The organism is Saccharothrix sp. AJ9571, from assembly GCF_021725495.1.
In the GTDB taxonomy this organism is placed as follows: Bacteria; Actinomycetota; Actinomycetes; order Mycobacteriales; family Pseudonocardiaceae; genus Amycolatopsis; species Amycolatopsis magusensis.
On record NZ_CP091382.1, the window covers coordinates 7,896,505 to 7,952,352 of the forward strand.

The 55,848-nt window shown below is 70.8% G+C and carries 54 protein-coding genes (2 of these 54 cut by a window edge); 21 read left to right on the plus strand and 33 right to left on the minus strand.

The genetic code is table 11. From position 1 onward, the window contains the following. Positions 1–228 carry the 5' portion of a saccharopine dehydrogenase family protein gene (locus L3Q67_RS35535; RefSeq protein ID WP_499185789.1) on the minus strand. It extends 816 nt beyond the left edge of the window, so 228 of the gene's 1,044 nt are visible here — the first part of the coding sequence; the start codon lies at positions 226–228; the stop codon falls past the left edge of the window. A 144-nt stretch (positions 229–372) separates the two neighbouring features. Between L3Q67_RS35535 and L3Q67_RS35540 the strand changes: the two genes are divergently transcribed. Next, positions 373–1,221: a helix-turn-helix domain-containing protein gene (locus L3Q67_RS35540; RefSeq protein WP_499185790.1), complete on the plus strand. Its 849-nt coding sequence runs from the start codon at positions 373–375 to the stop codon at positions 1,219–1,221. 35 nt (positions 1,222–1,256) lie between these two features. Here L3Q67_RS35540 and arsB read toward each other — a convergent pair whose 3' ends face one another. Then, positions 1,257–2,327 (minus strand): ACR3 family arsenite efflux transporter, encoded by a 1,071-nt coding sequence (gene arsB, locus L3Q67_RS35545; RefSeq protein ID WP_499191719.1) that lies wholly within the window; start codon positions 2,325–2,327, stop codon positions 1,257–1,259. Continuing rightward, positions 2,318–2,638 carry an ArsR/SmtB family transcription factor gene (locus L3Q67_RS35550; protein ID WP_499185791.1) on the minus strand — a complete coding sequence of 107 codons (321 nt, stop codon included), beginning with the start codon at positions 2,636–2,638 and terminating at the stop codon, positions 2,318–2,320. The genes arsB and L3Q67_RS35550 overlap by 10 nt, the downstream gene beginning before the upstream one ends. A gap of 108 nt (positions 2,639–2,746) precedes the next feature. On the opposite strand from L3Q67_RS35550, the gene L3Q67_RS35555 reads away from it, so the two are divergent. Next, a complete protein-coding gene (locus tag L3Q67_RS35555; RefSeq protein ID WP_499191720.1) occupies positions 2,747–3,100 on the plus strand; it encodes a low molecular weight phosphatase family protein in 354 nt (117 codons plus the stop codon). Here the strand turns inward: L3Q67_RS35555 and L3Q67_RS35560 are convergent. The 3 genes from L3Q67_RS35560 to L3Q67_RS35570 are packed head-to-tail and all read right to left on the minus strand — an operon-like array spanning position 3,097 to position 6,706. Then, positions 3,097–4,164, minus strand: a complete 1,068-nt coding sequence (locus tag L3Q67_RS35560; RefSeq protein ID WP_499185792.1) for a flavin-containing monooxygenase — start codon at positions 4,162–4,164, stop codon at positions 3,097–3,099. The genes L3Q67_RS35555 and L3Q67_RS35560 overlap by 4 nt on opposite strands. Next, positions 4,161–5,381, minus strand: coding sequence for an MFS transporter (locus L3Q67_RS35565; protein ID WP_499185793.1), 1,221 nt, complete (start codon positions 5,379–5,381; stop codon positions 4,161–4,163). Before L3Q67_RS35565 ends, L3Q67_RS35560 begins: the two co-directional genes overlap by 4 nt. After that, positions 5,378–6,706, minus strand: a complete 1,329-nt coding sequence (locus tag L3Q67_RS35570; RefSeq protein ID WP_499185794.1) for an NAD(P)/FAD-dependent oxidoreductase — start codon at positions 6,704–6,706, stop codon at positions 5,378–5,380. The genes L3Q67_RS35565 and L3Q67_RS35570 overlap by 4 nt, the downstream gene beginning before the upstream one ends. Positions 6,707–6,809: 103 nt before the next feature. On the opposite strand from L3Q67_RS35570, the gene L3Q67_RS35575 reads away from it, so the two are divergent. Continuing rightward, the gene (locus tag L3Q67_RS35575; RefSeq protein ID WP_499185795.1) at positions 6,810–7,655 is read left to right on the plus strand and encodes a helix-turn-helix domain-containing GNAT family N-acetyltransferase; all 846 of its coding nucleotides are present in this window, start codon (positions 6,810–6,812) and stop codon (positions 7,653–7,655) included. Positions 7,656–7,664: 9 nt separating this feature from the next. Here the strand turns inward: L3Q67_RS35575 and L3Q67_RS35580 are convergent, their stop codons facing one another. Further along, positions 7,665–9,908: an ATP-binding protein gene (locus tag L3Q67_RS35580; protein WP_499185796.1), complete on the minus strand. Its 2,244-nt coding sequence runs from the start codon at positions 9,906–9,908 to the stop codon at positions 7,665–7,667. Positions 9,909–10,073: 165 nt separating this feature from the next. Between L3Q67_RS35580 and L3Q67_RS35585 the strand changes: the two genes are divergently transcribed. Both L3Q67_RS35585 and L3Q67_RS35590 read left to right on the plus strand, forming a co-directional pair. Continuing rightward, positions 10,074–10,529: a carboxymuconolactone decarboxylase family protein gene (locus L3Q67_RS35585; RefSeq protein WP_499185797.1), complete on the plus strand. Its 456-nt coding sequence runs from the start codon at positions 10,074–10,076 to the stop codon at positions 10,527–10,529. 47 nt (positions 10,530–10,576) lie between these two features. Then, positions 10,577–11,011, plus strand: a complete 435-nt coding sequence (locus L3Q67_RS35590) for an iron chaperone (RefSeq protein ID WP_499185798.1) — start codon at positions 10,577–10,579, stop codon at positions 11,009–11,011. Here L3Q67_RS35590 and L3Q67_RS35595 read toward each other — a convergent pair. Further along, a complete protein-coding gene (locus L3Q67_RS35595) occupies positions 10,988–11,917 on the minus strand; it encodes a LysR family transcriptional regulator (protein ID WP_499185799.1) in 930 nt (309 codons plus the stop codon). The genes L3Q67_RS35590 and L3Q67_RS35595 overlap by 24 nt on opposite strands. Positions 11,918–11,991: 74 nt before the next feature. Between L3Q67_RS35595 and L3Q67_RS35600 the strand changes: the two genes are divergently transcribed. Beyond that, entirely contained in the window at positions 11,992–12,888 is an 897-nt protein-coding gene (locus L3Q67_RS35600; protein WP_499185800.1) for a PALP domain-containing protein, read from the plus strand. A 2-nt stretch (positions 12,889–12,890) separates the two neighbouring features. Here the strand turns inward: L3Q67_RS35600 and L3Q67_RS35605 are convergent, their stop codons facing one another. Beyond that, a complete protein-coding gene (locus tag L3Q67_RS35605) occupies positions 12,891–13,256 on the minus strand; it encodes a class I SAM-dependent methyltransferase (protein ID WP_499185801.1) in 366 nt (121 codons plus the stop codon). Between the two features lie 149 nt (positions 13,257–13,405). On the opposite strand from L3Q67_RS35605, the gene L3Q67_RS35610 reads away from it, so the two are divergent. Next, positions 13,406–14,338: a MerR family transcriptional regulator gene (locus tag L3Q67_RS35610; protein WP_499185802.1), complete on the plus strand. Its 933-nt coding sequence runs from the start codon at positions 13,406–13,408 to the stop codon at positions 14,336–14,338. A 360-nt stretch (positions 14,339–14,698) separates the two neighbouring features. Continuing rightward, positions 14,699–15,022 (plus strand): DUF8129 domain-containing protein, encoded by a 324-nt coding sequence (locus tag L3Q67_RS35615; RefSeq protein ID WP_499185803.1) that lies wholly within the window; start codon positions 14,699–14,701, stop codon positions 15,020–15,022. Between the two features lie 97 nt (positions 15,023–15,119). Here the strand turns inward: L3Q67_RS35615 and L3Q67_RS35620 are convergent, their stop codons facing one another. The 3 genes from L3Q67_RS35620 to L3Q67_RS35630 all read right to left on the minus strand — a co-directional run bounded on the left by L3Q67_RS35620 (position 15,120) and on the right by L3Q67_RS35630 (position 17,676). After that, entirely contained in the window at positions 15,120–16,292 is a 1,173-nt protein-coding gene (locus L3Q67_RS35620) for a zinc-dependent alcohol dehydrogenase (protein ID WP_499185804.1), read from the minus strand. Then, the gene (locus L3Q67_RS35625) at positions 16,289–16,735 is read right to left on the minus strand and encodes a hypothetical protein (protein WP_499185805.1); all 447 of its coding nucleotides are present in this window, start codon (positions 16,733–16,735) and stop codon (positions 16,289–16,291) included. Before L3Q67_RS35625 ends, L3Q67_RS35620 begins: the two co-directional genes overlap by 4 nt. Positions 16,736–16,857: 122 nt before the next feature. Beyond that, positions 16,858–17,676, minus strand: a complete 819-nt coding sequence (locus L3Q67_RS35630) for an alpha/beta hydrolase (protein WP_499185806.1) — start codon at positions 17,674–17,676, stop codon at positions 16,858–16,860. A 316-nt stretch (positions 17,677–17,992) separates the two neighbouring features. Here L3Q67_RS35630 and L3Q67_RS35635 point away from each other — a divergent pair, with 316 nt between their 5' ends. Further along, a complete protein-coding gene (locus tag L3Q67_RS35635) occupies positions 17,993–19,135 on the plus strand; it encodes a carboxylate-amine ligase (RefSeq protein ID WP_499185807.1) in 1,143 nt (380 codons plus the stop codon). 21 nt (positions 19,136–19,156) lie between these two features. Here the strand turns inward: L3Q67_RS35635 and L3Q67_RS35640 are convergent, their stop codons facing one another. Together L3Q67_RS35640 and L3Q67_RS35645 are read right to left on the minus strand one after the other, a co-directional pair. Then, a complete protein-coding gene (locus tag L3Q67_RS35640; protein ID WP_499185808.1) occupies positions 19,157–19,552 on the minus strand; it encodes a hypothetical protein in 396 nt (131 codons plus the stop codon). Positions 19,553–19,801: 249 nt separating this feature from the next. Further along, positions 19,802–20,776, minus strand: coding sequence for a glycosyltransferase family 2 protein (locus L3Q67_RS35645; protein WP_499185809.1), 975 nt, complete (start codon positions 20,774–20,776; stop codon positions 19,802–19,804). Positions 20,777–20,894: 118 nt separating this feature from the next. Between L3Q67_RS35645 and L3Q67_RS35650 the strand changes: the two genes are divergently transcribed. After that, positions 20,895–21,356: a DUF4383 domain-containing protein gene (locus L3Q67_RS35650; RefSeq protein ID WP_499185810.1), complete on the plus strand. Its 462-nt coding sequence runs from the start codon at positions 20,895–20,897 to the stop codon at positions 21,354–21,356. A gap of 105 nt (positions 21,357–21,461) precedes the next feature. Here the strand turns inward: L3Q67_RS35650 and L3Q67_RS35655 are convergent, their stop codons facing one another. From L3Q67_RS35655 to L3Q67_RS35665, 3 genes are all read right to left on the minus strand, one after another. Next, entirely contained in the window at positions 21,462–21,620 is a 159-nt protein-coding gene (locus tag L3Q67_RS35655) for a hypothetical protein (RefSeq protein ID WP_499185811.1), read from the minus strand. Positions 21,621–22,028: 408 nt separating this feature from the next. Beyond that, complete coding sequence (locus L3Q67_RS35660; RefSeq protein ID WP_499185812.1) at positions 22,029–22,274, minus strand: hypothetical protein; 246 nt, start codon at positions 22,272–22,274, stop codon at positions 22,029–22,031. 120 nt (positions 22,275–22,394) lie between these two features. Beyond that, a complete protein-coding gene (locus L3Q67_RS35665; RefSeq protein ID WP_499185813.1) occupies positions 22,395–22,883 on the minus strand; it encodes a hypothetical protein in 489 nt (162 codons plus the stop codon). A gap of 113 nt (positions 22,884–22,996) precedes the next feature. Here L3Q67_RS35665 and L3Q67_RS35670 point away from each other — a divergent pair, with 113 nt between their 5' ends. Continuing rightward, on the plus strand, positions 22,997–23,521 hold the full coding sequence (locus L3Q67_RS35670; RefSeq protein WP_499185814.1) for a DUF2231 domain-containing protein: 525 nt from the start codon (positions 22,997–22,999) through the stop codon (positions 23,519–23,521). Positions 23,522–23,575: 54 nt separating this feature from the next. On the opposite strand, the gene L3Q67_RS35675 is transcribed toward L3Q67_RS35670, so the two are convergent. Together L3Q67_RS35675 and L3Q67_RS35680 are read right to left on the minus strand one after the other, a co-directional pair. Then, on the minus strand, positions 23,576–24,466 hold the full coding sequence (locus L3Q67_RS35675; protein WP_499185815.1) for a manganese catalase family protein: 891 nt from the start codon (positions 24,464–24,466) through the stop codon (positions 23,576–23,578). Between the two features lie 164 nt (positions 24,467–24,630). After that, entirely contained in the window at positions 24,631–25,164 is a 534-nt protein-coding gene (locus tag L3Q67_RS35680) for a hypothetical protein (protein WP_499185816.1), read from the minus strand. 158 nt (positions 25,165–25,322) lie between these two features. Here L3Q67_RS35680 and ctaD point away from each other — a divergent pair, with 158 nt between their 5' ends. Together ctaD and L3Q67_RS35690 are read left to right on the plus strand one after the other, a co-directional pair. Beyond that, the gene (ctaD, locus tag L3Q67_RS35685; RefSeq protein ID WP_499185817.1) at positions 25,323–27,104 is read left to right on the plus strand and encodes a cytochrome c oxidase subunit I; all 1,782 of its coding nucleotides are present in this window, start codon (positions 25,323–25,325) and stop codon (positions 27,102–27,104) included. A 130-nt stretch (positions 27,105–27,234) separates the two neighbouring features. Continuing rightward, positions 27,235–27,900 carry a hypothetical protein gene (locus tag L3Q67_RS35690; RefSeq protein ID WP_499185818.1) on the plus strand — a complete coding sequence of 222 codons (666 nt, stop codon included), beginning with the start codon at positions 27,235–27,237 and terminating at the stop codon, positions 27,898–27,900. Between the two features lie 24 nt (positions 27,901–27,924). Here the strand turns inward: L3Q67_RS35690 and L3Q67_RS35695 are convergent, their stop codons facing one another. From L3Q67_RS35695 to L3Q67_RS35710, 4 genes are read right to left on the minus strand one after another with little or no spacing between them, the layout of a single operon-like run. Continuing rightward, entirely contained in the window at positions 27,925–28,290 is a 366-nt protein-coding gene (locus L3Q67_RS35695) for a DUF1330 domain-containing protein (RefSeq protein WP_499185819.1), read from the minus strand. 60 nt (positions 28,291–28,350) lie between these two features. Continuing rightward, a complete protein-coding gene (locus tag L3Q67_RS35700) occupies positions 28,351–29,340 on the minus strand; it encodes a hypothetical protein (protein ID WP_499185820.1) in 990 nt (329 codons plus the stop codon). Continuing rightward, on the minus strand, positions 29,324–30,034 hold the full coding sequence (locus tag L3Q67_RS35705) for a transcriptional regulator (protein WP_499185821.1): 711 nt from the start codon (positions 30,032–30,034) through the stop codon (positions 29,324–29,326). Before L3Q67_RS35705 ends, L3Q67_RS35700 begins: the two co-directional genes overlap by 17 nt. Beyond that, on the minus strand, positions 30,031–31,146 hold the full coding sequence (locus L3Q67_RS35710) for a sensor histidine kinase (RefSeq protein ID WP_499185822.1): 1,116 nt from the start codon (positions 31,144–31,146) through the stop codon (positions 30,031–30,033). Before L3Q67_RS35710 ends, L3Q67_RS35705 begins: the two co-directional genes overlap by 4 nt. A 110-nt stretch (positions 31,147–31,256) precedes the next feature. Between L3Q67_RS35710 and L3Q67_RS35715 the strand changes: the two genes are divergently transcribed. Continuing rightward, positions 31,257–32,639, plus strand: a complete 1,383-nt coding sequence (locus tag L3Q67_RS35715; RefSeq protein WP_499185823.1) for an alpha/beta hydrolase — start codon at positions 31,257–31,259, stop codon at positions 32,637–32,639. A 134-nt stretch (positions 32,640–32,773) separates the two neighbouring features. Continuing rightward, positions 32,774–33,319 carry a dihydrofolate reductase family protein gene (locus tag L3Q67_RS35720; RefSeq protein WP_499191721.1) on the plus strand — a complete coding sequence of 182 codons (546 nt, stop codon included), beginning with the start codon at positions 32,774–32,776 and terminating at the stop codon, positions 33,317–33,319. On the opposite strand, the gene L3Q67_RS35725 is transcribed toward L3Q67_RS35720, so the two are convergent. After that, positions 33,266–34,015: a helix-turn-helix transcriptional regulator gene (locus L3Q67_RS35725; RefSeq protein ID WP_499185824.1), complete on the minus strand. Its 750-nt coding sequence runs from the start codon at positions 34,013–34,015 to the stop codon at positions 33,266–33,268. The two genes, L3Q67_RS35720 and L3Q67_RS35725, sit on opposite strands and share 54 nt — an antisense overlap. Before the next feature lie 196 nt (positions 34,016–34,211). On the opposite strand from L3Q67_RS35725, the gene L3Q67_RS35730 reads away from it, so the two are divergent. Together L3Q67_RS35730 and L3Q67_RS35735 are read left to right on the plus strand one after the other, a co-directional pair. Further along, positions 34,212–35,849: a GMC family oxidoreductase gene (locus L3Q67_RS35730; protein ID WP_499185825.1), complete on the plus strand. Its 1,638-nt coding sequence runs from the start codon at positions 34,212–34,214 to the stop codon at positions 35,847–35,849. A gap of 13 nt (positions 35,850–35,862) precedes the next feature. Then, on the plus strand, positions 35,863–37,437 hold the full coding sequence (locus L3Q67_RS35735) for a succinate-semialdehyde dehydrogenase (NADP(+)) (protein ID WP_499185826.1): 1,575 nt from the start codon (positions 35,863–35,865) through the stop codon (positions 37,435–37,437). A gap of 11 nt (positions 37,438–37,448) precedes the next feature. Here L3Q67_RS35735 and L3Q67_RS35740 read toward each other — a convergent pair whose 3' ends face one another. Then, positions 37,449–37,871: a roadblock/LC7 domain-containing protein gene (locus tag L3Q67_RS35740; protein WP_499185827.1), complete on the minus strand. Its 423-nt coding sequence runs from the start codon at positions 37,869–37,871 to the stop codon at positions 37,449–37,451. Beyond that, positions 37,868–38,239: a hypothetical protein gene (locus tag L3Q67_RS35745; protein WP_499185828.1), complete on the minus strand. Its 372-nt coding sequence runs from the start codon at positions 38,237–38,239 to the stop codon at positions 37,868–37,870. Before L3Q67_RS35745 ends, L3Q67_RS35740 begins: the two co-directional genes overlap by 4 nt. A 462-nt stretch (positions 38,240–38,701) precedes the next feature. Here L3Q67_RS35745 and L3Q67_RS35750 point away from each other — a divergent pair, with 462 nt between their 5' ends. Both L3Q67_RS35750 and L3Q67_RS35755 read left to right on the plus strand, forming a co-directional pair. After that, on the plus strand, positions 38,702–39,415 hold the full coding sequence (locus L3Q67_RS35750) for a DUF6313 family protein (protein WP_499185829.1): 714 nt from the start codon (positions 38,702–38,704) through the stop codon (positions 39,413–39,415). Next, on the plus strand, positions 39,402–41,216 hold the full coding sequence (locus L3Q67_RS35755) for a PstS family phosphate ABC transporter substrate-binding protein (protein WP_499185830.1): 1,815 nt from the start codon (positions 39,402–39,404) through the stop codon (positions 41,214–41,216). The genes L3Q67_RS35750 and L3Q67_RS35755 overlap by 14 nt, the downstream gene beginning before the upstream one ends. An 8-nt stretch (positions 41,217–41,224) precedes the next feature. On the opposite strand, the gene L3Q67_RS35760 is transcribed toward L3Q67_RS35755, so the two are convergent. The 5 genes from L3Q67_RS35760 to L3Q67_RS35780 are packed head-to-tail and all read right to left on the minus strand — an operon-like array spanning position 41,225 to position 45,684. Continuing rightward, the gene (locus L3Q67_RS35760) at positions 41,225–41,641 is read right to left on the minus strand and encodes an acyl-CoA thioesterase (RefSeq protein WP_499185831.1); all 417 of its coding nucleotides are present in this window, start codon (positions 41,639–41,641) and stop codon (positions 41,225–41,227) included. A gap of 17 nt (positions 41,642–41,658) precedes the next feature. Then, positions 41,659–42,447, minus strand: a complete 789-nt coding sequence (locus L3Q67_RS35765; RefSeq protein WP_499185832.1) for a helix-turn-helix domain-containing protein — start codon at positions 42,445–42,447, stop codon at positions 41,659–41,661. A 21-nt stretch (positions 42,448–42,468) separates the two neighbouring features. Next, positions 42,469–43,221, minus strand: a complete 753-nt coding sequence (locus L3Q67_RS35770; protein ID WP_499185833.1) for an isocitrate lyase/PEP mutase family protein — start codon at positions 43,219–43,221, stop codon at positions 42,469–42,471. A gap of 28 nt (positions 43,222–43,249) precedes the next feature. Further along, positions 43,250–44,656: an MFS transporter gene (locus L3Q67_RS35775; RefSeq protein WP_499185834.1), complete on the minus strand. Its 1,407-nt coding sequence runs from the start codon at positions 44,654–44,656 to the stop codon at positions 43,250–43,252. Further along, complete coding sequence (locus L3Q67_RS35780; protein WP_499185835.1) at positions 44,653–45,684, minus strand: sigma-70 family RNA polymerase sigma factor; 1,032 nt, start codon at positions 45,682–45,684, stop codon at positions 44,653–44,655. The genes L3Q67_RS35775 and L3Q67_RS35780 overlap by 4 nt, the downstream gene beginning before the upstream one ends. Positions 45,685–45,805: 121 nt before the next feature. Between L3Q67_RS35780 and proS the strand changes: the two genes are divergently transcribed. Continuing rightward, positions 45,806–47,245 (plus strand): proline--tRNA ligase, encoded by a 1,440-nt coding sequence (proS, locus tag L3Q67_RS35785; protein WP_499185836.1) that lies wholly within the window; start codon positions 45,806–45,808, stop codon positions 47,243–47,245. A 124-nt stretch (positions 47,246–47,369) separates the two neighbouring features. On the opposite strand, the gene L3Q67_RS35790 is transcribed toward proS, so the two are convergent. Then, complete coding sequence (locus L3Q67_RS35790; RefSeq protein WP_499185837.1) at positions 47,370–52,112, minus strand: DUF6531 domain-containing protein; 4,743 nt, start codon at positions 52,110–52,112, stop codon at positions 47,370–47,372. Between the two features lie 122 nt (positions 52,113–52,234). Beyond that, a complete protein-coding gene (locus tag L3Q67_RS35795) occupies positions 52,235–52,861 on the minus strand; it encodes a sulfotransferase family protein (RefSeq protein ID WP_499185838.1) in 627 nt (208 codons plus the stop codon). Between the two features lie 333 nt (positions 52,862–53,194). Here L3Q67_RS35795 and L3Q67_RS35800 point away from each other — a divergent pair, with 333 nt between their 5' ends. Continuing rightward, positions 53,195–55,848, plus strand: partial view of an AfsR/SARP family transcriptional regulator gene (locus tag L3Q67_RS35800; protein WP_499185839.1) — the 5' portion only. 274 nt of this gene lie beyond the right edge of the window; only the first 2,654 of its 2,928 coding nucleotides appear in the window; it begins with the start codon at positions 53,195–53,197; its stop codon lies beyond the right edge, outside the window.

Consider the following 55,848-nt stretch of genomic DNA (forward strand, 5'->3'; position numbering starts at 1 on the left):
CGGCGACACCGCGCTGATCACCACGTCGCACCCGCGGAACGCGGCGACCAGCGCCGCCGGGTCGGTCACCTCGGCCGCGACCCAGCGCGCGCCAGGCCACCGCTCGGCCACCGCACGCAGGCGCTCGGCGTCCCGGCCTGCCGCTACGCCGGTGATGCCCCGGCGAGCCAGTTCGGCGACCACCAGCTTGCCGGTGAAGCCACTCGCGCCGTAGACAGCGATCTTCATGTCAAAGTCCCTTTTCCGAAGTGGTTGTGCCGCCAGTCCACCGGCCCCGTCCCGCTGCCGCGACACCCTGCGGTGAGTGGTCACGCGCTGCCTGGCACTGGCAGGGACAGTCACGAGGCGGGCGGGACGGGCAGACTGGCAGGCATGCGGGACAGCACGACCCTGGGCGATTTCCTGCGCACCCGGCGCGGCGGGCTCACGCCGGAGGCAGCGGGCATCACTTCCTACGGCACACGCCGGGTGACCGGCTTGCGCCGCGAAGAACTGGCGCAGCTCGCCGGGGTCAGCGCCACCTACTACACCCGGCTGGAGCAGGGGCACAGCCATCAGGCGTCCCCGGTCGTCCTGGACGCCCTCGCGGGCGCGCTGCGCCTCACCGACGACGAACGGGCGTACCTGCATCGCCTCGCCCAGCCACAACCGGCGAAACCACGCCGCGCACCCAAACCGGCCCAGGCCCGCTCAGGTACCCGGCAACTCCTCGACAACCTGGGCGACGTGGCCGCCGTCGTGCTCGGCATCGGCACCGAGGTGCTCGCCTGGAACGCACTCGGCCACCGGCTGCTCGCCGCGCACCTCGACCCCGCGGCACCCGATCACCCGGCTGAGCGGCCCAACCTGATCAGGATGCTGTTCCTCGATCCCCACCACCGCGACCTCCACCCCGACTGGCCGACCGCGGCGACGTGCGCCGTGGCCGCGCTGCGGGTGAGCACCGCCGCCCATCCCGGCGACCGCAGGCTGACCGAGCTGATCGGGGACCTCAGCATCAACAGCCCCGAATTCGCCACCCTCTGGGCCGAACACCCAGTCGCCCGCCACGCCTACGGGACCCGCCACCTGCGTCACCCCGAGGTCGGGGAACTCGCCCTCGAACTGGAAACCCTGACCCTCGGCGACGGCACCGACCACTCGATCCTGCTCTACAGCGCGCGAACCGGCAGCGCCGCCCACACCGCACTCCAACTGCTTTCGACCACGCGATCCTGGTAGCGCCCAGGCTGACCGGCAACCTTCGCGGTCCTGTTTCACCGGCGTTCGGCGGTCCAGCGTTTGCGCAGCCAGAGGCTGACGTAGACCAGGGCGACGAGCATGGGCACCTCGATCAGCGGACCCACCACCCCGGCCAGCGCCTGTCCGGACGTCACGCCGAAGACGCCGATGGCGACGGCGATGGCGAGTTCGAAGTTGTTGCCCGCGGCGGTGAAGGCGAGGGTGGTGGTGCGTTCGTAGGTGAGCCCGGCGGCCTTGCCGAGTGCGTAGGAACCGGCCCACATGACGGCGAAGTAGACCAGCAGCGGCAGTGCGATGCGCACGACGTCGAGGGGCTGGGAGGTGATGGTTTCGCCCTGCAACGCGAAGAGCACGACGATGGTGAAAAGCAGGCCGTACAACGCGATCGGGCCGATGCGGGGCAGGAATTTGCCTTCGTACCAGGTGCGGCCCTTGGTCTTCTCGCCGAAGCGGCGGGTCAGGTAACCGGCCAGCAGCGGGATGCCGAGGAAGACCACGACGTTGAGCACGATCTCCCAGAACGAGAACTGCACGGCTTCGCTGTGCAGCCCGAGCCAGCCGGGGAGCAGGTCGAGGTAGAACCAGCCCAGCACGCCGAACATGAGCACCTGGAACACCGAGTTCAGCGCGACCAGCACGGCGGCGGCTTCGCGGTCGCCGCAGGCCAGGTCGTTCCAGATGATCACCATGGCGATGCAGCGCGCGAGGCCGACGATGATCAGTCCGGTGCGGTACTCGGGCAGGTCGGGCAGCAGCAGCCAGGCCAGGGCGAACATCAGCGCCGGGCCGATGAGCCAGTTCAGCACCAGCGAAAGGACGAGGGTGCGCCGGTCGCGGGTGACGGTGCCGAGGCGGTCGTAGCGCACCTTGGCCAGGACCGGGTACATCATCAGCAGCAGCCCGAGGGCGATCGGCACGGAGACGCCGCCGATCTTCACCGCCTCCAGTACCCCTTGCAGGCCGGGCACGACGGTGCCGAGCAGGAGCCCGGCGCCCATGGCGGCGATGATCCACACCGGCAGGAAGCGGTCCAGGAAGGACAGTTTTCGCAGCACGTCCGGTTCGGCGGTCTGGGTCACGGACAGGCCCTCTTGCTCTCGACGTTGGCTTCGGCGGTGTCGGCGAGTGCGGTGAACGTCGCACCCAAGGTGCGCAGGACCGCGGGTCGCAGCGTGTAGTAGGTGTAGCGGCCACACGGTTCGGTGGTGACCAGACCGGCCTCCCGCAGCAGCTTGAGGTGGTTGGACACGTTGGTCTGGCTCGCGCCGGTCTCCTCCACCAGGTGCGTGGTGCACAGCGTCTCGCGGGCGAGCAGGCCGATGATCCGGGCGCGCAGCGGGTCGGCCACCAGGCGCAGCAACTCCACCGGCAACACGTCAGCGGGTACTGACATCATGCGGCGATGATATCAGGCTAGACTGATCCCACCGTGGTGCCCCGAGGAAGAGGAACGACCTTGCCTGAAGTCCTGTTCGTCTGCGTGCACAACGCCGGCCGGTCCCAGATGGCCGCCGCGCTGTTGCAGCACTATTCCCTGGGCCGGATCCGGGTGCGCTCGGCCGGGTCCGAACCGGCGGATGAAGTCAATCCGGCCGCGGCCCAGGCACTGGCCGAATGGGGCCTGGACATCACCGCCGAGCTCCCCTCCAAGCTGTCCACCGCCGATGTCGAAGCTTCGGACGTGGTGATCACCATGGGCTGCGGCGACACCTGCCCGGTCTTCCCCGGCAAGCGCTACCTCGACTGGCAGCTCGACGACCCCGCCGGTCAGGGGATCGAGGCCGTCCGCCCCATCCGCGACGACATCGACCGCCGGGTCCGCGCCCTGATCGCCGAGCTGCTCGATCCGGCCGCTTAACGGACTCCGACCGTCGTGGGTGCGTCGTGCACGTGGGCGGCCAGCGCGGCGGCGACGTGCTCGGCGTCGCGGTGGGCGCCGCGCAGGGTGTTGGAGGAGAAGGAGCGCTGGAATTCCAGGCCCACGTAGCCCAGGCCGGGGTGGGTCATGGAGAGGCCACCGGTGTGCAGGGGCATGCCGTCCTGCAGGGTGTCCAGGGGTTCGAGGTAGCCGAGGTCGGGGCGGTAGCCGGTGGCGAACAGCACGGTGTCGACGTGCTCTCGTTCGCCGTCGGGCCAGATGACCCGGTCGCCGTCGAAGTCGGTGAACATGTCGCGGCGGTGCAGGCGGCCGGAGTCGATGGCGGCGCGGTAGTCGCCGGTGTCCATCACCAGCGGGCCGCCGAGGTAGTGGATCAGCCACTGGGGTGGGAGCCGGTCGAATCCGGATTCGACCAGCCAGTGGTGGACGTCGCGGCCGTCGCGGTGTTGCGGGAGGAAGTTGACCGGTGTCCGGGTGGCCAGGGTGACGTCGGCGTGTTCGGCGAGTTCGTAGGCGACCTGCACGCCGGAGTTGCCGCCGCCGACCACGACGACGCGTTCTCCGTGGTACGGCTTGGGGTTGCGGTAGTCGGCCACGTGCAGCACCCGCCCGGTGAAACCGTCTTGGCCGGGTAGTCCGGGCCGGTGCGGGTTGCCGAACGAGCCGGTCGCGGCGATCACCCCGGTCGCCGTGATGCTCTCGCCGGTGGCGGTGCGCACGACGAACCCAGCCGGACTGTTTTCGACCGCGGTCACGGTGACGCCGGTGCGGATGTCCGCGTCGAGAGTGGTGGCGTAGTGGCGCAGATAGGCGACGACCTCGTCGCGGTGCGGGTGGTTCTCCGGCTCGCCGGGGAAGTCCTGGCCGGGCATGCCGCTGTACCGCGCGGGTGAGAACACGGTCAGGCTGTCGTAGTAATCGGCCCACGAGCCGGTCGGTTCAGCACCGGCTTCGAGCACGATCGGCCGGATCCCGTGGTGGTTGAGCGCGCGGGCGGCGGACAGGCCGGACTGGCCGCCCCCGATGATGACCACGTCGTTCATGAAGTCCTCCCAGAAGAAGTTGGTGGTGTGCCGGCGAGGCTGACCACCGCGGCGACCGCGGTGATCCCGCCCAGCACGAGGAAAAGTTCGGAGTAGCCGCCGAGTGCACCGGCGAGGGCGGCCCCGGCCCACGGCGCGAACGCCATGGTGACCGTCAGCGGGGCGGAGAGCAGGCCGGTGAGCCTGCCGTAGTGCGCCGCGCCCCAGCGGTCGGTGATCGCGGTGGCCTGCACCAGGGTGAAGACCCCGCGGGCCATGCCCGCCACGATCGCCGCGCCGATCAACGCCACGACCGAGGTGACCAACCCGAGCACGGCCGTGGTCGCCGCCGACAGGAGCAGGACCAGCAGGGTCCGGGTGCGCACGCCGGTCCACTTCACCAACGTGGAGAACCCGAGCCGCCCCAGCACCTGCCCGGCACCCCCGAGCCCGAGCGCGATCGCCGCGGTGCCGCTGCTCACCCCCTGTTCGGTCAGCAGCGGCACCAGGTTCACCACTGCGGCGAACGCCCCGAACGCGGTCAGCGCCAACGCGGCGGTGAGCACCAGGAACGCCCGGCTGCGCGCGATCCGGGCTGGATCGGCCGAGCCGGATCCCGCATCCCTGCCCTCGGCGGCAGGCCAAGGTCCCCGCAACCCGAACAGGTGCCCCGGGATGGTGATCACCGCCAGGATTCCCGCGAGCACCAGGTACGTCTGCCGCCAGTCCACTTGCGACACCAGCGCGGCGGTCAAGGGCGCGAACACGGTACTGGCCAAGCCGGCGGCCAGGGTGAGCACGGTCAGCGCCTTGACCCGCCGCGGCCCGTACCAGCGGGTCAGCGCGGCGAACGCCGGTGGGTAGAGCGTGGCGCCCATCGCGACCCCGGCCACCACCCACGCGGCGAGGAACCAGCCCAGGCCCGGCGCGAGCGCGATCAGCACGACCGCGGGCACCCCCAGCACCGAGCCCGCGGTCATCACCCACCGCGGGCCGTGCCGATCCAGCCACCGCCCGACCGGGATGCCGACCAGCGCGGCGGTGAGCTGCCCCGCCGAGAACCCCGCCGTGATCCACGGCAGCGACCAGCCGGTCGAGCGCGCGATCTCCGGTCCCAGCACCGGGAACGCGTAATAGAGCACGCCCCAGCTGGTGATCTCGGTCAGGCACAGCGTGGCCAGCACGCGGCGCAGCCCGCGGCGGCTGAGCGCGGGCCGCACCGTCGTGCTCGTGCTCACGCCCTCGGCGCGGGAGCCGCCAGGGTCAACGTCTCCGGCTCGGCAGGCGCGCCGCAGCAACCGCTGCCGGCAGGGTCGGCGTCGAACACGCCGGATCCACCGCAGACGCCGGTTTCCGGCAGCACCAGCTCGACGCGCTCGGCCGCGGCCTGGTCTCCGGCGAGGGCGGCGGCGATGCTGCGCACCTGCTCGTAGCCGGTCATCGCCAGGAACGTCGGGGCCCGGCCGTAGCTCTTCATCCCGGCCAGGAACACGCCCGGCTCCGGGTGCGCCAGCTCCTTGACCCCGTGCGGATACACCGTGCCGCACGAATGCACGTTCGGATCCACCAGTGGCGCCAGGCGCACCGGCGCCTGCAGGGTCGCGTCCAGTTCCAGCCGCAGCTCCGACAGCCACGACAGATCCGGCCGGAAACCGGTCAGCACCAAGACTTCGTCGATCTGCTCCACCCGGTTTCCCTGATCCGACACCAAAGTCAGGCGCCCGTCGCCGGCGCGTTCCACGACTTCGGTGCGGAAACCGGTCACCGCGCGGACGTGCCCGTCCTGGGCGGCTCGCTTGGCGCGCAGCCCCAGTGCTCCCCGTGCGGGAAGCTGGTCGGCCTCGCCACCGCCGAAGACGTTGCCCGCCGCCCCGCGGCGCACGATCCAGCTGATCCGCGTGGCGGCCTCGTCCTGCGCCAGTTCGGTCAAGGCGACCAGCGCGGTCAGCGCCGAGTGCCCGCTCCCGGCGATCGCCACGTGCTTGCCCGCATACCGCGCCCGCACCGCCGGATCCGCCAGATTCGGGGGCTGGTAGGCGATCCGGTCGGCCGCCGCGTGCTCGCCGAGTGCGGGCAGCCCGTCACCGCCCAGCGGGTTCGGGCCGGTCCAGGTACCTGAAGCGTCGATCAGCGCCCGCGCGGTGACCCGCCGCTCGGTGCCGTCGGCCTCGCGGACGTGCACGGTCAGCGGCTCGCTGTCCCGCCCGGCGTCGACCACCCGATCCCGGCCACGGCGGGCCACGCCGATCACCTCGGTGCCGAACCGGACCCGCTCCCCCAGCGCCGCCGCCAGCGGCCGCAGGTACAGCCGCGCCCACTCCTCACCCGTCGGATAGCCCTCGGGACGCGACCAGCCCGCCGGCTCCAGCAGCCGCCTGGCAGCCGGGGCCACCAGCTCCGACCACTGCGAAAACAAGCGCACGTGGTGCCACTGCGCCACCGCCGCTCCCGCCTGCTCCCCACGCTCGAACACCAGCGGCTCAAGGCCACGTTCGAGCAGCTCAGCCGCTGCCGCCAGCCCCACGGGCCCAGCTCCGACCACTACTACCGGCCACTCAGTCAACTCGATCACTCCTAGCATCGACGGCTATCGATTCAACGTTGCCGAGGACTGTATCGACGGTGGTCGATTGACGCAACCATCGATTTCCGTCGATACTGAGGGAATGACGCTCGCCCCGGTTGAACTGCCGATCACCGAAGCCACCACCTACGCGGAGTGGTTCGCCTGCCTGGCCGAGCCCACGCGCGTGCGGCTGCTGCACACGGTGGCCACCGCGCCCAGCGGTGTGACCGTGGGCGAGCTGACCGAGGCCCTGGGCATCAGCCAATCCACCTGCTCCCACCACATCCGCAAACTCGCCGACGTCGGCTTCGTGCGACTCCGGCGTGAACGCACCGCCACCATCGTCACCATCAACGCCGCCTGCTGCACCGGCTTCCCCCAAGCCGCCGACGCGGTCATGGGCCTGCTCGCACCCCGCCCCTGCTGCCCCAGCGACCTACCCACCGACATCACCGTGCGCGCCATGATCGACGAGGACTGGAACGACGTCCTGCGCATCTACAGCGAAGGCATCGACACCGGCATCGCCACCTTCGACACCACCGTGCCCACCCGCGACACCCTCAACGCCTACTGGCACCCCGCACACCGCTGGGTCGCACTACTCGACGGCCACGTCGTCGGCTGGACCGCCGCCGCACCCATATCCACCCACGACCACTACACCGGAGTCGCCGAAACCTCCGTCTACGTCGACACCCGACACCGCGGCCGCGGCATCGGCAAAACCCTCCTCCACAAACAAGTCACCACCGCCGACCACAACGGCCTCTGGACCCTCCAAACCACCATCCTCACCGAAAACCGCCCCGCCATCGCCCTGCACCACTCCGCCGGCTACCGCACCGTCGGCGTCCGCGAACGCATCGCCGAACGCCACGGAACCTGGCACGACACCATCCTCCTCGAACGCCGCACCGAAAAGTCGGGCGGCGACAGCGGATAGCGGCGAACTTCAAGCGGTGAGGGCCTCCCGTGCGCTGAGGGCGAGGTTTTCATCGTGGGGCCGGTCCAGTTTCCTGGCGAGTGCGATGGTGCGATCGAGGAGTGCGAGCGCCTCGTCGTGGCGGCCCGCGACGCGGCAGGTTTCGGCGTAGGTGTGCAGGCAGTCGATTTCCAGTTGCACCTCGGTCAGTGGTTCCAGCAATTCCAACGCCCGCCGGTGGTGTTCGAGGGCCTGCTCGGCCGACCCGGTGACGCGCAGCGCGACGCCGAGGTAGTTGTGGCACCACGCCTGATTGTGCGGCAGGTTGTGCCGCTCGGCCACGTGCAGCGCGTCGTGCAGGGTGCGCAGTGATTCCGCCGGGTCGTCCGGTGCGAGTGCGACGCCGAGGGTGACCAGTCCGGTGATCCGCGCGGGCCCGTCGGCCATGGCCACGGACGCGCGGGCGAGGTCGATGGCGTCGCCGGGCCTGCCGAGGTGGAGGGTCACCCAGCCGTCGAAGGCCAGGGCCTGGGCCTGCCCGGCCCGTTGCCCGAGCTTTTCGAACAACTCGCGCGCCCGGCGGAACTGCGCCTGTGCCGCGTCGAGGTCGCCGAGATCGCGCCGCGCGAAGCCGGTGCGCAGCGCCAGGCCGGCGGCGAGCTGCTCGTCCGGTTCGGCGCGCTCGGCCTGGTCGTAGGCGGACAGCGCGTCGGCGAGGCGTCCGGCGGCGGCGTGGGCGAAGCCCAGGTCCGAGAGCAGTGCGGCCCGGTCCTGGTGGCGCCCGAGCCGTCCCGCGGCGGCAGCGGCGGCTTCGAGCAACCGGGCCTGGTCGTCGCTGCCGCGGTGCCGGAAGAACCAGACCCGCATGGCCCGCGGCAGTTCGGCCACCACCTCGTCCACACCGAGCCGCACGGCGGCGTCGAAGGCGGCGACCAGGTTCGTGTACTCGAAGTCGAACCAGGCCATCGCCCGTGCCGGATCCCCCGGCGACGGTCGCGGGCGATGCGGCGACGGCAACGTCGCGTCGTGCGCGACAGCCTGGGCGAGGTAGTGGTTCAGCACCCGGCGCAACGCGACGTCGGCCTGAGCCCCGTCCTCGTCCGCGGCGAGGTCCGCCGCGTAGCGCCGGATCAGGTCGTGCATCCGGTACCGGCCAGGGGAAAGCTCCTGGACCAGGTGGGCGTCGAGCAGTTCCTCCAGGACCGCGTCCACCTCCGCCGGGCGTGAACCGGCGAGCACACCGGCGACCGCGGCGTCGAAGTCCTCACCCGGCAGCACACCCAGCAGCCGGAACACCCGGCGCTGGGTCCCGTCCAGTTGCCGCAAGGACATGCCGAACACCGAGTCGAAGCGCCCGGCGTTGTCGCGCAGGCGTTCGGCGAGCACCGCGACCGTCCACCCCGGACGGTGGCGGAGCCGGGCGCCCGCCATCCGCAGCGCCAGCGGAAGCCCGCCGCACTGCTCCAGCACCTGGCCGAGGGCCTCCTCCTCGGCGAGGGTGAGCCCGGCCGCCCTGCCGAACAGGTGCGCCGCGTCGCCGTCGCCCAGCGGTTCCAGCGACACCGGCGGCACTCCGTCCAGGCTGACCAGCCGATGGCGGCTGGTGATCAGGACCGCGGATTTCCCCGCACCGGGCAGCAGCGGTCGCACCTGCTCGGCGTCGACAGCGTTGTCGAGCACCACGAGCACCCGCCGCCGGGACAGCTCCGAACGCCAGAGCGCCGCGCGCTCGGCGGTGTCGGCAGGCGGCTGCGCGACATCGAGCGCGGCCAGCAGCCTGCCCAGCGCGGTCCCCGGTGCCAGCGGTTCCTGGCCCGGGGTGAAGCCGTGCAGGTCGAGGTAGAGCCCGGCGTCCGGGTACGCCGGGGCGAGCCGGTGGCCCACGTGCACCGCGAGACTCGTCTTGCCCACCCCGCCCATGCCGTCGACCGCGACCGCGCCCGCGGTGCGCAGCAGTTCCTCGACCAGCGCGGACTCCGCTTCCCGGCCGGTGAAGTCGAACAGGTCGGCGGGCAGGTCGTTGCGGCGGGGCGGGGGCGCCGCGCCGGCCTTGGCCGCCTCCGCCCACAGCGGGCGCAACGGCCGCGGGTCGCGCGCCACCACCCGGCACAACGCCACGACGGCTTCCCACGGCGGCACGAGCCTGCCGGTCAGGTACCGCGACAGCGACGAACTGCTCAACCCCGACTCGGTGGCGAGGGCACGCAGGCTGAGACCGCTCAGTTCCTTGATCCTGGCGAGCTGGGCGACCAGTCGCTCCTGGGGGCTGGACACGGGGAACACCGTAACCGTCCCGCCCCGCCGAACCGGATCAACGCCACGTTCGCGCTGTTCAGAGCGTTCCTGCTGTCCCACGGTGTCCCACGGAGGGCGCGGGCCGGGGTGCGCCGGTGGTCAGCTCGTTCTTGTCAGCGAGACGAACCGACCAAGGAGAAACCGATGCCCACCGAGCGCATGCCGAACCCGGCGATGCTGGTCCCCGACGCGATGGAAGCCCTGATGGCGGTCAACCGGGCCATCGCGGGCGCCGGGGTGGACGGCGGGCTGCTGGCGCTGAGCCACCTCCGGGCCAGCCAGCTCAACGGCTGCGGCCCGTGCGTGGTGGGCGGCGTCCAGCAGGCACGCCGGCACGGGGTGACCGACGAACAGGTGCACGCCGTCGCCGCGTGGCGCGAAACGCCGTGGTTCAGCGACGAGCAGCGCGCCGCGCTGGCACTGACGGAAGCCGTGACGCGGCTCGCCGACCGGCCGGACCCGGTTCCGGACCAGGTCTGGGACGTGGCCGCCAAGCACTTCGACCAGAAGGAACTGGCCGCGCTGCTGCTCAACATCGCCATCACCAACGCGTTCAACCGGCTCAACGCCCCGACCCGCCAGCAGGCCGGCCAGTGGTGATCCGGAACCGGCCCCCGAAAGCCACGAAGACCCCGAAAGGAACGAGCATGACCACCAGCGAGAAGTACGACCGGTTCACCACCGAAGAGCGCGACGCGATGAAGGACCGCGCCAAGGAACTCAAGACCCGCGCCCGCCGCGGCGCCAAGGCCGACACCGAACCGGAGGTGCTCGCGAAGATCGCGGGCCTCGCCGAGTCCGACCGCGTCATCGCCGAGCGGCTGCACGAGGTGATCAAGGCCAACGCGCCGGGCCTCGCGCCGAAGCTCTGGTACGGGATGCCCGCCTACGCCCACGACGGCAAGGTGGTCTGCCACTTTCAGCCCGCGTCGAAGTTCAAGACGCGCTACGCCATGCTCGGCTTCAGCGACCAGGCGAACCTCGACGACGGCGACCTGTGGGCCACCTGGTTCGCGCTGGCCGAGCTGACCCCGGCGGTCGAGGCCCGGCTCGGCGAGCTACTGAAGCGGGCGATGAGCTGACCGGGGAGTGAACCTGGCCGCGCTCCCGGCGAGCAGGGACACCATCGTCGTGACGTGTGAGGGCGGGCGGTCGCGGTGCACGGTGTGGATCTCGCGCACCGGCCGCCTGCCGGTCAGGTCGCGCACCACCAGCCCGTCCTGACCGGCTCCGGCCAGCAGCGTGTCCGGCACGAACGACACGCCGAGCCCCGCGCGCACGAGCGCGAGGATCACCGCGTAGTCCCGGGTTTCGTAGGCCACGCGTGGCGCCACCCCCGTTTCGGCCACCAGGCTTTCGAAGCACACCCGGCTCGGTGCGGCGTCGTCGCCGGAGATCCAGTCGTCCTCGGCGAAGTCCTCGAACCGCGGCCGCCGGGCGTTCGCCAGCGCGTGGTCGGCGGGCAACACCAGGCGCAGGCGGTCGGCCAGCAGCGGCCGCCGCGCCAGGCCGCGGGACGGTGGCAGCCGGACGCCTGGATAGCGGTGGGTGATCAGCAGGTCGAGGTCGCCGGAGAGCACCAGGTCGTAGCCGTCCGGCGGTTCGAGATCGGTCAGGCGCAGGCGGGTCCGCGGGTGCGCCTGGCGGAAGGCCCGGAGCGCGGGCGGGAGCAGCACCTGCCCCGCGGTGGCGAACGCGCCGATGCCCAGGTCGGTGGCAGGCAGTTCGCGCAGCTCCGCGATGGCCAGTTCGGCGGCTCGCAGTTCACCGGTGATCGCCTCGCCGTGCGCGAGAAGCAGCCGCCCCGCTTCGGTCAGCGCCGCGCCGGTCGGCCGCCGGTCCAGCAGCGCGCAGCCGACCTCGCGCTCCAGCCTGGCGAGCTGCTGCGACAACGCGGACGGGGTGAACCCCATGCGGCGCGCGGCGGTGGCGATGGACCCGGCGTGCGCGACCTCGACCAGCACCCGCAGCCGTTCAGCGGTGATCACCCCCTAAGTATCGCTAACGTCCGGCAAGCGATCAGCGCTGGTCGCTAACGGCTTCCTGGCGGCATGGTGGAGTCATGACAGCCACGCTCACCACCGAGGTCACCGCAGCCGCCGAGCGCATCCGCCCGCACGTCCGGCGGACGCCGCTGCTGCACGCGGAGGTCGACGGCAGGCCGCTCGCGCTCAAGCTCGAACACCTCCAGCGCACCGGCTCCTTCAAACTGCGCGGTGCGCTCAACGCGCTGCTCGCCGGGGACCGGCCGGCCGAGGTGGTGACCGCGTCGGGCGGCAACCACGGGATCGGGGTGGCGACCGCCGCCGCGATCCTCGGCCTGCGCGCCACCGTTTTCGTGCCGGGATCGGTGCCGGATGGCAAGGCACGGCGCATCGAACGAGCCGGCGCGCGCTTGGTCCGGGCGGGCTCGACCTACTTCGAAGCGGCGGCCGCGGCGCGGGAAGCCGCCGGGCCGGGCATCCGGTACGTCGAGGCGTACAACGACCCCGTGGTGATCGCGGGGCAGGGCACGGTCGCGGCCGAGATCGTGGAGGACGCACCGGAGGTGGACTCGATCGCGGTCGCCGTCGGGGGCGGTGGCCTCGCGGCGGGTGTCGCTCTGGGTGGTGCGGGCCGGTTGACCGTCGCGGTCGAACCGGAGCGGTGCGCCTGCCTGCACCACGCGCTTGCCGCGGGCGAACCGGTGGACACCGAAGTGGTCTCCGTCGCCGCGTCGGCGCTCGGCGCGACGCGCACCGGCACGGTCCCATTCGGGATCCTGTCGAGTTACCCGGTGCGCTCGCTGCTGGTCGCCGAAGACGACATCCTGGCCGCACGCGACCGGCTGTGGGAGGAGTTCCGGCTGGCCGTCGAACCGGCGGCCGCGGTGCCGTTCGCCGCGTGGCTGTCCGGCCGGGTCCCCGGGGAGCGTCCGTGCGTGATCCTGTGCGGCGCCAACGCGGACTGGACCCCGTAGCTTCACGCCACGTGCCCGAGCTGCCCGGTCAGCTCATTCGCGGCCGCCGCCGAATCGGCCGCGGTGGCACCGGGACAGCGGGGCTGGGACACCAGCGCGATGCGCCCGCCGGGCCGCAACAGCCCGGCGAGTTCGCGTAGCCGGGCGGTCGGCTCGGGCCACATGCCGACTGTGTTGACGGCAAGCTCGGCGTCGAACGGCCCGTCGCCGACCGGCAGGCTCTCGACCGGCGCGTGCACCAGGCGTACTCGCCCGGCCCTCATGGCAAGCCTGTTGCGGCGGCGGGCCTGGCGGATCATCACCTGCGAATGGTCGACGCCGACGACCGATCCGCGGGACGCCCGGCTGGCGAGGGCGGCGACGGCCACACCCGGACCACAGCCGAGTTCGAGGACGCGGTCGGCCGGTGGAACTGCGCCAGCCCTCCGCGAGGACCCCACCATCGCAGGACGCGCCCCAGCACCCTCTCCTTGGTTTTCATGAGGTCAGCCAAGCAGTTCAAGTACATTTGAAGTCAATGTCCGCCACCCAGCGCACCCCGGCTCCGACGTCGCTGTCCATCGGTGAGCTGTCCGAACGGACCGGCGTGCCGACGAGCGCGCTGCGCTACTACGACGAGCTCGGTTTGGTGCGGCCGATGACGCGGGAGGCGGGACGACGGCGTTATGCCGCGTCGGCGGTCAGGGAAGTCAGCGCGGTCCTCTTCTTTCGCGACATCGGCTTCTCGCTGGCGGAGATCGGGCACTTCCTCGCGGGCGAGCGACAGGGCCCGACAGGAACTGGTCGAGCACAAGCTGGCCGAACTGGCCGAGTGTCAACGCCGTATCGAAGTGGCCCGCACCGCACTCGAACACGGCCGGCGATGCCCAGCCGACGATCCCCTGAAATGCTCCCCATTCTGGTCGATCATCGACGGGCGACAGCGCGGCCTCTCACGGGAAGAAAGTCACGCACGAGCGACAAGGTGAACATGGGATATTGCCTGCAGGCCGTCATCGCCAGCGAACCCGTGCTTCGCGACTTGGCCGGCGACATCGAGGAGGCGTGCATCGTGCCCCTCTGCCAGCACCTGTGGCTGTTGCCCATGACCGACGCGTTCTTCGACGCGGTCACCGTCCTCGATGCTCCGGAAATCGACGGATTCCGGGAAACTCCGGCCGGCTTCGGCAGCGCGCTGGCAGCGTGTTCGGCGAAGGGCCCCGTGGCCTATGTCGAGGCCGAGTTCTTCGGCGGAGACGGCACGCAGGTCGCACAGGTGTGGAACGACGGGGAGGTGGTCCTCGGACCTCTGCATCTGGCAGAGGACGAACCTTTCCCGTCCATCGGCAGCCCGATCTCCCGAGCGCTTCGGCAACTCGAAGTCGCCAAGGGCGAGCACTTGGACGAGTTCGACGCGGTCGGGCTCGGCCGTCACCGCGACACCGAGGACTGGCTGCCCGCCACGGACTGATCGAAATACGACCCGTTTGCGTCGTCGAACGCGAATGTCATGCGGGGCTGGAATGGCACAAGTCCAGGTCTGGCGATGAGACCCAGATCGCAACCCGGGAGTGGAACACCGGGCTCGCCGGGGCGTTGTACCTGGTGACGGCCACTCGCCGAGAGGCGACTCCCGGGCCGGTCTTCGACTCCCGCTCTGCCTCGGATTTTTCCCCCGCCATCCTTGAGGCGGAGCGGGTCCTCGTTTGCCACCGCAAGGGGAATTCGGGAACGACACGGATAAGGGCGACCGATGGACGGCCAAGTCCCGATCGGCGTCAGAATCGGGGGAAACACGGTTGACCGAGCAGGCGATGGGTAGCCGCCGTCCATGACCGACTCAATTCCCGATTTCGACCAGTTGCCACTCGGGGCGGTGAAGGATCGGGTCCGCAGCCTGACCGCACCGGCCCTGCGCGAACTCATCGAGCACGAAGAGCGGCACGGCAATCGGCTTCCCGTGCTGGAGATCCTGCGTTCCCGGCTGGAGCAGCTGGACGCGGGCGCGCAGCCGACAGGCGGTGACCCCACGCGGGCTCCCGGAGCCGCCAAGCACGCCCACGGATCCCCCGTTCAGGAAGCCACCGCGGCCGAATCCACCACGCCGCTGCGGCACGGCATGGCCGAACAGACCCCGCAGCGCGGCCGTCAGTGAACCACCCGGGTTCGGCGGATCCACCCACCGGCCCCGGCCACGCCCGGGCGACCGAGTACCAGGTTCTCTCGTACTGGTCGCGCCGGGACAAGTGGGGTCAGTGCGGGTGGAACACCGCCCGCAGGCAACCGTCCTTCTTGTGCTTGAACAGGTCGTAGCCCCGCGGTCCTTCGCTCAGCGGCAGGGTGTGGGTGGCCAGGTGCGCGGTGGGCAGTTCACCCTGGGCGATCCGGTCGAGCAGCATGGGGATGTAGCGCTGCCCGTGCTGCTGCGCGCCGCGGATGGTGAGGCCCTTGTTGAGGATCGCACCGAGCGGGAACTTGTCCACCACGCCGCCGAACACGCCGAGCACGAACACCGAACCGCCCTTGCGGCAGGCGTGGATGGCTTCACGCACGGCCGTCGGCCGGTCGGTCTGCAGTCGCAACTGGTGCTTGACCTGGTCGTAGACGTGGCCGGGACCGTCGCTGTGCGCCTCCATGCCGACCGCTTCGATGCACACGTCCGGCCCGCGCCCGCCGGTGCGTTCCCGGAGTTCGGCGCCCACGTCGGTGGCGGTGTAGTCGATGGTCTCCGCACCGATGTGCCGTTCGGCCGATTCGAGCCGGTAGGCGTACCGGTCGATCGAGATGACCCGTTCGGCGCCGAGCAGCATCGCCGCCCGCGCGGCCATCTGCCCGACCGCGCCGCACCCCCACACCGCGACCACGTCACCCTCGCGCACGCCACCGAGATCGGCGCCCATCCAGCCGGTGGGCACCGCGTCCGAGGCGAACAGCGCGCTGTGGTCGTCCACCCCTTCCGGCACGGTGAACGCACCGTGGTCGGCGAAGGGCACCCGCACGTATTCGGCGTGGCTGCCGCGGAAGCCGCCCATCGCGTGGGAGTAGCCGAAGATGCCGCCCGGCTCGTAGCCGTACAACGCCGCCGCGATACCCGAATTGGTGTTGGTGTTGTCGCACAACGACCACAGGTCGTTCGCGCAGTACCAGCACCGGCCGCAGCCGATGAACGAGGCGACCACCACCCGGTCACCCACCCGGTGCCGCCGCACCCCGGGGCCGACCTCGACCACCTCGCCGAGGAACTCGTGCCCGAGCACGTCGCCGGCCTCCATCGCGGGGATGTAGCCCCCGATCAGGTGCAGGTCCGAACCACAGGTGGTGGTGGCCGTGACCTTGACGATGATGTCCTGGTCGTTGTGCAGCCGCGGGTCGGGGACCGTCTCCACCGACAACTTGTTCACGCCCTGCCAGCACAGTGCCTTCACAGCCGCCCCTCCCCCTGCGCCCGGCGGGTGGCGAACCGGACCAGCCTGCCGCCCGGTGTCGGCTTCCCGGTGGTCGGCTCGTCCGGCTGGACCACTTCCCCGGTCTCCAGCAGCGACTTCACTTCACGCAGCACCGTGCGCACCTCCTGCCGTGGATCGGCACCGGCCACCCTGGCGACCGCGGACGGCGGTTCTTCACGCAACCGCGCGGCCAGTTCGGTGCCCTTGCCGCCGGGCGCCTGCCGGACCCGGGTTTCGGCCCGATCGGCCAGTTCGGTGAACGCACGCAGGTGCTCGTGGCGCTCGACGGTGTCCTGCGGCAGGTTCACCGTCACCGCCAGCCACCTGTTCCGGGCAGGCGGCGGACTCAGCTTGCGGGCGAACGCGGTGCCCGCCGCGACTCCGGCGGCGGCGAGCACAGCGGCTCCGGTCGTGGACCTCATCACCACTCCCAACATCTCGCGGATCTCGGCCGGGCATACCCCGCCACGGCCACCTCACGCGGATTCACCGCCACCGCCGGGTTATTGCCTCCGTTCGGCGGCTGTCGCCCCCGGGCACGGTGTCAGCAGGCGTGGTCCAGCTGTTCGTGGCGGTCGGTGCCCGCGGCGGCCCACTGGGCGAGCCTGGGCTCCAGTTCGGTGTAGAACGCCGGGTCGAACGCCATTCCGGTGTGGGTGCTGTGCACCTCCACGCATTCCGCGTGGGGGTCCAGGCTGGACCGCCACGGGACGATGCCGTCCGAGCGTGAATAGAACGACAGCACGGGGACGTCGCCGGGCAGCGGGTCGGCGAGAGCGGTGAGGTTGTCCCGGAAGCAGTCCCCGGTGAAGCAGTCCTGATCCAGCAACCCCGGCACACCCACCGCGGACAGGCGGGCGAGGAACCGGGCGAACCGGAGGACGTCCGGTTGCGCACCCAGCGGATCCACCACGGGACTGCCCAGCATGACCACGGCACGAACCAGCTCGGGACGGCGGGCGGCGGCGAGGCGGGCCAGGGTGCCGCCCCGGCTCTGCCCGAGCAGGACCACCCGCCCGCCGGTGGCGGCCACGTGCGTTTCGAGCCGGCGTTCGATGCGCTCGACCAGTTCGGTGGTGCACCCGGCGTTGAGCCCGATCGCGGCCCCGGTGGTGCGGTAGCCGCGGGCTCGCAGCCACGCGGCGGTCAGGGCGAGGCTGTGGTCGTGCGCGGCGAAGCCCGGGACCAGCAGGACACCACGTCCCGAGCCCTGGCGCGGGTCCGCCGCCCGCCAGATGGGGTGTCGCAGCAGCCGCGGGATGCCCAGCATCGAAACGACGACATGTTCTCGCGCGGCGGTCGTCAAGGTGCGGACCGCCCGCTCGGCCAGGTGCGGCGGCCGGCCCGGTTCGTGGGGACTCATGCGGCCGGACTACCCGTGGATCCACCGGCGACACCCGGCCGCCTGCCGATGAGATCTCCGTCGCACCGCGTGCGCGGAATCGCCGCGAGCATTCGGATCCCTTGATTCGCTCCACGGTGGAATCGCCTTGCTCCACGATGGAACTGTCGCGGGATACCGGGCTTCGGCGGCGTGACCGTACTCGCGAATTTCCTTTGTTCCCAGGTGTTTGACCCGGGATGGCCAGTGGTAGCCGGTTCGGGTCGGTCGAGCCCGTGCCGAATCACGACATCCCCCTTTTCCCCACGGTGTATTCCCCTGATTGCCGAGGTATGCCATGCCGAGCATTGACGCGCCCTCGATGGGTGTGGAGGAGGAATTCCTCCTGATCGACTCCGCCGGAGACACCTTCTCGTGCGCGGACGAGGTTCTGGGCGTCGCCGGCCCCATCGGCCTGCTGGCACAGCGGGAAGTCGGGCAGGCTCAGCTGGAACTGAATTCACCGGTCTGCCACGACGCCCGTGAACTGCGCCGGCACGTGCTGAGCGCGCGGGCCACCGCCGCGGCCTCGGCCCTGTCCGCCGGTGCCCGCCTGATCGCCGCGGGCGTCCAGCCCGGCGGCACGCGCTTTCCCGAACTCACCGAGCACGAGCGATACCGCGACCTGGCCGCACACGCCGGGCCACTGCTGACCGAGCAGCTGGTCTGCGGCTGCCACGTCCACGTCGACGTCCCCGACCGCGAGACCGGCGTGCAGGTGCTCAACCACCTCCGGCCGTGGCTGCCGGTCCTGCTCGCGCTCACCGCCAACTCCGCGGTGCACCACGGCCGCGACACCGGCTACGCCAGCTGGCGCGCGGTACTGCAGTCCCGGTGGGCCTGCGCCGGGCCACCGCCCTACTTCACCTCGGCCGCGCACTACGACGAACTCGTCGCGACGATGGTCGACAGCGGCGCGGTACTGGACGAAAGCGCGCTGTACTGGGACGCTCGCCTGTCCGCGCACCTGCCCACCGTCGAGATCCGCGTCGCGGACGTCCCCGCCACCGCGGACGAGACCGTGGTGCTGGCGACACTCGTCCGGGCGCTGGTCGCGGCCGCACAACGCCTGATCGCCGAAGGACAGGCCGCGCCCCTCGTACCCGAACAACTGCTGCGCGCGGCGACCTGGCGCGCCGCCCGCGACGGGCTCACCGGCTCGGGCATCCACCTGCCCTCCGGACGACCCCAGGCCCAGGCGGACCTCCTCGCCGAACTCATCCGGCACATCCGCCCGGAACTGGAGCGGTTCGGCGACCTCCGCCTGACCACCACCCTGCTCAACCGCGTCCTCGCCCACGGCAACGGCGCCACCCAGCAACGCCACGCCTTCTCCCCCTACGGCTCGGTCACCGACGCACTGGCCCTCCTGGAACGGCTCACCATCCAGGACCTGCCTTCGCCGACCACACCGGCGCGCCCCAAGGCGATCCAGGACTGACCGGCAACCTGTTTCGAGTGGTCAGCCGAGCGGAAACCGCGCCCACACGGTCCGATGGGCACCCGAGCACCGGACACCCCAGGACGCGGCCAAGCGCTCGAGAAGACAACGCCCGACGAACACGTCCCCACCCGAACGCCCCGGCGCCAGCACCGGGTGGTCGAAGTAGTCCACCTCGATCGACAGGTAGGCCGCCCCGGGGTCTTCACGGGCCAGCCGCACGGCACGCAGGGTGGCCGGCGCGCGGACGACGTCGGTGAGCAACTCGTCCACCAGCAGCAACGCGTCGTCGACCACCGCGTCCGCGCACCCGCACAGCAACTCGCGCAGCAGGCACCGGGCGCGCGCGGGCGCGTTGCGCACGTCCACCCCGGGCGCGTCACCGGGCAAGGTGAACGAACGGGTGTGCCTGACCACCGTGCCCTCCATGGGTCGACCGGCCCGGCCGGTGGAAGAAACCGCGGCGAGATCGAATGCGATGTTCATGGCGTGATCGCCTCTCACCGGAACCGGAGAGTCGCCATCTGCTTGACGAAACGCCGGGATACCCACCCGCACGCCACGTCAACCACCTGTTCGGCCGCGGTTCCCCACCGGATTCGTGGGTAGCCGGACCGTGCCTGCGGTGGTCTTACCGGCCACCGCAGGTCCCGAACCCCGGACCGGCTACCGGCTCTGCTCGCGCGCCAAGCGAGCATCCGAATGCGCGGCGACTTCCAGGCGTCCGCCCCGATAACCCACTCCACCGCGCAGCAGTCGCAGCGCCACGGCCAGCCAACTGCACACGCCGCGCTCGGCCAGCCACAACGGGGCCCACAGCGGGCAGTCGGCCGGGAACACCGCGGCGCCACCCGCTCGCCGTCGTCCGGCCTCAGCGGCGGCGACCGCCGAAACCAGCGCCATCCCCGCGGCCCCGGCCCCGCCCCGCCGGGCCAAAGCCGCGGCCACGGGAATGATGGCGAGCTCGGCGGCCAGCCGCGCGGGCTGGGCGAAGCTGTCGTACGCCTGGCGCACCCGCTGGGACAGGAACACCCGCGCGTCGGGCGGCAGCCGCCGGACCAGCAACGCCGGGACGTGGCGGACCGTGCCACCGCGGGCCCGGATGGTCCTGATCAGTTCGAGGTTCTCGAACAGTACGTTCCCGTCGTAGCAACCCAAGCGGTGGAAGGCCTCGCGGCGCACGGCCAGCGTGCCCGGGTAGTCGTGGCCGAAAGCCCGGTTGAGCAGACTGCGCGCGGTGTCCCAACGACAGTGCCACGGCAAGGGCCGGAAGTAGTTCTGCGGCACGACGAGGTCGCTGTGCTCGAGCAGGCGGATCGCCGCGGCGAGTTCGTGCGGTTCGTAACGCACGTCGTCGTCGGCGATGACCACACCGGCGGCCCGCACCCGGCGCAGCCCGGTGCGCACCCCGGCGACTTTCCCGTTGGCACAGCGCAGATCCGGATCAGGCCGGCAGTGCTCGACGAAGTGTCCCCATGCCCGCGCGTGCCGGTCGAACCACGGCTGAGCCGACCCGTCGACGACCACCACCTCCGCGTGCCGGGACAACCGGCTGAGGTACGCGGTGAGTTCGGCCAGGTCCTCGTCGTGCTCGCACCGGAACGGAAGGACGTACCCCGGTTTGCTGTCCACCTCGATCATGGCGGGCGGATACCCGTTCAGCGGCCCTCCTCGCACCAGGGTTACGCGCCCCCGCGCGGGGTAGCCGGTACCCGTTCACGTCGCCGACGGACGACACGCGCAGGGAAAGGACACTCCGATGGCCGGCAGGAACCCGCAAGCCACCCGTACCGCCCGCAGGCCCGTCCAGCTCGCCGCACTGGCCGTCTCGGTCGTCTTCCTGCTCGTCGGGATCATGGGCTTCATCCCCGGCGTCACCCAGGACTACGACACGATGACCTTCGCCGGGCACCACTCCGAAGCGATGCTGCTCGGTATCTTCGCCGTCTCCATCCTGCACAACCTGGTGCACCTGGCTTTCGGGGCCCTCGGACTCGTACTCGCCAGGTCGGTCGAGGGCGCCCGCAACTTCCTCATCGGGGGCGGGGTCGTCTACCTGGTGCTGTGGATCTACGGCCTGGTCATCGACCACGACTCCACGGCGAACTTCGTGCCCCTCAACCACGCCGACAACTGGCTCCACCTCGGCCTGGCACTGGGCATGATCGCGATGGGCGTCCTGCTCATGGACAAGACCGCCAAACCTCGCTCCGCGGAATAGGATGAACTCGACCGCGATGACCCGGCCCGGCAGCGGCGCCGGTCCCACCGGGTCCGCTGGGACGTGGTGGCGGGCGATCGGCGGGTACGCAGCCTCGAAGCAGGTTCAGCGCACCGGGACGTAGCGCCGGTCGTGCTCGTTCCCGGGCTCGGCGCCCTCGGTTACCTGCTGGACACCGTCGACGCCTGCGGCACTCGGGCCCGCACCTTCCTCCTCGACGTCCCCGGTTTCGGGCACCGGCCGCCGCGGCCGTGCCCCCGTCATTGCGCCCTTTCCCCGCGCTGGTACGCGCCTTCGTCCGCAACTCCCGGCACGAGCCACCCGGTGAAATCCCGGTCACCTGGCCGTACCTGCGGGGCGGGCACGCGGCTGCTCGCGGCCGCGTGCCCGCACGCCCGCACGGAGACCGCGCCCGGTGCACACGCTTTCCCATTACCAGTACGGCGATCTGACCGCCGAGCTGATCGCCGGCGCGGCACGCTGAGGCCCGCACTCCTCACGTCGGCATCGAGCGACCGACCTCGCCGTCCTCGGCCTCACCCAGGAACGCGACCAACGCCGACTCGAACGACTCGCCGAACGCAGCCTCACCAGGCAAACCCTGCTCGACATCGCCCGCGCGATAACCAGCGGCTCGCTCAACGCCGAAGACCTGACCACTGCCAATAGGCGTCAGTCCCAACCGGCGTCGGGATCGTCGCGGTTCCGCGCGTCCGCGTTGACCACCGCGATCATCCGATCCGCCTCGACCTGCTGCCCCGCCACACCGTGATTGCCCCGGAGATCGTCGCGAGCTTCCTGCTGCCCGCAGTCGCGCCATGTCTGCATGATGCCGACGGCCTCGTTCAGCGCGATCCGCCGCTGCACCCGCTCGACCAAGCGCCGCGCAGCTTCCTCGCGTCCATCGGGACTGCCCATGGCTCCACGGTCCTCTCGAAGGCGGGCGTCCACCAGGGTTCAGGAAATGATCCCTGAGTCACCGCGGGAGTTCACCGCGCCGAATCGGGCTCGATCGTCACCGTCGGCGCTGTCGCCGTGTCAGGATGGCGCCTCGCGCAATGCGTCCCGCGCCGCTTCCCGGCGCAGGGGCTCCAGGATCGAGCGCTGTCCGGCAGCACGTTCGATGAGGTGATCGAAGTCCACGCCGGGGAGCCGGGACTGGAGCGCCGCACCGTCCCGCAGCGTCGACCAGAGGATCTTCTTGCCTTCGATCCCCATGGCGAGCACTTCCAGCTCCATGAACCGGCTCAGCGGCGAGTACGAAACCAGGCGCCCATTGGGCTTGAACCGCGCCAGCCGTTCGCCGAGCAGCGCGAGTCCGGCCTTCACCGGATTCGGCCGGACCCCCAACGAGCTCATGATGCCGCGGAACGCTTCCACGTCCGCCGCGATGGCCGCGGCGACTTCGGCCAGTGGAGCTTCGAACGCCGTGCCCCGGTTGTTGCGCGCCGCACGCCGGGCCAGTTCCCGCCAGGTCATACCCAGCGCGAGCTGATCATTGAGGTAAATGCCGAGCAGTTGGTCCACCCTCCCGGCTTACCCATCCACCGGCCGGGCAACCCAGAACCGGTGTAGTGCTCGGCTGCGGAAACCGCACGCGTCCGAGTTACCCGGCCCATCGGCGGGGTAACCGGGGCGGCATGAACCCGCACCAGTTGCTCGAACGCGTCGAATCGTGGCGCGCCGCCGACGGCCCCGCGGCCGGACTCGCCGACCGGGTCCGCCGGGCCCTGGACAGGACCGGAACCCGGCGGGCGCTGCGCGGCGCCTGGCTCGGTCACCCACTGCACCCCTTGCTGGTCACCGTGCCCATCGGCGCCTGGGTGTGCTCGGCGATCTTCGACTTCGGCACCGACGATCGGGAGGCCGCCCGCAGATTGATCGCCTTCGGCCTGGCCGCGACGCCGCCCACGGTGCTGCTGGGACTGGCCGACTACGCCGAACTCGGCCCGCGCCAGCGACGGGTGGGCCTGGCCCACGCCGCCTCCAACGTCACCGGCGCGGCGCTGTTCGCGGTGTCCTACCTGTGCCGCGCGCGTGGCGCGCATCGCGCGGGCGTCGCGGCCAGCCTGGTCGGGCTCGCCGCGATCAGCGCGGGCGGCGCGCTCGGCGGGCACCTGTCCTACGCCCAGGGCGCGGGGGTGCACCGCTGGCAGTCGACCTGACCGGACGGAGCCCGCTCGGGTGGTGGCGGGCCGCCGCCACCCGAGCGGTCGTGCTCAGCTCTTCTTTTTCTTGGCCGGCTTGGCTTTGGCCTTCGTCTTGGCCTTGGCCTTCGTCGCTCCCGCCTCGTTCTTCACCAGCGCATACGTGCCGTACAGCGCCGGGTCCGGTTTCGGGGCGGTGCCCGGACCACCCTGCGGCTCGGGGTCCATCAGGTACTCGATGGAGTCGTGGTCGCCGTTGCTCCAGCCACCGGACGCGCCATCCGGGCCGTCCGAGAGGTGCCAGATGGTGTTGTTGTGCACCTGGTCCTCCTCGTCGAGCAAGGCGTTCGGCGCGATCGGCGTCTCCTCGATACCGTCGGCCTTCAGTTCTTCGATGGCCGCGAGCCACTGCTTCTGGTGCACGGTGTCGCGGGCCAGGTTGAACTTCAGCATTTCCTTCACGCCGGGGTCGTCGGTCATGTTGTACAACCGGGCGGTCTGCAGTCGGCCTTGGGCTTCGGCGGCGACGTTGGCGCGGAAGTCGGCGAGCAGGTTGCCGCTGGCCACGATGTAGGAGCCGATCCAGGGCACCCCCTGGGAGTTGCCCAGCATCGCCCCGCCACCGGCCACGATCGCCTGCTGCGGGTCCATCCCGCCGATCACCGCGGCCATCACCGGATCCTTCACCGCCTCCGCGGTCACCGTCGACGGGGCACCCTCGAGGAGGCGGGCCACCATCGTGGCCAGCATCTCCACGTGCCCGATCTCCTCGGTCGCCGTGTCCATGATCAGGTCCTTGTACTTGCCCTCCATGCGGCAGTTCCACCCCTGGAACAAGTACTGCATGGTCACCGTCATCTCGCCGTACGCCCCGCCGATGAGCTCCTGCAACTTCCGGGCGTACACCGGGTCGGGCTTTTCCGGCTTGGCCTCGAACTGCAGCAATTTCGTATGCCGGAACACCGTGAACAACCTCCTGGGATCAGTGGGCAGAGCACCGGTTTCCCGAAAAAATCATGTTCATGCGCGAAAGAAGCCACGGAGTTGGCTCGATCGGGTGTTCTTCGTTCAAACGGCTGGACTGTCCGGAAGCTCATTGCTAGGCAGCAGCGTTGGATGCGCCTCGTTCAACGGCTGTGCGCGTCCTCGCGCGGGACCGGACCCACATCGGGGTGACGGCCGGGCAGGATCGCGGCGTGCCGCTGGCCCGGACCGGGACCGGAACGGCCTGCCAGAGCATCGGCGACGAACCCGGTGACGAAGGCGTAGACCGTCTTGTGCACCAGGTCCACCACCAGTTCACGCCGCGGCCAGCTGCTGGGCGGGGCACCGACGCCGGTGGCGTTCTCCAGGATCTGGTCGTTGGTCAGGCGGACCACGGCGAACTTGGCCGACGCCCACGGGCCGCGCAGTCCGGCGTGGGCCATCACCGACCGCAGACAGCCGAGCAGGATGCCCTGACCGAAGTGCATCGCCCAGTTCACCGCCACCGGCTGCCGCCCCGGACGTTCGTCCATCCCGGTCAGCCGCTGCAGCACCCGCGCCGGCACGTGCGAGTCCGGCCGGCCGGTGAAGTGCTGCTCGAGCTTCTCGCCCAGCGTCATCACCGCGACCCCGGCCGCGCCGGAGACCAGGCCCTGCCACACCGCCTGTTTCATCATGCCGGTCGGCTACCCGGCCTCTCCGCGGTTATGCGCAGGCGGACCACACCGAAGCCGGGGCAGCGGTCGCCCCCGATTCCACCCATTTGCCACGGGTGAACCGTCGAGCGGTGGGTAGCCCGCGAAGCGTTCTTGCTGCCGAACGAGGGGCCGCTCACATGACTCAGACGAATTCGCGGCCGGTGCTCACCCCGGTCGCGCGACGCACACCCCGCCAGGCCGGCCCCAAAGGCAACATGCTGCTCCGGCTGCTCAAAACCACCGACCACAAACAGATCGGCATCCTCTACCTGGCGACCTCGTTCGCGTTCTTCCTCATCGGCGGACTCATGGCCCTGCTCATGCGCGGCGAACTCGCCGTCCCCGGGCTGCAGTTCCTCTCCAACGAACAATACAACCAGCTCTTCACCATGCACGGCACCGTGATGATGCTGCTCTACGCCACCCCCAACGTCTTCGGCTTCGCCAACTTCATCCTCCCCCTCCAGATCGGCTCACCCGACGTCGCCTTCCCCCGCCTCAACGCCTTCTCCTACTGGCTCTACCTCTTCGGCGCCCTCATCACCATCTCCGGCTTCCTCACCCCCGGCGGCGCCGCCGACTTCGGCTGGTTCGCCTACACCCCCCTGTCCACCGCCACCTACTCCCCCGGCGTCGGCGGCGACCTCTGGGTCACCGGACTCATCATCACCGGCCTCGGCACCATCCTCGGCGCCGTCAACATGATCACCACCGTCCTCTGCCTGCGCGCCCCCGGCATGACCATGTGGCGCATGCCCATCTTCACCTGGAACATCCTGTTCACCAGCATCCTCATCCTCGCCGCCTTCCCCGTCTTCACCGCCGCCCTCTTCGGCCTGCTCGCCGACCGCCACCTCGGCGCCCACGTCTTCGACCCCGCCACCGGCGGCTCCATCCTCTGGCAACACCTCTTCTGGTTCTTCGGCCACCCCGAGGTCTACATCGTCGCCCTGCCCTACTTCGGCATCATCACCGAAATCATCCCCGTCTTCAGCCGCAAACCCCTCTTCGGCTACAAACTCATGGTCTGGGCCACCGTCGCCATCACCGCACTCTCCTTCTCCGTCTGGGCCCACCACATGTTCGCCACCGGTGCCGTCCTACTCCCCTTCTTCTCCTTCCTCACCTTCCTCATCGCCGTCCCCACCGGCATCAAATTCTTCAACTGGATCGGCACCATGTGGCGCGGACAACTCACCTTCGAAACCCCCATGCTCTGGGCCGTCGGATTCATGATCACCTTCCTCTTCGGCGGCCTCACCGGCGTCCTACTCGGCGCACCCGCCATCGACTTCCACGTCCACGACACCTACTTCGTCGTCGCCCACTTCCACTACGTCCTCTTCGGCACCATCGTCTTCGCCACCTTCGCCGGCATCTACTACTGGTTCCCGAAGATGACCGGCCGCATGCTCGACGAGCCGCTGGGAAAGCTGCACTTCTGGCTCACCTTCCTCGGCTTCCACGGCACCTTCCTCATCCACCACTGGCTCGGCAGCGCCGGCATGCCCCGCCGCTACGCCGACTACCTGGCCACCGACCAATTCACCACCCTCCATCTGATTTCCACCGTCGCCTCCTTCGTCCTCGGGCTTTCGGTGCTGCCGTTCATCTACAACGTCATGCGCAGCTACCGCTACGGCGACCCCGCCGAAGTGGACGACCCCTGGGGCTACGGCAACTCCCTCGAATGGGCCACCACCTCACCACCCCCACGACACAACTTCCTCGACCTACCCCGCATCCGCTCCGAACGACCAGCATTCGAACTGCACTACCCCCACATGATCCAGCGCATGCGCGACGAAGGACACCGCACACCACAAGGCCGCGAACGCTCCGCCGACCCCGGTGAACTCGCCGCCGCCGCCACCCAACCCGACAACCAAGGCCCCAGCGAAGACCCCCGCGGCCGGTAAACCACCGCGCTCGTCTTCGCCCACGATCAGGTTCACCGTCCACCCGGGTGGCTGAACCGGGCTTCCCGTGGTCTTGATCAGCGACTTAGCGTCGAGGGAGGTTTCCGATCACAGCAGTGGAGGACAGCGCATGACCGCCTCGGACAGGCACCTCGGCACCGGCCGCCGCAACTTCCTCAAGGGAGCCGCCGCGGCGGCGCTCGGCATCGGCGGGATGGCGGCCGTCGGCCTGCCGGCCCGGGCCGCCCAGCAGGCGGGCGTGCCGCCGGTCGGCGCCGAGTTCACGCTCGGCCTGATCGCCGAGAACAGTGGGCTGCGGATCGGGAACACCGATGTGCAGACCGACTTCCGGGGCGAGGTCGCGTTCCGCGCCGAGGCGAGCCCGGACGACAACCCGGCCACGTCGGTGCGGTTGCGGATGCTCGGCCTGCGCATGTCCGGCGAACTACCCGGCGGCGCCTCCCGGCAGAGCGGCGCGATCGTCATCGAGCAGCAGGACGCCGAAGTGGCCGCCCAAAGCTCGCTGAAGCTCACCCAGCCGTTCCCGCAGCGGTATGAGCAGACCATGGTGCTGAGCTTCACCATGAAGATCGTCCAGCCGGGCGCTCGGATCGACCAGCCGCTGGTGCTGACCACGAAGGAACCGGCGGTGCTGGTCGGCCACATCAGCCAGTTCCCGCCGAAGGGCGATCTCTACCAGCTGCAGAACCCGGTCGACCTGGTGCTGCCGGGCGACCCGGGCACCACCATCGCCACGATCCAGGCGTTCCCGGTCCGGGTGGGCGGCCTCGGCTGAGGTCCCCGCGCTGCCCGAGGCGGGTCAGCTCCAGGGCACGGTGGCTTGGAGCACCGCCTCGGTCAGCGCCTCCGTGCGGAACCGCGTCACTTCCTGGTACTCGGGATCCGCGACCATCCGGCTGAACGCCGCCCGATCCGGGTACCGGACGATCACCACCGCGTCCCAGCTCTGCCCGTCCTCCGCCACGAGCACGGTGGACCCCGTACCCGCGTAGAGGATCTCCGCGCCGTAGCGGGCCAGGAACTTTTCCCGCAGGAGACGCGCGTACTCCTCGTAGGACTCGAGCCCGCCGTCGGCGAACCGCAGCAGGTTCAGCATGACCACCGGCCCGCCGGGGTCCTCCGCGAGCAGTCGTTTCAGGTCAGCACCCCGGGGATCGATCGCCATACCGCCATCATGCTGGCAAACCGGCTCGAGCGCATCGGCAAGATCACCAGCCGACGGCGGTCAGCGCAGCGCGGCGGAGACCGTCGGCACCACGTCGGTGATGTCCAGCAGCTCCACGTGCTGCGCGTGCGTGGCGGTGAACTCGCGCAGCGGGATGGCCGAGGTCCCGTAGCGGTGGGTGAACCGGTGTTGCAGGTGCGGTGAGGAGCGCCCGAGCAGTTCCCCGACCGGGCTGGTGCTCGTGCGCAGGAACCGCGCCGGTTCGGTGCCCACCGCCCAGAGTTCGGGACGTCGTCCGCTGCCGTCCATGGCCAGGTGCACCAGGTCGGCGACGAGGGCCCGCTTGCGCACCACGTCCCCGCCCGACCACACCGCGACCTTGAACTCCGCGACCCGGCGGTTGGTCGCCAGGTCGAACAACCTGGCCGGGTCGTTGCCAGGGCCGAGTGACGGCCGCTCGGTCACGGTTTCGCCGTCCTCCAGGATCACGGGCAGGGCCAGCGCGATGACGGTGGCGTGGATGACGTCGCTGACCCGGCCCACGTTGGTCCGCACGATCAGCGCGGCCTCCAGGAGGTCCGAGGTGAGGCCGGCGGCGTTCCCGATCGCCTCGGCACGATGCGCGTCGACGCCGACCAGCGCGTGTTCCAGTGCGCCGACACCCTCGGTCAGCGGGGCCTGGCGCAGGAACGCGACCAGTGTGGCGAACGCGGCGCCCGCCTCCTCGACGCTGACCTGGGCGGCTTTCCGGGCGGCCGGACGGCGAGCGGGGACCCCCGCGGGACGGGTTCGCTGGCTGGTGACCAGGCCGAGCCTGCGGAACTGCAGGAGGGCGGCGTGTGAGGTGAACTCCGTGCGGTGGATCCCCAGCGCCGCCTCCAGTGCCTGCTTGACCGGGAAGCGCACCCCCTCGACTTCGACCCAGTGGGTGCGGATCTCCTCCGGCAGCCGATGCCGGAGCCGTTCGGTCACCACGTCCGCACTCAGGGCGAAATCCTGGCCACTGAGGACGAAACGCACGTCGATGTGCTGTTCACCGGAAGCGTCCACCGGTAGAGATCGGTCGCGGCCCGGCCGATGTCACAACGACCGGTCCGGCGCCGGTCAACGCGGGCGTGGGGGGGAGGCGGTGGGCGAGCAGGGCGAGGCGGACTCGGTTGTCCGCGCCGGTTTTGGTCATGAGGCTGGTGATGTGCGTCTTCACCGTGCTGACGGCCACGCGCAGGCGGGCGGCGATCTCCGCATTGGACAGTCCGTCCGCCACGAGGGCGAGCACGTCCCGTTCCCGCTCGGTCAGGTCCACCACCTCTTCCGGCTTCTGGTGCGCGCCAACGGCTTTGCGCACCAGGCGCCGCAACACCCGCGGGCTGAACGGCGACTCCCCCGCGGCGGTGCGGCGGATCGCGTCGAGCAGTTCCTCCGGCGGCGCGTCCTTGGTCAGGAACCCGTGCGCACCGGCGGCCAGCGCCGGGTACACGTGCTCGTCGTCGTCGAACGTGGTCAGCACCAGTATCCGGACCGCGGGCCGCGCGGCGGCGATCTGCGCGGTGGCGGTGATGCCGTCCACGCCGGGCATCCGGAGGTCCATCAGCACCACGTCCGGCGTCACCAGGCCCGCCTGGCGGATGGCTTCCTCGCCGTTCTCCGCCTCACCGACGACGTCCAGGTCCGGGCAGTCCTCGCACAGCATCCGCAGGCCCGCACGCACCAGTCGCTGATCGTCGACGAGCAGTACGCGGATCACGGCTCGCCTCCCGACGGGATCGTCACCTGCAGGTTCCAGCCGCCATCCCGGCCGCTCGCGGTGACGCGCCCGCCCAGCAGTTCGACGCGTTCGCGCATGCCGACGAGCCCGAATCCCGGCGCGCCGGACGAGGCACCGGTCCCGTCGTCGGTGACCGCGATCCGTGTGGCGTGGTCGTCGGCTCGCACGGTCAGTGTCGCGTGCGGGCCGCCGTGCTTCACCACGTTCGTCAAGCCTTCCTGCACGACCCGGAGCACCGCCAGGCGCCGGATCGAGTCGAGGCCCGCCACGGACGGGTCGATCTCCGCGTCGAGCGCCACGCCCGCCGCGCGAGTGCGTTCCACGACGGCGGTGAGCGCGGCAGGCAACCCGTCCTCGTCGGCGAGCGAGGCACCGGCCGCGTTGCCCTCGGTCGTCGCCGCCGGGTCCCGCAGCACGGTCATCAGCCGCTTCAGGTCGCCCAGTCCGGCACGGGTGGTGGCGTGTGCCTGTGCCAGCGCCTCGTCCACGCGCGGGTCGCTGCCGTGCAGGGCGTGGCGGGCGGCACCGACCTGCACGGCGACCGACGCCAGGTGGTGCGCCATCAGGTCGTGCAACTCGCGGGCGATCGCCGTGCGCTCGGCGACCCTGGCGGCCAGGACGGCTTCCTCGCGGCGGCGATCCGCCTCCAGCGCGACACCCAGCACCGACCGGATGTACAGGCCGAGCAGCACCGGCGGCGCGGCGGTCAGCAGCAGCGACGTGGGGGTCAGCAGCGGGTCGAACGCCGGTGCGTACAGCCACAACTGCGCCGCGGCGAAGGCCGCGGTGCCGCACAGGGCGGGCCACCGCCCGCGCCGGATCCACAGCTCCCCCAGCGTGATCATCGTGAGCACGAACATCACCGGCATCGCGGCCTGCACGGCCCCGCCGGCGGTGGCGAGCAGCAACGCCGACTGCGCGACGGTCGTGGTCAGCGGCAGCCACGCCCCGGCGCCGGTCAGCACGGCGGCGGTGAGGCCGAGCACCCAGTCCAGGGAGGTCACCGGCACCGGCCCGTGCAGCACGGCCAGGTCGACGGCCGTCACGAGCACGGGCAGCACGCGCACCGGAAGCCACTTCGTGGTCGTCACGCCCCGACAGTAGATCCGCGCCGGGGTCGCTCGCCTCCTACCGCGGTAGGAGGCGAGCACTGGCCTTGCGCAGGAGGTGACGCGCGGTCTCCCAGACCACTGTGGACCGCATGAAAATCCGTCTGTTGCTCCTGTCCACCGCCGTGGCCGGATCGGTGGTCGCGCTGCCCATGCCGGCCGTCGGATGGACTGCCTGCGCCGAGTCCGCGTCGTGCACCGAGGTCGAAGTCCCGGTCGACTGGGCCGAGCCCGACGGCGACCGGTTCACCATGGCCGTCGCCCGGCACGCGGCCACCGGTGAGAAGCAGGGCACGATCGTGTACCTGCCCGCCGGGCCGGGCAGCTCCGGTGTCGACGCGGTCACCAACGAAGAAATCCTGAGTGTCCTGCTGCCGCCCGAGGTCGTCGAGCACTTCGACGTGGTCAGCTTCGACCCGCGCGGGGTCCGCCGCAGTTCGCCGGTTATCTGCGACTCGGCGTTGGTGGCCACTTTGGACCGTCCGGAACCACGCAGTCAGGCCGAATTCGAGGGACTCCTGTCCGCACAGGCAGCTGTCGGCGCGGACTGCCGTCAGCGGACCGGCCCGGTTTTCGACCACCTCGACAGCACGCAGGTGGCACGAGATGTCGACGCGTTGCGCAGCGTGCTCGGCGAGGAGAAGTTGAACCTGTACGCGTTGTCGTACGGGACCGTGGTGGGCCAGATGTACGCGGAGCAGTTCCCCGAGCGGATCCGGACCATGGTGCTGGACGCGGTGTACGATCACAGCGTCGATTCCGGCCGGTTCGCCGTGACCGGAGCGCTGGCCGGGCAGGAGTCGTTCGACCGGTTCGTCGAGTGGTGTGACGCCGACGCCGCGTGCGTGCTGCACAACACCGACGTCCGCTCCCGGCTCGCCGCGTTGTACGACCGCGCCGAAGCGGGCACCCTGCCGGACCCGGAAGCACCGGCCGAGTTCATCGATCCGGCAGCCCTCACCAGCCGGATCGTTTCGCCGTTGACCCGCCCGGACCTGCCCGCGGTGGCCGCCGAAATCGCGCGCCTCGAAGCGGCTCACACCGGTCAGCAACTCGCGGCGACCACGCCGCTGCCCATCTTCCTGCAGTGCGCCGACAACCGGAACGACCTCGCTTCCTACGCCGACGTCGAACGGCTGGCCGCGCGAACTCGGGCGGTAGCCCCGGATGTGCGCTCCTCGGCCTACGACATCGCGACGCTGTGCATCAATCCACCGGTACCCGCGAGCAACCCGCAACGCCCGCTCGACGTGGACGACGTGCCGCCGATCATGGTGCTGAACGCGCGCTACGACGCCTCCACGCCACACCAGGGCGCCCGGCACGTCGCCGAGCAGCTGCCCGGCTCGGTGTTCGTCACCTACGACGGCATGGGTCACGGCGCCGCCACCCGGTCCGCGTGCACGCGGCAGCTCGTGCAGCGGTACTTCAGCGACACCACGCTGCCCGCGCCGGACAGCCACTGCCCGGCCTGACGCGGCGGTGTCGGTTTCGTCCAAGACCTCTCCGCCGTGCCGACCCTAAAGTGGCCTGGACCGGTTGGCCGGGCGGCCTCGCCGCCTTTTTCGAAGGAGCACTTTTGACGCGTGAACTGATCTACACGGGCTTCATGTCGCTGGACGGCGTGGTGGATTCGCCCGGCGGCAAGGTGGAGGGGCACCGCAGCGGCGGCTGGGTGCTGGAGACGGAGTTCGTGGCCGAGGCCTACTCGCTCAAAGGCGAGGAACTCGAAGAGACGACCGCGCTGATGTTCGGCCGCCGGAGCTTCGATGCCTTCGCGACTACCTGGCCCGACTCGGAGGACCACGTCGCGTACAAGGAACTGCCGAAGTACGTCGTCTCGACGACCTTGACCGAGGACGCGCTGGTCGAGGGCTGGGGGCCGATCACGATCCTGCGGTCGGCCGAGGACGTGGCGAAGCTGAAGCAGTCCGACGGCGGCGCGATCTTCATCCACGGCAGCGCCGAACTCGCGCGGCGCCTGTCGGAGGCCGACCTGATCGACCGGTACCACCTGCTGGTGTTCCCGGTACTGCTGGGCGCGGGCAAGAGCGTGTTCAGCGGGGAGGACCGCGACAAGCAGAACCTGCGGCTGCGGGACTCAGCCGCCTACGCCAACGGGGTCACCAAGCTGGTCTACGACGTCGTGCGCTGAACCGGGATCGAGGGCGATCGCGCCATCGCCCTCACCGGCGCGCAGTTGCTGCGCCGTCCGGCCGACGTACCGCCGCAGGGCGCGAGCGAGGTGCGGTTCGTCGTAGTAGCCGAGCTTGCCTACCACGTCGGTCGTCACCACACCCGAGGCCAGCAGTACCGCGGCCGCGCGGATGCGTTCGATCTGCCGGACGGCGCCTCGGGTGAGGCCGGTCGCCGCCCGGAAGCGGCGTTCCACCGTCCGTTCCGAGACGGCTGGCCGATAGCCACGGCAGATGTCGGCGACCATCGGATCGCGGGTCACGGTCCCGTGCCGGGCGAGCCGCTCGACGAGCGCCTCGGCGTCATCCGCGCCGGGCATCTCCCAGCGCTGACCGTCGAGCCAGAACTTCCGGCTGGTCACGTCGGGCAGGACGATCCCACTGTCCACCATGGCCGGTGCGGGCACGGCCCGCAGCGAGGTGCCGACGGCGAACTGGATGCCCACGAACGTCGCGTCCTCCGGCACCGGCGCGGTCCCGGCCCGCGTCTCCGGCCCGGTGACGGCCGCGTAGGTCAGGCCCCGCATCCGCCAGAACACCAGCCCCCACGTCTCGGTGGCGACCGACGTCATCTCCGAGACCTGCTCGCTCCGGCACGTCCACACGGTGTCCACCCACCCCGAATCGGACGAGCGCGTCTCGAACCGCAGTCCCACGTTTCCCTCCCGGTCCGGCCAGGCGCCGATCCTAGGACGACCGCCGCCCGCGCCGCGGTGGGCCCGGACCAGTCCACGGCCTTCGCCGGAGCGACGGTGAGCGCACGGGGTCATTGCGGAGCGGGCGGGGACGCTCTACGGTAGCGGAACTAGAACAGGTTATAGTTTTGCTGGCGCGCCGGACCGAGGAGCGGACATGGTGAAGAGGGCACCGCGGGGCGACGAGGCGGACTACATCGTCGTCGGGTCGGGGAGCTCGGGGGCGGCGATCGCGGGCAGGCTGGCCGAGTCCGGGGCCAGCGTGATCGTGCTGGAGGCGGGCAGGACCGATCAGCGGCTGCTGGTCAGGAAGCCGGGACTGGTCGGGCCGATGCACGCGGTCCCCCAGCTCAAGAAGCCCTTCGACTGGGGCCTGTACTCGGTGCCGCAGAAGCACGCCCTCGATCGCCGGATGCCGGTGCCGCGCGGCAAGGTCGTCGGCGGCTCCAGCTCCATCAACGGCATGGTCTACGTCCGCGGCAACCGCGCCAACTTCGACGACTGGGCCGCCGAGGGCAACACCGGCTGGGACGCCGACAGCGTCAACGCGGCGTACAAGCGCATGGAGGACTTCGAGGACGGCGAGAACACGTTCCGGGGCGCGGGCGGCCCGATCCGGATCACCCGCAACAAGATCCCCCAGGAGGGGTCGCTCCAGTTCGTCCAGGCCACCGCCGACACCATCGGCTGCAAGATCCTCGACGACTACAACGCCGAATCGCAAGAAGGCGTCAGCCGGATGCAGCAGAACGCCGCCGACGGCCTGCGCTACAGCGCCTCACGCGGCTACATCCACGACCTCGCTCCCCGGACGTTGCAACTGCAGTCCGGCGTGCTGGCGCGGAAGGTGCTCATCGAGAACGGCCGCGCGACCGGCGTGGAGGTCGTCGACGCCGACGGCACCCGGCGCACGCTGCGTGCTGGCAAGGAGGTCATCCTCTCCGCCGGGTTCGTCGGTTCGGCGCAGTTGCTCATGCTGTCCGGCATCGGCCACGCCGAACACCTGCGGGGCCACGGCATCGACGTGGTCGCGGACCTGCCCGTCGGCGACAACCTGCACGACCACATGTTCCACGCGCTGACCTTCCACGTGTCGTCGAGCCGGAACACCGGCACACCGCCGTACTTCGCCCGCGGCCTGGCCAGGGAACTGATGCGGCCCGGCACCACGTTCCTGGCGAACTCGGTGTTCGAAGCGGTCGCGTTCCTCAGGACCTCCCAGGCCGGCGCGGTCCCCGACCTCCAGTTGCACCTCCTGCCGTGGGCGTACGTCTCCCCCAACCAGGACGCGCCGATCCGGCACGACGTCGACAAGCGGCCCGCGCTCACCGTGCTGGTGACGCTGATCTACCCGAAGAGCCGGGGCACGCTCCGGCTCGCCTCGGGCGATCCCTCGGCGCCCCCGCTCATCGACCCCCAGTACCTCGCCGACCCGGCCGACCTCGAAGTGCTCGGCGAAGGTTCGGAGATGGCGCGCGAGATCTTCGCCTCGGGCGCGTTCCAAGGCGCGGTCAAGGAGGAAATCCACCCCGGCAAGGACCTGCGGGGTCAGGAGTTGCGCGACGCGATCCTCAACCGCGCGACTTCGGTGTACCACGGCGTCGGCACCTGCCGGATGGGCGTCGACGAACTCGCGGTCGTCAGCCCCGACCTCAAGGTCCGCGGGGTCGACGGGCTGCGGGTCTGCGACGCCTCCATCATGCCGTCGATCACCGGCGGCAACACGAACGCGCCCAGCATCATGATCGGCGAGATGGGCGCGCGGCTCGTCCTCGGCGACGACCGAGTCCACTGACCGGGAGAAGTCCATGACCGTCACCCCGCTCGCGCTCACCCGTCCGGCGTCGGCCACCGACGCGCTCCTGCGGCGGCTCGTCGCCAGGGTGCCCGGCTCGTCCGGCGCGACCTGGCAGCTCACCGAGGTCTACACCGGCGACACCCTCGTCGAGCTCCCGCAGTCGACGCCCGCCGACATCGAGCAGGCGTTCACCGTCGCCCGCGCGGCGCAGCGGAAGTGGGCGGCCACCCCGCTGAAGGAGCGCCTGGCGGTGTTCAAGCGGGCGCACGCGATCTTCGTCGACCACGCGCGGACCGTCGCCGACCTCATCCAGGTCGAGAGCGGCAAGAACCGGCAGATGGCGATCGAGGAGACCTGCGACCCGGTGATGGTGATGAGCCACTACCTCAAGCGGGCCACCAGGTTGCTGGCGCCGACCAAGCGCGGCGGGCCGGTGCCCTTCCTGACGACGTCGACCGAGATCCGGCAGCCCAAGGGCGTCGTGGGCATCATCGCGCCGTGGAACTTCCCGTTCGCCACCGGCATTTCCGACGCCGTCCCGGCGCTGATGGCCGGCAACGCGGTGGTGCTCAAGCCCGACAACAAGACCGCGCTCTCGCCGCTCTACGGCATCCAGATGCTGGAAGAAGCCGGGCTGCCGGAGGGCTTGTTCCAGGTGGTGTGCGGCGAAGGCCCCGACGTCGGCCCGACGCTCATCGACCAGGCCGACTACGTGATGTTCACCGGCTCCACGGCCACCGGCCGGGTGATCGGCGAGCGGGCCGGGCGCAACCTCATCGGCTGCTGCCTCGAACTCGGCGGCAAGAACCCGATGATCGTGCTCGAGGACGCCGACCTGGCGGAAACCGTGCAGGGCGCGGTCTTCGGCGCCTTCGGCAACACCGGGCAGATCTGCATGCACATCGAACGGATCTACCTGCCGGCCTCGCGCTACGACGAGTTCAAGAACGCGTTCGTGGCCAAGGCCGAAGCGCTCGACGTCCGCGCCGCCTACGATTTCGGGCCGGAGATGGGCTCGCTCGTCTCCGTCGACCACCTGCGCCGTGTCCAGTCGCATGTGGACGATGCCGTGGCCAAGGGTGCCACCGTCCTCTGCGGCGGCAAGGCGCGACCGGACCTCGGCCCGGCGTTCTTCGAGCCGACGATCCTCGAAGGCGTCACGCAGGACATGGTCTGCGGGGTCACCGAAACCTTCGGACCCGTTGTGGCGCTGCACGAGTACGACACCGTCGACGAAGCCGTCGCGCTGGCCAACGACACCGACTACGGCCTCAACGCGTCGATCTGGGGCAGCGATCTCGGCGCGGCGCGTGCGGTCGCCGCCCGCCTGGAATCCGGCAACGTCAACATCAACGACATCCTCGCCACCGCCTACGCCGCCAAGGGCACCCCGTCCGGCGGGGTCAAGAGCTCCGGCGTCGGTGCCCGGCACGGTGACCAGGGCCTGCTCAAGTACACCGACGTGCAGAACCTGGCCGTGCTGAAGAAGCAGGTCATGGGACCGCGCCCCGGGCAGGACCACGAGAAGTACGTCAAGAGCATGCTGTCCGGGCTGAAGATGATGCGGAAGTTCCGCATCCGCTGATCCTCGGGTCCTCAGTGGTCCGGTTGCAGGATGGTCGAGACCACCCGGCGGGCCGCGGCGGCGAAGCGGCCGGGGGTGACCGACGGCATGCTGGTGACGATGAGCAGGAGCGTGCTGCTCATCGGGAACACGCCCACGCAGCCCCGTTCGGCTTCGAAGACCGTGGACTGCAGGCGGCCCTGTGACACCAGGCCGCTGAAGTGGTCACCGATGCTGGCCGCGGCGGCGGCCAGCGCGGAACCGTGCAGGGCGATCGTGGCCTCGCCGTCGCCTTCGGTGCGGGAGCCGCTGTCCGCGGCGATCACCAGGCCGTCCCGGCTGGTCATCACCGCGTGCCGCACGTCGTCGACCTCGGCGCACGCGCGGTCCAGCAACTCCCCGACCACCTGGGGGTCGCGCAGCCGGATCTCCCGGCGCTGCGTCTCGGCGCTCATACCGTGATGGCCTGCTCGAGCCGGCGGAGCTGGTGCCTGGCCAGCGCGAGGTTCGCGCGCGACCGGTCGAGCACGAGGTAGAGGAAGAGCTTCTCGCTGGGCGTGTGCCGGTCCAGCGGCATGATGATGTGGTACTGCGAGCCCAGCGTGATGAGGATGTCCTCGATGACCTCTTCCAGCTGCATGGTCTCGATGGCCCGCAGTTTCGCGCGCACGACGTCGGTGTTCACCGCACCGGCCACCTCGAGGTCGAGCAGCGCGTTGCCGCCCTGCTGCCCCAGCACCATGCCGCTCTGGTAGTCCACGAGCGCGATGCCCAGCGCACCGTCCACCGCCATGGCACCACGCAAAGCCTCGTCGATCTTCATCCTCGCCCAGCCCAGCTTCCCTGATCGACCGGAGCGCGCACCGCGGCCCGGGAGTCGGATTCGTGCGACCGGCGGCAGACCACGCACCAGTGAAGGTGTTCCCTGCAGGCTCCCCAGAGCGGCCGACAACCGAGTCCGAAGTGTAGCAACGGCGCACCGGCCAGACCAGAGCGAAGATCACCGGAAAATAATGTCCGGAATGGACGAACGCATCGGCATGATCCACCGGCGCCCGGAAGTACACTGTGGAATTTCCGATGAGTGGGAAGTGCACCGGATACCGGGAGAAGGCCGTGAATGTCCCAGCGCCGGGCCACCTGGTTCGAGGATGACCGCGGGTTTCGCCGGTATTTACCGCCGATGAACGGTGGATGGACAACGAGCGGAACACGCGGAAGCGGTGCCGCGGGTCGGGTATTTTCCCGGTATCGGGCAAGGAACCGCGAAAAGTCTCGAGCGGAAATGGTGACGGCGCAGCGGACGAGGGAACCGGTCGAAGCGGGCGAACCGAATGATGCCGGACCGCCGCGGCGGGAGTCGCTGCGGGCACTGGCCCGGCGGCGACGGCGGTCACTGGGCAGGCACACCGGCATCCAGTACTGGCTGCGGGTCCGCGGTTACTACATCCTCGCCTTCTTCGCCGGGCTGTTCGTGCTCAACGCCGCGGTCTTCGGCGGCCGGGTCGCCTACGACGTCAGCGTCCAGATCACCTCACCGTGGGAGACCGCGAACGCGTGGCTGGCGCTGCCGTTGTCGATCTCGGGCTGGCTGGTGGTGACCGGGTTCGCCGGCGCGGTGGCCGGGTACGTGGTCACCGAGGTGACCGACAACCGCAACATCCGCAACCTGCGCGGGCGCCAGGCCACCCGGCGGATCGGGCCCATCCCCCTGCTCGACCGCCTGCAGTACGGCAAGCACGGCTTCGAGGTCCCGCACTACTTCGGGATCCGGTTCGTGCTGCGCCACCAGGGCAACTGGCGGACCGCACAGGACCACTGGGAGCTCATCGTCGAGCAGTTCCTCAACGCCGAAGCCAACCGCGGCAAGGGACCGAAGCAGGTCATGTGGGAAGCCGTCCTCGAAGCCTCCTACGTGCTGGACGGCATGTCCGGCCGGTGCCCGGAGTGCGCCAAGCCGCCGCGTGGCGGGGAAAGCGGTACCGATGCCGGAGACTGACCCGGCCACGCGCCGGACCGTGGACGAAGTCGCCAGAGACCTGCACGACGTCGCCTACCCGGACCGGGACCCCGCGTGGGTCCGGGAGCAGGTGGCCATCGCCGAAGCACGGATCAGCCGGGCCAAGCAGGCGCAGCCTTCGACGGCCGCGGGCGCGCGCCGCCTGTCCGACGCGGTGGTCAACCGTGCCGCGCCACGCAGGCGCAGCACCCGCCAGCGCGTCGCCTTCGCCGCGGTGGCGGCGGTGGCGGCCGTGCTGGGTGTCACCGAACGGCAGTGGGTCGCCGAGGCGGCGATCAGCCCGGTCGGCATCGCCGGTCTGCTCGCCGCGGCGGCCGCCGCGGTCGTCGGCACGGTCGTGTCCTTCGTGCGGTCGCGGCGGGAGCGGGTGCTGTCCTGCCGGATCCGGATCGACGCCCCGTTCGGCGTCGACATCGGGGAGACCGTCCGGCTGGAGGGCGAACAGCACGCGGTGACCGATCCCGGCGTGGTGGTCGTCCGGATCAAGAGCACCGGGGGCAGGCCGGTCGATCCGGAGGACTACGTGTCCCCGCTCAGCCTGCACTTCCCCGGCCGCAAGGTGGTTTCGGCCGACGCGACCGAGTTCGAGCCCGAGGAGCTGCAGCGGGTGCTGGCCGGGCTGGCGGACTTCACCATCGAAGGCGACCGGATGAAGCTGCCACCGGTCGGGCTCAAGCCGGACCACTCGTTCAAGCTGGTGATCGTGCTGTCCGGCACCAAGCCCGGGGCCAAGCACCAGGTGGTGGTCGAGGGCGGCCTGCGCGACGGCCGGATCACCACGCACGAAGGCCGGGAGAAGATCCGGCCGCAAACCCTGGTGTGGGGTGGGCTGACCGCGCTGTGCGCCGGGGCGTTCGCCGTGGTGCTGCTGCTCAACAACGTCACGCCGTTCACCAAGCTCCCCGAGGGCGTGGTGTGCGCACCCGGCTCGCTGACGGTCGAGGGCTCGACCGCGTTCGGCCGGGCCGCGACGGAACTGGCCGGGTCGTACGGCGCGTACTGCCCGGAGGCGTCGGTCAAGGTCCGCACGCCCGGCAGCCGGGAAGGCCTGGAGCGGCTGCTGACCGCCGCCGAGAACGGGACCCAGCAGCTCGCGCTCTCCGACGGCCGGTTCGACGAGCCGCAGTTCGGCGGGCTGGCGGCGGAGCCGGTGGCGATCGTGCCGTTCACCTTCGTCGTCAGCGACGACGTGCCGATCGACTCGATCTCCACCGCGGACGCCCGGCGCGTCTTCACCGGCGCCGCACGGACCTGGAGCGACATCACCGGAAATCCGCGTGACACCGGCGAAATCCGCGTGGTCGGCCGCTCCACCGACTCGGGAACCCGCCAGGCGCTGGAACGGTACGTGCTCGGCAGCACCCCCGGTGCCCCGGTCAAGCAGGCGGACGCCACGTCGGACTCCTGCCGGGAACGGCTTCCGGGCGTCCCGTCACAGCTGCCGATCGTCTGCGAACAGGGTTCGACCGGCGATGTGCTCGACCGGGTGGCCAACCTCGACGACGCGATCGGGTACGCGGGCGTGTCCGAAGTAGACCAGGCCGCCGGGGTGAAGAAGATCGGCCTGGACGGGCGAGCCGGGACGCTCGACGACCTGCACGACCACGGCTATCCCTTTTGGACGGTCGAGTACGTGTACAGCCATTCCGGCTCCGAGCCGGGATCGTTGTCCGGCCTGTTCAAGAGCTTCCTGCACGCGCCGGAGGGCCGCAGCGCGCTCGCGGGTTTCCAGTTCTACTCCTGCGCCGGTGACGCGGCGGCGCTGTGCCCACTCAGGTAGGGGCCCACTCAGGTAAGGCCCAGCAGGGCCGGGTTCGTGGCCAGGGCACGCCACCGCCCGGCGGGATCGGCCACCAGTTTCCGTTCGGTGAGGTCGAGCAGGCCGCAGACGCTGCTCACCTCCGCGACCACCACGCCGTCCTGCCGGTGTAGTTGCTGGAATATGCGGGAGGTTCGGCCGCCGGGCCATTCGTACACCGAGGTGATCGTGACGCTGTCGGCCGCGTGCAGTTCCGCCAGGTGACGAATGGTCGTTTCGAGGTTGACCGGCCCCAGACCGTGGGCGCGGAACACTTCCAGGTCGGCACCGGCCGCGACGGCGGTGACCCACCGGGCATGGTCGGCGTAGGTGAGGTAGGCGGGCCCGCGCACGTGACCGTTGGTGTCCAGGTCGTCACTGCGGACGGGCAGCGTTATCGGCTCCATGGGCCGACCTTCGCCGCTCAGGGCGTGGCCGTCTGGTCGATTCCGGCCACACCGCTGTGACGCGCGTAACCCGCCACCAGCCGGGCGGGCGAGGACCCGGACAGGCGGACGCACTCGTGGCCGAGGTGCGACTGGTCGGCGTACCCGAGGTCCGCGGCCACCGAGGACAACTCCGCCCGTCCGGCCGCCAGGTCGCCGAGCCGGCGCACGAACCGGGAGAACCGCAGTACCCGCTGGACTTCCTTCGGACCGCATCCGGCAGCGGTGTGCAACCGCCGCCGCAGCGTCCGTTCGCTCAGGCCGAGCCGGTCCGCCACGAGGCCGACCCTGGCTCCCGGATCGGTCAGTTCCCGCACCAAGGCGGGCAGTACCGGATCCGGCCGGAACCCGTCGCGCAGCCGCCGCACGACGAAACGTTCGAGTACGACGCGCTTTTCGGCGGAGGTGACGGCCTCTCGCAATTCGGCTCCCGTGCGCGAGGCTGCCGGAAGGGGCTCGGACAAGGCGGCAGGCCCCAGCACTCCGCCCACGACTCCGCAGTGCAGCCGGAGGCCGACCGGATTCACCGTGGCCGACAACGGAATCCGCACCGGCACCAAGCCCGTCGTCAGGAGCAGCCGTTCACCGTCCCACGAAAGGTCGGCGCACCCGTCCGGTAGCACACGTATTTCTCGCGACCAGCCCGGAACGCCCTCCCAGGTGCACTGGGCGACGCCGGACAGCGCCGCGGACGGCGGGAACTCCCGGTAGTGGGACAACCGCCGTCCACCGGGCGCGGCCGCGGAAAACCGCAGTGGAACCCCCATGGCGGCGATTGTGCCATCCCCTCAGGCGCGTTGGAGTTCCTCGACAGTGGATTTCAGACCCGCCATCGCCGCGATGTGGAGCCGCGGGCCGTAGGAAACCCGGGCCACGCCCAGTTCCCGGAGCGCGGCCAGGTCCAGCTCGTCGCCGGTGTTGCCGTTGACCGGCCCCGGCAGTTCGGTGACCAGCGCGGCGAGATCGGCCTTCCGGCGCACGCCGATCGGGTACAGGCAGTCGGCCCCGGCTTCCCGGTAGAGCCGCCCCCGCCGGATCGTCTCCGCCAGCCGGTCCGCTTCGGCGATGCCCCGGCCGGGCAGGAAGGCGTCGATGCGGGCGTTGAGCACGATCGGCACTCCGGCTTCCTCGGCGGCGGCGCGCACGCCCGCGAGCCACTCGGCGTGCGCACCCGCCTCGGCCAGGCCACCGGACCGGTGATCGGTGTCCTCCAGGTTGGCGCCGACCGCGCCGGTCTCCAGCAGGCGGTCCACCAGTTCGCGCGGCCGCATGCCGTATCCCGCCTCGGCGTCGACGGTGACCGGCACGGATACCGCGCGGGCGATGCGCCCGGCCGCGGCGAACATCTCCTGCCACGGCGCCCCTTCCCCGTCCGGGTGGCCGAGCGTCGCCGAGACGGCGGCGCTGGCCGTGGCGATCGCGGCGAAACCCACGTCGGCCACGGTCTTGGCGCTGGCCGCGTCCCACACGTTCGGCAGCACGAGCAGGTCCCCGGTGTGCAGCTCGCGGAGCCGCCCGGCAAGGTCCTTCAGTTCGGTCATCGGTGGTCCTCCACATCGGAAAACAACATCAAGCGGACAGGGAACTGGCTGGTCGCGGCGGTACGGCCGTGGTGGCCCGCTGCCTGCCGGGCATGCCGAGGGCGATCAGCAGGCCGGCGAAGGCGAAGGCCGCGACCGAACCCATCGCGGCGGTGAAGCCGGTGGTGAACTCCTCGGGCGAGGCGTAACTCCCGGCGGCCGCGAAGACGGCCACCGCGACCGCCACGCCGAACACCCCGCCGAGGATCCGCAGCATCATGAACACGCCCGACGCCTGGCCGATCTCGGCCGGGCGCACCGCCGCGACCACCGACTTCTGCGCGGCGGGCATGGCCATGGTCAGTCCGACACCGCCGGCGATCAGCGCGGGCAGCAGTTCGCCGTAGCCGGTGCCGGGTCCGGCGACGACCGCGATCCACGCCGATCCGGCGGTCTGGAGCAGCAGTCCGCCCACCACGAACCGCCGCTCGCCGTACCGGTCGGCCAGTGCACCGGCGATCGGCGCGCACACCATCAGCGTCGCGGTCCACGGCATCAGCCGCAGCCCTGCGCCCAGTGCGTCGGTGCCGTGCACGGTCTGGAAGTACTGCGCGAGGAAGAAGAGCGTCCCGTACAGCGAGGCGAACACGCAGAAGTTCGCCGGGTTGGCCGTGGCGAACGCCCTCGCCCGGAAGAACCGCATCGGCAGCATCGGTGTCGCCGTGCGCTGCTCCCAGCGCACGAACACGACCACCAGCGCGAGGCCGCCCAGCAATGCACCGAGCACCTCCGCGCTGGTCCAGCCCGCCGCGTTGCCGCGCACCAGCGACCAGACCACGCCGAAGGCACCCGCGGTCACCAGTGCCACCCCGGGCAGGTCGAACCGGCTGTTCGGGCCGACGCTTTCGGCCACGCGCCGCGCGGTCAGCGCGATGGCGACCAGGCCGATCGGCAGGTTCAGCCAGAAGATCCACTGCCACGCCAGCCCCTGCGCGACGACCCCGCCGACGAACGGGCCGCTGAACGTGGCCAGGCCGGTGATGCCCAGGTACAGCCCCATCGCCCGGCCCCGCTGCGGGGGCGGGAACGCCGCGCTGATCAGGGTGAGCGACAGCGGCAGCACCATCGCCGCGCCGACGCCCTGCAACGCCCGGGCGGCGATCAGGGTGCCGATGTCCGGGGACAGCGCGCAGGCCGCCGAAGCGACGCTGAACAAGGCCAAACCGGTCGTGAACACCCGGCGGCGGCCGAAGCGGTCACCGAGCGCCGCACCGGTCAGGAGCAGCACGGCGAAGGCCAGGTTGTAGGCGTTGACCGTCCATTCGAGCGCTTCGACCGACGCCGTCAGATCCGCCCGGATCGTGCTCAGCGCGGTGGTCACCACCAGGCTGTCCAGCGCCATCATGAACGAGGCCAGCGAAGCCAGCGCCAGCACCCACGCCTGCTTGGCGGTCATCGACGCCCCTCCCGCAGCGAGCGCGGCAGGCCGAAGACGGTCAGCAGCGAGTTGTCGAGGAACCGGGTCACCGCGGCGATCCGGTCGCCGGCCAGCGTCAGCACCACGACCCCGTGCGCGTGCAGGATCGGGGTGCGGGGATCGCTCTGGTAGCAGCCGAAGGCGGGCTGGCCGTTCGCGCGCGTCGGGATCAGCAGGAAGCGGGGGTCCTCGCGCAGCGCGACGGTGCGCAGGAAGTGCCCGATGGCGGCGGGACCCTGGTACTCCAGCGGCAGCGGGGGCATGGTCAGCCACGCGTCGTCGGTCAGCAGGGCCACGATCGCGTCGACGTCACCGCTTTCGAAGGCGCGGACGAAGTCGTCCACGATCCGGCGCTCCTGCGGTGATTCCGGCAGCGGAGCGCTTTCGCGATCGGCCAGCGGCAGCTCGTGGGCCAGCGTGTTCCTCGCCCGCTTCAGCGCGCTGGTCACCGCGCTCTCGGTGGTGTCGAGCATGCCGGCAACTTCGGCGGCCCGGAAGCCCAGCACGTCCCGCAGCACCAGGACGGCCCGCTGCTTCGGCGGCAACTCCTGGAGCGCGGCGAGGAAGGCCAGCGAGACCGACTCCCGCATCTCGTAGCGCGCCTCCGGCCCCGGCACGTGATCGGCGATCTCGTCGAGCATCATCTCGGGGTACGGCTCCAGCCAGCTCGGTTCCGGGCGGCGGTGCGACGGCTCGGGCAACGGCACCTCCGGCCGGTGGTCCGTGAGCGGACGGCGGGCCCCGGCACGCAGCGCGTTGAGGCAGCGGTTCGTGGCGATCCGGTACAGCCAGGTCCGCGGCGACGCGCGTTCCTCGAAGCCGCCGATCCCCCGCCACGCGGCCAGCAACGTCTCCTGCAGCAGGTCCTCCGCGTCCTGCACCGAGCCGAGGATGCGGTAGCAGTGCACGTGGAGCTCCCGCCGGTAGGGCTCGACGAGTTCGCGGAACGCCTGCCCGTCCCCGTTCCGCGCCCGTGCCGCCAGCGTCCCGGCCTCGGTCCCTCGCATGGTGACTCCTTCTCTCCCGTGGTGCCTTCTCACAGGTATGGACACCATCGGCGCCGGGAAAGGGTCGGCCGCGCGCAAAATCGGATGAGGCGCCGCAGCGGGGGCGGTAACCTCCGCGAGCATGGCACGGGACGGACGCGGTGTGACCGCGCAGAGCGAGGACTTCGCCGCCTGGTACAACGAGCTGGTCGTCAAGGCCGGGCTGGTGGACCGCGGCCCGGCCAAGGGCACCATGGTGATCCGGCCGTACGGCTACCGGCTGTGGGAGCGGCTGCAGGCCGAACTGGACCGCCGCATCAAGGACACCGGGCACGAGAACGCCTACTTCCCGCTGTTGATCCCGGAAAGCCACCTGCACCGCGAAGCCGAGCACGTCGAAGGGTTCGCCCCGGAGCTGGCGGTGGTCACCCACGCCGGGGGCAAGGAGCTCGAAGAGCCGCTGGTGGTGCGGCCGACCTCGGAAACGATCATCGGCGAGATGATGGCCAAGTGGATCACCTCGCACCGCGACCTGCCGCTGCTGCTGAACCAGTGGGCGAACGTGGTGCGCTGGGAGCTGCGGCCCCGGATGTTCCTGCGCACCACCGAATTCCTGTGGCAGGAGGGGCACACCGCGCACGCCGACGAGGCGGACGCCCGGCGTGAAACCATGCTGGCACTGGACATCTACCACGAGGTGGCCCGCGACCTGGCCGCTATTCCCGTGGTACCGGGGGAAAAGACGCCCGGCGAGCGCTTCGCCGGTGCCGTGTCGACGTTCACCATCGAGGGGATGATGCGGGACGGCCGCGCGTTGCAGGCCGGTACCTCGCACTACCTGGGCGTCAACTTCGCGAAGGCGTTCGGCATCCGGTACACCGGTGAAACCGGGCGGGAGGAGTTCTGCCACACCACCTCGTGGGGCATGACCACCCGGATGATCGGTGCCATCGCGATGACGCACGGCGACGACCGGGGCCTGGTGTTCCCGCCGCGGCTGGCGCCGTACCAGGTGGTGATCGTGCCGATCACCCGCGGCGGCGACGTGGCGGTCGAGGAAGCGGCCGGGGACCTGGCCCGGCGGCTCCGGGCGGCCGGTGTGCGGACCCACGTGGACGATCGGCCCCAGCTCAGCCCGGGGTTCAAGTACCACGAGTGGGAGCTGCGCGGGGTCCCGGTCCGGCTCGAACTCGGCCCCCGCGACCTGCGAGCCGGGACCGCGATGCTGGCGAAACGGCTCGGGGACGAGGGCAAGCGGGCGGTGCCGCTCGACTCACTCCCGGAGGTCATGCCCGGGATCCTGGACGAGTTCCAGGCTTTCCTGCTCGCGCGGGCGACCGAATTCCGCGACAGCCACACCGTCGAGGCCACCTCCTGGCCGGACTTCGCCGACGCCGTGTCCACCGGCTGGGCGCGCGCCCTGCACTGCGGCACGCGCGCCTGCGAAGAGGACATCAAGTCCCTGACGCCCGCCTCCCCGCGCTGCGTCCCCCTGGACGGCGAGGCCGCGCAAGGCCCCTGCGTCCGCTGCGGCGCGTCGTCGGCCTACGGCAAACAGGTCCTCTTCGGCCGCGCCTACTAACCCAAAGCGCCGCCGAACACCCCCGCGCGCCCACCTGAGCCTCCGAATGCTATGAGTGGGGCATTACTTGCGGTAAACGCTAGTAATGCCCCACTCATAGCATTCAGCCACCCGCCGGGGGGTGTCAGAGTTTTGCTTTCGGGCGGTTCGGGTTCTCCCAGAGGAGGTCGTGGGCGCCGGTCGGGTTGAAGGAGTTCGTCTTCGGGTCGAACTGCACGTCGTGGGTGTAGATGCGGTCGACGTTCGGGTTGTGCCGGAGGATGGGGAACTCCGTGAGGTCGAAGACGTTGTCCTGCCGCCGCGCGCCCTCGGCGCCGGTCACCAGCATCACGTGCACGTTCCCGCTGGTGTTCCGCGCGTACGCGGCCGAGGCGTCGTCCCAGATCGGCTTGTTGAACTCGCCCTTGTCCGTCCAGCCCGGCATCTTCATCCCGTTGCTGTCGAGCTTGCCCTCCAGCGTGGTCCCGCCGTGCTTGTTCGCGGTGTCGTTGGCCACGTCCATCACCGAGTGCCACTTGCCGTCCTCGCCCTTGCCGCCGCCCGACCAGAACCAGGCGCCGTTGGGGTCGGTCTTCAGCAGCTCCTTCAGCTGGGCGCTCTTCTTGAAGTACTCCTCCTCGGTGAGGTTGCGCAGGTCGATGACGCCCCGGTCGGTGTCCGGCTTGCCGTCCGGCTTCTTCGGCCCCGGGTCGATGTGCGCGGGGTCGTTGTTCCCGGGGCGGTCGGGCACGCTCTTCGGCCCGCCGGGGGCGCCGCAGGCACCGTCACCGGCGAGGCCGAGCGGGTCGGCGGCGAGCAGCGGGTTCGTGACGTAGCCCGCCGGGTTCGGCGCCGGGCGCAGGCCCAGCGGGTCCTGGCTGAGGTACCGCGCCGCCGCCGGGTCGTAGTAGCGGTAGACGTTGTAGTTCAGTTCGCTTTCTTCGTCGTGGTACTGGCCGGGGAAGCGCAGCGGCGTCGATGCCGAGTCCATAGTGGACACAGTGGACATAGTGGACACGGTGGACGGCGCGGCGACACCCCAGAAGCTCGTTCGTGCCTGCCACGCGACACCGCCGTTGGTGTCGACCAGCTCGGTCGGGGTGCCGACCACGTCGGCGACGATCGAGTGGAACCGCGAGCGGTGTTCGGGCCAGGAGTACTCGGCCTGCGTCACCGGCCGGTTGTCGAGCGGGTGGCGTTCCCAGGTGAGGACCGTCCGCGAACCGTCCGGCCGCTGGGTGATCTGCTCGACGAGGTCCGAGCCGCTCCAGACGAAGCGGACCTCGTCGGTCATCACCGGCACGCCGTCCGCGCCCGCGGCCCAGCGCTGCTTGGCGAACCGCCTGCCGAGCGGGTCGTAGAGGTAGGTCCAGCGGGTGCCGTCCGGCGTGGTCAGGCCGGTCATCCGGTCCAGCGCGTCCCAGGCGAAGGTCCAGGCGCTGCCGCCCGACGGGGTCACCTGGCCGCGGGAGACCACCCGGCCCTGGCGGTCGTGGGCGTACCGGGTGGTACCCGCCTCGACCAGCGCGTTGTTCCAGTACCGGCGCGGGCCGGTGGTGGTCTCGGACCACGGGGTGGCGGCACCGGTGAGGTTGCCCGCCGCGTCGTAGCCGTAGCGCTCGACCCCGGCCAGCCCCGACACCTCGGTTACCCGCCCGGCCGCGTCGAGCCGGAACTGCCGCGAGCCGGTGGCCGAATCGTCGATGCCGACGAGCTGCCCGTCGGCCCGGTAGGTGTAGCGGCGGCGCTTGAGCAGCCGCTCCCCCGCCGTGAGCACCTGCTCGACCAGCTGGTCCTGCTCGTCGAAGACCTGGCCGAGGACCTTGACCCCGTCGACGTGCCTGCCGACCTCGCGACCGGACCGGTCGTGGTCGAACCGGATCTCGTGCCCGGCGGTCATCAGCAGCGCGGGACGGCCCGAGCCGTCGAAGAACCAGCTGCTGTCGGCCCCGCCGGGGGTGCCGCGGTGGACGGCGTTCTCGTCGTAGTGCCAGCGGACGGCGAGCCCGTTGACCGCTTCGGCGATCACCCGGCCGTGGACGTCGCGGACGATGTCCAGCACGGAATCCTGGTTGGTGGCGCGCGAGAGCCTGCCGAGCGCGTCGTAGGCGTAGGTGGTGCGCCCGCCGGCCGTCCGGCGTTCGACCACGTTGCCGAGCAGGTCGTAGCGGTATTCGGTGACCTCGCCGAGCGCGTTCGTCATGCTCAGCAGCTGCCCGGCCTCGTCGTAGGCGTAGCTGAGGCGGCGGCCGTCGAAGTCCTCTTCCGCGGTCAGGCGGCCCGCCGGGTCGTAGGTGTAGCGCCAGGTCAGCCCCTGCGGGTTGGTCACCGCGACGAGCCGCAGCTCGCCGTCGTAGGTGTAGGTGGTGCGCCCGCCGGCCGGGTCCAGGTCGAGCGTGGGCAGGCCGAACGGGCCGTAGCTGCGCCGGGTCACCTGACCGGCGGCACCGCGGTGTTCGGTGACGTTGCCCTCGGCGTCGAAGCGCCACACCTCGTGCCGCCCGAGCGGGCCGGTGCGGACCGTGCGGTTGCCCTCGACCGTCCACCCGAGACGGACGGCGGCCCCGGAGGCCGTGTGCGTCACCCGCGGGCGGCCGAACAGGTCGCGTTCACCGGGACCACCTGCTGCCACTGGCTCGTCGTCGAGCGGATTCGGCAGGCCCTCGGCTCGGAACGGCGAGGCGGACCCGACCGATCCGGTGGTGAGGTCGGGTGCCGCTCCGGGGGCGTATTCGCGCCGTGCGACCGCGTCATCCCCGGAAGCCTCGACCGTCAGCGCACCGTCCACTGTGGTGGAGACCCGCACGACGGAGCCGTCCGGGCGGGTCACCGCGAGGAGTTCGCCGTCGTCGGCGTAGGTGTAGCCGGTCACGCGGCCCAGCTCGTCGGTGCGGGAGAGCAGCCGGTCGTAGCGATCCCAGCTGTACCGGCGGACGTTCCCCAGCGGGTCGGTCTCCGCGATCAGCTGACCCGCGTCGTTGAGGCGGTACTCACTGCTGTGCCCGAGCGCGTCGGTGTGCCGGGTGACGCGGGCTTCGAGGTCGTAGCTGAAGCGGCCGTCGTAGAAGCCACCGGCGCCGACCGTCTGCACGCAGCGGCCGGCCGGGTCGTAAACGTACCGGTACCAGGTGCCGGTGCGGTCCTGCCAGCCGACGAGCCGGTGGGCCGGGTCGTAGTCGAAGGTCATCGGGCGGCCGGAGGAGTTGGTGACCTGCGTCAGCCGCCCGGCTTCGTCGTAGCCGAACCGGGCCACCGGGACGACGGTGCCGTCCGCCGTGCCGACGGCCTCCATCTCGACGATCCGGCCGCGCGCGGAGGCGAACCGCACTTCGTGACCGTCGGCGCGCCGGATGGCGCTGGGCGCCCCGGTCGCGGAGTACTCGACCGTGACCCGCGGCGCGTTCTCGTGCTCGATGGCGGTCAGCGGCAGCACACCGGCGGGCTGACCGGGGGCCGTGGTGAAGACCAGGGTGAGCCGGCCGGCGCGGTCGTCGATGCGGTAGCCGTCACCCTCGCGGCGCAGCGGGAGCCGCGGGCCTTCGACGGGCAGCACCGCCTCACCGGTGGCGGGCAGCGGGTACACCAGGATCAGGCCGTCAGCGGAGAAGTAGCAGGCGTTCTCCCGGTCGACCTCGATGCGCTGGTCCACAGTGGACGTCCACGACGGACCGAACCAGCGACCGGCGCGGTAGGACGAGATGTGCGTGCGTTCCAGCACGAGTTCGGGGGTGCCCGCGATGGTCAGGTCGACCTGCCGCATCACCACCTCACCGGTGGCGATGTCCACCGGGTCGGACTTGCAGACGCGGTCGTCGGCGCCGACGGCCCGGTCGCGGGCGTTGTCGGGCTTGTTGCCGCTGGGCGTGGTGTCCGGTTTCGGGGTGGGCGTGGGGGTCGGTGTCGGTGTGGGCGTCGGGGTGGGCGTGGGCGTCGGGGTGGGGTCCGGTGCTTTCGGGGTGGGTGGAGGTGGGGTGTTCGCGGCTGGTGGTGGGGTGTCGGGTTTGGCTCCGCTGGGTGTGGTCCCGCCTCCGCCGCCGTTGCTTTGGCCGGGTGGGGGGTTGGGGGTGGGGGTGGCTCCGCTGGGGGTGGTGTCCCCGCCCCCGGAGCGCACGGTGTCGGGCTTGGGCGGGGCGCCCTCTTTGATGTTCTTCAACGCCTTGGTGGCGTCGCCGAAGGAGTCACCGAGTTTCTTCAGCAGCGGGGAGAGCTTGCTCAAGGCCTGGACCAGCTTCTTGGTGATGTCAGCGATCTTGGCCGCGGTCTTGGCCACCGCGGCGACCACCTGCGGCACCACCCAGGCCAAACCGATACCCAGGGTGAACAGCACCTGCAACGCCCAGCTGATCATGTGCCCGACCAGCTCGGCGATGATGTCACGCACCAGCGAGCGGACCGCGCCGACCACCTCACCCGCCGTGCCGATCCCGCTCGAAGCGCCCTCGGCCGCGGTCTGCGCCGCCGAGAGCAGCGTCGCGGTGTCCGCACCCCGGGTGCGGTAGGCATCCCCGGCCGGACCCGTCCACGACGCGGTGTCCTCAGCGATCATCTTCGCCAGATCCGCACTGATCGACGACAACTCGGTGCCGACGTTCTTCCACGTGTCCGCATGCGACTTGATCACATCCGGACTCCCCGTCAACGCGTCCAGCGCATCCGACAACGGGCCCACGTGCTCGATCAGCCAGCCGACCCCGTTGGCCAGGATCGCCCCGAACGGATCCATCGCCATCCCGAGCGCATCCAGCGCGGCCCCCGCCGCCCCCAGCACCCCCGCGGCCCAGTCACCACTCTCGATCGCCTTGCTGGTCTCACTGATCGACTCCAGCAACGGCATGCCGGAAATAGCCGTGGTCGAGTCCTGCACCTCGGCGATCAAGGGGTTGGCCATGGTCGTAAGTCAAAGCAACCCCGGTGACCAGGGCAACTGCCGGGCCATCGAGCCTGCCCGAGCGGCCGCCGGACGTTGCCCGATCACCCTCTCGCCCCGGTCGCGGGCCGCTTGATCAGCGGTTAACCCAGGAAGTCCCCGACCTTCTCGGCGACCTCGGCCGTGTCGTTGACCCGCGGGAACGGCTCGTCGGGCACCTCGGCGCCGAGGAACTCGCACAGCGGCTCCCAGCCCTCGGTCACCCGGTACACCAGCAGTTCCTCCGCCGGGACCGCCGCCTGGACCTCTTCGTTGTGCCGGAGGAACCAGGCGATCGTCTCGTCCTTGCCGCGGTGGCCGAAACCGCGGTCGGCCATCGCCGCCATCATCTCGGCGGTCATCGGGCTGTCACCGGCACTGAGCTTCGCGACGACCTGCTCCATCACCGGGTCGAAGATGGTCGCGGCGGCGCTGCGGTACCAGCTCTCCGGCTCGCGGACGCTGAGCAGCACCTTGGCCTCGGGGAACAACTCCTTGAGTTCGCGCCACAGCAGGCAGGCCGGGAAGTCCAGCGTGGCGCGATACCCGTCCACGGCGGCTCGGAGCGCGTCGCGGTCACCGCGCAGCGCCTTCGCCCACGCGGCGGTGGCGTCCGCGTTGCCGAGGACCTCGCGCATGTGGTGACAAGGCCCGTAACCCAGCGTCTCCAGGGCGCTGTGCAACGACAGCGTGCCGGTCCGGCCGAAACCCGCGCCGATCACCTCGACCACGTTGCCCTCCTTCGATCGCTGTCCAAGATCGTAGTATCGAAGCGGCAGCGGCTGCTGGGTGCCACGGGCGCCCATGTTTTCGTGCACTACCGGCAATACGGAAATGCCGCGAATTCTAGGGGAAGACCTCGTTGTTCCGCTTGACTTCGTTCCGGACAATAGGTAAAGGCCACCATTTTGCCCAGTGGCAGCCTATTCGGCCGTCACCGGGTTCCCGGCCTGCGGTGGAAAGTTCCCAACCCGTTGACCGCGGCGCATTCCTGGGCCAGGTTGGGTGGTGCGGGCGAGACCGACGGCGAACTCCGCCGCACCCGAGCCGACCGTGGGGGACAGATGCGCTTTCGGGCCCTGGGGCCACTGGAGTTTCTCGATGCGACCGAATGGCGGGCGATCCGTGCGCCCAAATGGCGGCTGCTGCTGGCGACGCTGCTGATCGAGGCGGGCCAGGTGCTCTCGGTGGACCGGATCGCCGCGGAATTGTGGGACGAAGCCCAGCCGAAGACGGTGGGTAATCAAGTACACGGTTATGTGTCACGATTGCGAAGACTCCTGCGCGACGGGCAGGGCGAATTGCTGGTCACCCAGGCACCCGGTTACCGGCTCCGAATCGAACCGGCCGACACCGACTTCGGCAGGTTCCTCGCACTCGTCGACAGCGGGCGGGCGGCCTGGCGGGCCGGCGACACCGACGAGGCGGCCGGGCTGCTTTCCGGTGGGCTCGCGCTGTGGCGCGGGAACGCTTTCCAGGACGTCCCGGTCAGCCCGCTCGTGCGGGCCGAAGCCGACAACCTGAACGAGCTGCGGGTGACCGTGCTCGAAGACCTCGCCGAGGTCAACCTGCTGCGCGGGCAACACGGCGAGCTGTCCGCGGAACTGGCCGAGCTGGTCAAGGAACACCCGCTGCGGGAACGCATGCGTGAACTGCAGATGCTCGCGCTCTACCGCAACGGCAGGCAGGCCGACGCGCTCACCGCCTACGCGGACCTCCGCGAGCGGCTGGCCGACGAACTCGGCGTCGACCCCAGTCCCCCGCTGCAACGGCTGTACGAGCGGATCCTGCGTGCCGACGGCGCGCTGGCCTCACCGGCACAACCCGCCGCACAGCCCGAGAAGGAACCGCCGCCGAGTCCCGACCTCCCGGTGCACCAGCTCCCGCCGGACGTCCCGGATTTCACCGACCGCCGCGCCAAGCGGGAGGCGATCGCCGAGGTGATCGCCTCCCGGAAGGAAACCGGCCCGCCGCCGGTGGCCGTGGTGGCGGGTGGCCCGGGTGTCGGGAAGTCGACCCTGGCGGTGCACGTCGCGCACGCGGCGAAACCGCACTTCCCCGACGGCCAGTTCTACCTCGACCTCGCCGGTACCTCCGCCGATCCCCGCGACCCCGCCGTGCTGCTGGCCGAGGTGCTGCACGCGCTCGGCATCACCGGCGCGTGGATCCCGGAAGGCCTGCCCGCGCGCACCACGCTGTACCGCTCGCTGCTCGCCCGCCGCCGGATGCTGCTCGTGCTCGACGACGCCGCGAACGCCGACCAGGTCCGCCCCCTGCTCCCCTCCACCGGCAGCTGCGCGGTGCTGGTCACCAGCCGCACCCAGATGAACGACCTGCCCGGCGCGCGCCACGTCGAACTGGACGTGTTCCGGCCGCAGGAGGCCCGCGAACTGTTCGCCAGCATCGTCAGCGCCGAACGGGTCGCCGCGGAACCCGAGGAGGCCGAGAAGATCCTGCGCTCGTGTGGCTACCTGCCGCTGGCGATCCGGATCTCCGGCGGCAGGCTGGCCGGCCGGATGACCTGGCCGCTGCGGGTGATGCGGGAACGGCTGGCCGACGAGTCGAAGCGGCTCGGCGAACTGCGCGTGGGCGAACTCGACGTGCGCGCGAGCTTCGGGCTCAGCCTGCGGTCCCTGCCGCCGATCGCGGTGCAGGCCTTCGGGCTGCTCGGCCTGCTGGGCCGGGAAAGCCTGCCGGGCTGGGTGCTCGGCCCGCTGCTGGACCGCCAGGACGCCCACGACGTGCTGGACCTGCTGGTCGACGCGAGCCTGGTGCAACTGGCCGACACCGACGCCGTCGGCCAGCCCCGGTACCGGCTGCACGACCTGCTGCGCACCTACGCGCTCGAAACCGCCGAGACCTTCCCGGCCGCGACCCGGCACGCGGCGCTGACCCGGCTGCTCGCCACCTGGCTCGACCTCGTCGAGCAGGCCGTGGATCGGTTGCCGCCCAGCCTGTTCCGGCCGGAGCCCGGGCTCACCGTGCGCCGCCCGCTGCCACCGGAGACCGTGGCGCAGCTGGTGGCGAACCCGCTGGCCTGGTTCAGCGCCGAGCGGGTCTGCCTGCTCGGCGCGGTGAAACTGGCCGCCGAGTGGGACATGGACGAGCTGGCCTGGGAACTGGCCGCGCACATGGCCTGCTACTACGACGTGCACAACCAGCACGAGGACTGGCGGCAGAGCCACCAGCTGGTGCTGAAGGTGGTCCGCGAGGCCGGGAACAAGCCCGGTGAGGCGGCCATGCTGCGCGGGCTCGCGCAGGTGCAGATCTACCGCGACGCGCTCACCGAGGCCACCGAGAGCCTGCGGGAATCACTGCGGCTGTGCCAGGAGATCGGCGACCGGCGCGGCGAGGCGCTCGCGGCCTCGGCCCTCGGCACCGTCGAACGCAGCCTGGGGCACCACGAACAGGCGCTCGACCACGTCCGGCACGCCCTCGAACTGGTCGTCGAGACCGGCGACCGCGCCATCGAAGCCCAGCTGCGCAACGGCATCGCGACCATCCACCTCGCCCAGGGCAGGCCGGAGGAGGCGGAACCGTGGTTCGAAGAGGCACTGCGGCTTTCGCGCGAACTCGGTGACGTGCACCGGGAAGCGGTGGTGCTGCGGGAAATGAGCCAGCTGCACCGCGAGTCCGGGGCGACCGCCCACGCGCTGCGCAGCCTGCGTCGCGCGCTGGACATCTTCGAGGAACTGAACGACGAACGGTGCCGCGCGTA

Bases quoted from the DNA above. Each gene is read 5' to 3' on its own strand.
- L3Q67_RS35540 (WP_499185790.1), top strand. From the start codon at position 373: ATGCGGGACAGCACGACCCTGGGCGATTTCCTGCGCACCCGGCGCGGC.
- L3Q67_RS35550 (WP_499185791.1), bottom strand. From the start codon at position 2,638: ATGATGTCAGTACCCGCTGACGTGTTGCCGGTGGAGTTGCTGCGCCTG.
- L3Q67_RS35555 (WP_499191720.1), top strand. From the start codon at position 2,747: ATGGCCGCCGCGCTGTTGCAGCACTATTCCCTGGGCCGGATCCGGGTG.
- L3Q67_RS35560 (WP_499185792.1), bottom strand. From the start codon at position 4,164: ATGAACGACGTGGTCATCATCGGGGGCGGCCAGTCCGGCCTGTCCGCC.
- L3Q67_RS35575 (WP_499185795.1), top strand. From the start codon at position 6,810: ATGACGCTCGCCCCGGTTGAACTGCCGATCACCGAAGCCACCACCTAC.
- L3Q67_RS35585 (WP_499185797.1), top strand. From the start codon at position 10,074: ATGCCCACCGAGCGCATGCCGAACCCGGCGATGCTGGTCCCCGACGCG.
- L3Q67_RS35590 (WP_499185798.1), top strand. From the start codon at position 10,577: ATGACCACCAGCGAGAAGTACGACCGGTTCACCACCGAAGAGCGCGAC.
- L3Q67_RS35600 (WP_499185800.1), top strand. From the start codon at position 11,992: ATGACAGCCACGCTCACCACCGAGGTCACCGCAGCCGCCGAGCGCATC.
- L3Q67_RS35610 (WP_499185802.1), top strand. From the start codon at position 13,406: ATGTCCGCCACCCAGCGCACCCCGGCTCCGACGTCGCTGTCCATCGGT.
- L3Q67_RS35615 (WP_499185803.1), top strand. From the start codon at position 14,699: ATGACCGACTCAATTCCCGATTTCGACCAGTTGCCACTCGGGGCGGTG.
- L3Q67_RS35625 (WP_499185805.1), bottom strand. From the start codon at position 16,735: ATGAGGTCCACGACCGGAGCCGCTGTGCTCGCCGCCGCCGGAGTCGCG.
- L3Q67_RS35630 (WP_499185806.1), bottom strand. From the start codon at position 17,676: ATGAGTCCCCACGAACCGGGCCGGCCGCCGCACCTGGCCGAGCGGGCG.
- L3Q67_RS35635 (WP_499185807.1), top strand. From the start codon at position 17,993: ATGCCGAGCATTGACGCGCCCTCGATGGGTGTGGAGGAGGAATTCCTC.
- L3Q67_RS35645 (WP_499185809.1), bottom strand. From the start codon at position 20,776: ATGATCGAGGTGGACAGCAAACCGGGGTACGTCCTTCCGTTCCGGTGC.
- L3Q67_RS35650 (WP_499185810.1), top strand. From the start codon at position 20,895: ATGGCCGGCAGGAACCCGCAAGCCACCCGTACCGCCCGCAGGCCCGTC.
- L3Q67_RS35655 (WP_499185811.1), bottom strand. From the start codon at position 21,620: ATGACGGGGGCACGGCCGCGGCGGCCGGTGCCCGAAACCGGGGACGTC.
- L3Q67_RS35660 (WP_499185812.1), bottom strand. From the start codon at position 22,274: ATGGGCAGTCCCGATGGACGCGAGGAAGCTGCGCGGCGCTTGGTCGAG.
- L3Q67_RS35670 (WP_499185814.1), top strand. From the start codon at position 22,997: ATGAACCCGCACCAGTTGCTCGAACGCGTCGAATCGTGGCGCGCCGCC.
- L3Q67_RS35680 (WP_499185816.1), bottom strand. From the start codon at position 25,164: ATGATGAAACAGGCGGTGTGGCAGGGCCTGGTCTCCGGCGCGGCCGGG.
- ctaD (WP_499185817.1), top strand. From the start codon at position 25,323: ATGACTCAGACGAATTCGCGGCCGGTGCTCACCCCGGTCGCGCGACGC.
- L3Q67_RS35690 (WP_499185818.1), top strand. From the start codon at position 27,235: ATGACCGCCTCGGACAGGCACCTCGGCACCGGCCGCCGCAACTTCCTC.
- L3Q67_RS35695 (WP_499185819.1), bottom strand. From the start codon at position 28,290: ATGGCGATCGATCCCCGGGGTGCTGACCTGAAACGACTGCTCGCGGAG.
- L3Q67_RS35715 (WP_499185823.1), top strand. From the start codon at position 31,257: ATGAAAATCCGTCTGTTGCTCCTGTCCACCGCCGTGGCCGGATCGGTG.
- L3Q67_RS35720 (WP_499191721.1), top strand. From the start codon at position 32,774: ATGTCGCTGGACGGCGTGGTGGATTCGCCCGGCGGCAAGGTGGAGGGG.
- L3Q67_RS35730 (WP_499185825.1), top strand. From the start codon at position 34,212: ATGGTGAAGAGGGCACCGCGGGGCGACGAGGCGGACTACATCGTCGTC.
- L3Q67_RS35735 (WP_499185826.1), top strand. From the start codon at position 35,863: ATGACCGTCACCCCGCTCGCGCTCACCCGTCCGGCGTCGGCCACCGAC.
- L3Q67_RS35740 (WP_499185827.1), bottom strand. From the start codon at position 37,871: ATGAGCGCCGAGACGCAGCGCCGGGAGATCCGGCTGCGCGACCCCCAG.
- L3Q67_RS35745 (WP_499185828.1), bottom strand. From the start codon at position 38,239: ATGAAGATCGACGAGGCTTTGCGTGGTGCCATGGCGGTGGACGGTGCG.
- L3Q67_RS35750 (WP_499185829.1), top strand. From the start codon at position 38,702: ATGGTGACGGCGCAGCGGACGAGGGAACCGGTCGAAGCGGGCGAACCG.
- L3Q67_RS35755 (WP_499185830.1), top strand. From the start codon at position 39,402: ATGCCGGAGACTGACCCGGCCACGCGCCGGACCGTGGACGAAGTCGCC.
- L3Q67_RS35760 (WP_499185831.1), bottom strand. From the start codon at position 41,641: ATGGAGCCGATAACGCTGCCCGTCCGCAGTGACGACCTGGACACCAAC.
- L3Q67_RS35765 (WP_499185832.1), bottom strand. From the start codon at position 42,447: ATGGGGGTTCCACTGCGGTTTTCCGCGGCCGCGCCCGGTGGACGGCGG.
- L3Q67_RS35770 (WP_499185833.1), bottom strand. From the start codon at position 43,221: ATGACCGAACTGAAGGACCTTGCCGGGCGGCTCCGCGAGCTGCACACC.
- L3Q67_RS35775 (WP_499185834.1), bottom strand. From the start codon at position 44,656: ATGACCGCCAAGCAGGCGTGGGTGCTGGCGCTGGCTTCGCTGGCCTCG.
- L3Q67_RS35780 (WP_499185835.1), bottom strand. From the start codon at position 45,684: ATGCGAGGGACCGAGGCCGGGACGCTGGCGGCACGGGCGCGGAACGGG.
- proS (WP_499185836.1), top strand. From the start codon at position 45,806: ATGGCACGGGACGGACGCGGTGTGACCGCGCAGAGCGAGGACTTCGCC.
- L3Q67_RS35790 (WP_499185837.1), bottom strand. From the start codon at position 52,112: ATGGCCAACCCCTTGATCGCCGAGGTGCAGGACTCGACCACGGCTATT.